Source organism: Klebsiella sp. HC6 (genome assembly GCF_022605325.1).
GTDB lineage: Bacteria > Pseudomonadota > Gammaproteobacteria > Enterobacterales > Enterobacteriaceae > Klebsiella > Klebsiella terrigena.
In genome coordinates, this window is sequence record NZ_CP093276.1 from 2952592 (window position 1) to 3008640 (window position 56049).

The following is a 56049-nucleotide window of genomic DNA, read 5'->3' on the forward strand; positions in this document are numbered from 1 at the left end:
CAAAAGGGGGATTAGCATAGCGCAGACCCAGCGGTCAGCACGAGCCCAGGAGGTGATTTCCGCACGTTTCACTTAAACGGGCGCAGATGAAATTTATGCCGTTGACGCTGCCGCCAAATTTCTCCAGAATCCACTCTTTCGGAGAAAGAAAATGTCCGTCACAGATTCCCTTCTTGCCTTTTCATTCGCTGCGCTGCTCCTGACGTTAACCCCGGGTCTCGATACCGCCCTCATTCTACGAACCTCCGCCGCGGAAGGCGGTAAAAAAGCCTTTCAGGCCGCGCTGGGTATCGACGCGGGATGCCTGATCTGGGGGGCGCTGGTCGCCCTGGGTTTAGGCGCGCTGCTGGCGGCATCGGAGCTGGCCTACAGCCTGTTAAAATGGTGCGGCGCCGCCTGGCTGTGCTGGCTGGGCCTGCAGCTGATCCTCCGGCCGCGTCGCGCTTTTGATGCCGGAACGGCGGCGCCCGCTGCCGGTAACTGGTTCTTGAGGGGGATGTTCGGCAACGTGCTGAATCCCAAAATGGGCGTCTTTTACGTCTCGTTTCTGCCGCAGTTTATCCCGAGCGGCCACTCTCCGGTGGTCTGGACCTTCCTGCTGGTCGGCATCCACGTGCTGCTGGGCACCCTGTGGTCCTTAACCCTGATTATGGCTACCCGCTATGCGTCGGGCCTGCTGAAGGCGCCGGGGTTTATTCCGTGGATGGACCGGGTGACGGGCGGCGTGTTTATGCTCTTCGCCGCGCGGCTGGCGCTCAGCAGCCGTTAGGCCATTTGCTTGCCTTATTGCCTGGGCAGCGCGGCCAATTCGCGGTATATATCTCATCTCGTATATCAACGTCCAGGAGGGAGTATGACAGCCGATTTAGCCGGGATTGAGGTTCTGTTCGTCGCCGGGTTTGGGCCCATTACCCGCAGCGTCGAAAGCAGCCGATCGTTTTACGCCGAGGCGCTGGGTTTGCCTTTGAAGGCGATGGAGGGCAACCCCGACTACCTGCTCACGGAGCAGGACGCGCTAGCCGGGGTGAAGCACTTTGCACTGTGGCCGCTGGAGCAGGCGGCGCAATCATGTTTTGGCGTTGACCGCTGGCCGGCGGATCTCCCCCAGCCCCAGGCGTGGATCGAGTTTGAGGTGCGCGATATTCAGGCGGCCAGCGACGACCTGCTGGCGAAGGGTTACCGCCTGCTTATCGCCAACCGCGTGGAGCCGTGGGGGCAGACGGTGACGCGTCTGCTGAGTCCGGAAGGGCTGCTGACCGGCATCACCATCACGCCGTGGCTGCGCGGCGAGTAGATGCTCTCCGTTCCCGCCTCTGCTGCGCGACGGCTTGCGCCGGCAGCGGAGACGGGGCGTTTCCCGCTTAATATCCTGCATATTTCGTTGACCGACGAAGCATTCCCCGACGTTTTCTTCTAGTTTCCCGTTCTGACGATCCGCGGCGCTGATCCAACGCCGCTTGCCTGTCCGTCGATTTATAATCATACTAATTAGAGAATTTACATTATAAATAATTCTCTATTTGAGATTAATAATTAAAAGGAGTGCGCAACGTGACTGAATGCAGGCCAGAACTGAAGGCTTTCCTGCTGGCGCTGGCCGGTTCGGTGGTGCTGATCGTCGGGATGGGGTACGGGCGCTTTGCCTTTACCGGGATCCTGCCGCTGATGCTGGATGAGCATATTTTAACGCTGCGTGAAGGCAATCTCGCGGCCTCGGCGAACTACGCGGGCTATCTGCTGGGGGCGCTGATGCTGGCGAAGGCCAGGCCGGGCGATGCGAAGTGGCTAAGCCTCGCGTCGGTACTCTTAACCCTGCTGTGCCTGGCGGCGTTAGGCTGGCTACGTTCGCCGCTGGCCATTATTGCGGTCAGGGGCCTGGCCGGCGTGCTGAGCGCGGTGACCCTGATCGCCGCCTCGCTGTGGCTGCTGCAGCATATGAAGCATCATAACGGCGCGCCGATCCTCTATTCGGGCGTCGGAATGGGCATTTTTCTCTCGGCGGAGTTTATTTCGCTCGCCAAAAGCCACGCCTTTACCAGCCAGCAGATCTGGCTGATCTGCGCCGCCAGCGCCGCGCTCCTGTTTTTGCCGGTCCTGCGCCTGCTGCTGAGCCCGTCGGACTACCTCGTGGACTGGAAACCGACGGCATCGGCTCAGGCAGCAGGCGCAGAAGGCCGACGAGGGGATGCATGGAAGCTGTTGATTATCTACGGCTTAGCCGGATTCGGCTATATCATCACCGCGACCTATCTGCCGCTGTTTCTCTCCGGCTCGCTGACCGATATCGACCCGGTGCAGCTGTGGGCGCTGTTTGGCCTCGCGGCGGTTCCGTCCTGCTTTGTCTGGCACCGGCTGGCGATTAAGCTCGGCTACCGGCGGGCGTTTACCCTCAACCTGATGGTGCAGGCGACAGGCGTGATCCTCCCCGCCTGGAGCCACTCTCTGGCGTTTTGCATGCTGAGCGCTCTGCTGGTTGGCTTCACCTTTATGGGCACCGTGACCCTGGCGCTGCCGGAAGGCAGGCGCCTGAATCACCTGGTGACGTTCAATATGATTGCCGCCATGACCGCTACTTACGGCATCGGGCAGATTATCGGCCCGCTGGCGGCCGGCGTTCTGCACGGTCTGACCGGCTCCTTTAACGCCGCTCTCGGCGCCGCGGGCGGGGCGCTGTTTGTGGCTGCCGTACTGGTGACGCTCGGCAAACCCGCCGGGCAAAGGCGGGAGAGCTAAATATCGGCCGCCAGCAGCAGCTGCTGGCGCATGGCGTCCAGCGCCGGCGAAGCGTAGCCTTTGCGCCACACCAGCTGGGTTATCGCCGTGCCGACCGGCTGCGTCTCGCAGCCTTCGGGTAGGGTCATGAGCGCCAGCACGCTCTGCGGGACGATCCCGGCATATCCCCCGGAGGCAATGCAGGCAATTACGGCGTGATACGAGCCGATCTCCTGGACTTCAACGTTTTTCACGGCGGACAAAAATGCTTCCCCGCGCCGGCGATAGCTGCAGCCCTCGGCAAACGCCGCCAGCCTGAACTCTTCCTGTCCGCCAGGGGTTATCAAGACCAGCTCCTCGACAAACACAGGCAGGTACTCCAGGGCCTCCGGACACTCCGGCTCGCCGCTGGCGTCCGGGGGCAGGCTCACCAGCGCGCAGTCGAGCGCAGTGCTAAGCACGCGTTCGACCAGCTGCCGGGTGGGCATGGTTTGCAGGGTGAGGGCGACCGCCGGGCACTGCTGATGAAAGCGCGGCAGAATTGAGGTTAAGCGGCTGGCGGCGGCGGCCTCCATCGCCCCCATCCGCAGGCTCCCGGCGGGCTGCGTCGGATGCAGCGCCTGCTTCGCCTCTTCGGCCAGGCTGAGGATCCGCAGCGTATAGTCAAGAAAGCGCTCCCCGGCGGCGGAGAGCAGCATCTTTTTATTGCCGCGCACGAACAGCTCGACGTCGAGCTCCTCCTCAAGCTGCTGGATGCGCGTGGTGATGTTCGATTGCGCGCGTCCCAGCCTCTTAGCTGCCCGGGTGACGCTGTGCTCCTGGGCGACAATTTTAAAAATTTCCAGCGTGCTGTGGTTCATGTTTTTCTTCTAAATATGGAATTAATATTGATCTTAGCATCTCAAAAAGAGATGTTAAGCACTGAATATCACAAATTTACGCAGGAACAATCATGAGCAACCGCCTGTTGCAGCAGCTTGGTATCGTTTATCCCATTATACAGGCCCCGATGGCCGGCGTGTCCACGCCTGAACTGGCGGCGGCGGTCAGCAACGCCGGCGGCCTGGGCTCGCTGGGATTGGGCGCCTCTTCGGTTTCTCAGGCGCGGGGGCTGATCGACAAAACGCGCCGGCTCACCGACAGAGCGTTTAACGTGAACCTTTTTTGCCACCTTCCGGCGCGCAGAGACGAGCAGGTTGAAGCCCGGTGGCTGGAGCGGCTGCGCCCGGCTTTTGCCCGCGCGGGAGCCCAGCCGCCGGCGGCGCTGACCGAGATCTATCAAACTTTCCTCGGGCACCAGCCGATGCTCGAGCTGCTGCTCGAACTGGCGCCGCCGGTGGTCAGCTTTCACTTCGGTATTCCGTCACCGCAGGTCATTCTCCGCCTGCAGGAGAGAGGCATCATTACCATGGCCAGCGCCACCAGCGTCGAAGAAGCCCGGCAGATCGAGGCGCAGGGGGTGGATATCGTGATTGCGCAGGGCTACGAAGCGGGCGGCCATCGCGGGATCTTTGACGAACGCGGTGACGACCAGCAGCTGAGCACCTTTGCGCTGGTCCAGAGTCTGAAGCGGGCGGTGGGCCTGCCGATTATTGCCGCCGGCGGCATTATGAACGGCGCGGGCATTTGCCGCGCCATGAGCCTCGGCGCCGAGGGCGCGCAGCTGGGGACCGCATTTCTGCTGTGCCCGGAATCGGCGGCGGACAGCGGCTATCGTCAGGCGATTAAAGCCGGCCCCGATCCGCAAACCGCGCTCACCGCGGCCATTTCCGGCCGCCCGGCGCGCTGTATACACAACGGCTGGCGCGCGCTGGCGCAACAGGCTGATACCTCAGAGATCCCGGCCTATCCGCTGGCCTATGCTGCCGGTAAGGCGCTGGCGACGGCGGCTAAAGCGGGAGGGGATGAGCGCTACGGCGCCCACTGGGCGGGACAGGGAGTGGGTCTGATCCGCGAGCTGTCGGCGACGGAGCTGATGGAGACCTTAATTCACGAGTGCGGCTTGCGCTAGCGGCGGGGAAAAAGGGCGATGGGTGATCATCGCCCTTGATGAACCTACCGACGGTGCGCCAGGCGGCGAACCAGACGGTCGCCGGTCATCTGTACGCCCTGGACCATCGCCACCAGGATCAGTACCGTGCCCACCATCACCTCGTTATTAAAGCGCTGGTAGCCGTAGCGGATCGCCAGGTCGCCCAGTCCGCCGCCGCCGATCACACCGGCCATCGACGAAAAGCCAATCAGCATAACGATCGTCAGCGTCACGCCGGCCAGCAGGGTCGGCAGCGCTTCCGGCAGCAGGGATTTAAAAATCACGTGCCAGATGTTGCCGCCCATCGATAAAATCGCCTCAATCCGCCCGTAGTCCACCTCGTCCAGCGCGTTTTCCGTCAGCCGGGCGAAGAAGGGAAAGGCACCGATAGTCACCGGGACCACCGCGGCGGTGCTTCCCAGGGTGGTGCCGATAATCAGCCGGGTAAATGGGATCAGCGCAATCAGCAGCACAATAAACGGCAGCGAACGGCCGAAATTGATCGCCGCCCCCAGCAGCGCGTTGAGTTTTGGCATCGGCAGCAGGCCGTTTTTACGCGAGACAAACAGGATAATCCCGGTCGGGAGCCCGAGCAGAACGGTAAAGAATGCCGCCAGCCCGACCATATAAAGGGTGTCCAGGGTGCCGCCCACCAGCAGCGGCCAGAGGTCTTCCCAGCTCATGCTACTCCGCATAAAGGCCTCCCGTGAAAGCCGTGACGGGCGAGAAAGTCGCGCTCCGTTTGCGGATCGTGGAGCAGCGACTGACGCAGTTTTGACCACGGCGCCACCAGCAGATCGGCAATTTTTCCGCTTTCAACAATTTCTCCTTTTTCCAGCAGCGCGGCGTGATCGCACAGGGTTTTAACCACTTCCAGCTCGTGGGTGATCAGCACGATGGTCAGATGCAGGCGCTGATTGATATCCGCCAGCAGCGCCAGCACCGAGGCGGTGGTTTCCGGGTCCAGCGCGCTGGTCGCTTCATCGCACAGCAGCACGTCGGGCCTTGCGGCCAGCGCCCGGGCAATCCCCACGCGCTGCTTCTGCCCGCCCGAAAGCTGGGAGGGGAAGGCCTCGGCCTTATCGCTGAGCCCCACCAAATCGAGCAGTTCCTCCACCCGGGCCCGGCGGGCGGCCTTCGCCATCCCGGCGATTTCCAGCGGCACCGCAACGTTGTCGGCGACGCTGCGCGCATGGAGCAGATTAAAATGCTGGAAGATCATGCCGGTGCGCAGGCGATAGGCGCGCAGGGCTGATTTATCCATCTGCGTAATATCATGTCCGTTCACAATAATGCGGCCCGCAGTGGGCCGCTCCAGCAGATTCAGACAGCGTATCAGCGTACTTTTGCCCGCGCCGCTGCGCCCAAGGATGCCGTACACGGCGCCCTTAGGAACGTGCAGCGAGACATCGTTTAGCGCCGGTCGGCCCGTTCCGGCATAAGTTTTACTCAGCCCCAGCACCTCGATCATGACTGCGGCGCGACCGGTATCACCGAGCCGTTATACTGTTTGCGGATAAATTCCGCCACCTGCGGCGAGGTCAGATCCTTCGCCAGCTGCTTGATCCGCGGATCGTTGGCCAGGGACGGATTGGTGACGAGGATATTGGCGTAGGGGTTATGCGCCGCGCTTTCCAGACCCAGCGCATCTTTTGCCGGCGTCAGGCCCGCTTCCAGCGCATAGTTGCCGTTAATCACCGCCAGGTCGACATCGTCGAGCGAGCGGGGGATTTGCGGTGATTCAATCTCAAGAATTTTGAGATGCTTAGGGTTCTCCACAATATCCTTTGGCGTTGCCAGGGTGGTGGCCGGGTCGGTAAATTTCGCCGCCAGCTTAATCAGCCCCTGGCTCTGCAGCAGGAACAGCGCCCGGCTCAGGTTGGTGGTGTTATTCGGCACCGCGACGGTGGCGTTTTCCGGCAGGGATTTGAAATCTTTGTGTTTCCGCGAGTAAATACCCAGCGGTTCAATATGCACCGTTGCCGCCACGGTAAAGGTTTTACCCAGCGCTTTTTCCTGATCTTTCAGATAGGGAACGTGCTGGAAATAGTTGGCATCCACGTCGCCGTTTGCCAGCAGCTCGTTGGCGTTCACGCCGCTGGTGAGCTCAACGATCTTCAGATCGAGGCTCGGATCGATTTTCTTGATGTAATTCAATATCTCGGCATGCGGTACCGGGTCAGCGGCGACGCGCAGCGCGGCGGCCTGCGCCGAGGACCATGCCAGAGAAAGAGACAGTGCTACCCCTGCCAGTTTGAAAGCGGCATTTTTCATGGTGTTTTCCTTTATTGTTATGTTTAAACGATCAGTTGTTCGGCGCGTTCGCGAAACACATCCTGGTAGTAGCGTTCGGCAACGTCCGGATGCGAGCGCAGGCGCCCCTTCAGGTAGTTCCAGCCCACCTCCCGCAGCAGCGGATTCTGCGGATCGCTATCCGGCCCGAGCGCCTCCTGCGCCAGTTCAGGCGGCAGGGTGTAGACCGGAACCACGGCGTCCAGCTGCGCGCCGAGGAAGAAGGCGATAGAGAGGCGCTGCTGGTTCGCCGGCGGCGAAACGACGCGATGCACCGTCGCGCGCAGATAGCCATTGGTCGCCAGCTCAAGAAGTTCACCAATATTGACCACGAAGCTGCCGGCCAGCGGGGTCGCATCGATCCAGCGGCCGGGCGCGACTTCAACCTGCAGCCCTTTTTGCTCATCCTGGAGTAAGAAACTGAGGAACCCGGAATCCTTATGCGCGCCAACGCCCTGGGTGCTTTGCGTCTCCTGCTGGCCGGGGTAGCGGATCAGTTTGATATGCTCGTTGGGCTGCTGGCCGTAGAGGGTATCAAAAGCGTCATTGGGTAAATTCAAGGCTTCGGCAAAGGCGCGCAGCACGGTAATACCGACCTGCGTCATCGCGCTTTGCCAGCTCAGCAGCGTTGGTTTCAGCTCAGGCAGCGCGTCCGGCCACAGGTTAGGTCCCTGCAGGCGCTGCCAGCGCGGCGCATCGTCGCCGAGGGTCAGAGCAGGGCGCTCGGCGCCAATATCGAACTGTTCGCGCCAGTCCGGCTGGCCGCGGGTCAATTCCGACGCGGCGCGGTTGTAGCCGCGAAAGTGCGGGGAGTGAATCATGGCGACCGGCTGCTTTTGCGCATCGGCCAGCGAAAAGAAGCGGCGGGAGAGCTGCTGCACGCTGTGCTGCAGCCTATCATCCACTCCGTGATTGATCAGGTAAAAGAAGCCGATATCGCGCGCGGCGTGGCGCAGCTCGGTAAGAAAAGCGGATTTCTCAGCGGGATCCGCGTAGCGCGCAAGATCGAGAATCGGCAGCGTGGTTGCGTTCATTGTGTTCTCCGAAGGCGGTGTGCGTATATTTTTGGCTATTCAGATTCAGGGTTCGGGGACAACAACAGCGCATAATCATTTCCTCAGTCAGGTGGTCAAACACAGCTTGCCCTAAGCGAAAATAATCAACCAATAACCTTCTTTTCTAATTTATGTCCGTCGGGGGTTCAGTGCTTTTGCGAATAGTAGATAAGGGTGATAGCGCGCTAAGTCCGCCTCGCGAGTTGCGCGGGGCGAAAGGAGTCAGTATGGTGTGCGCAATTTCTCAGGTATTTCAGGACAGGACATTATGCAGCCTTCAAAAGATCCCCTCCACGGCGTCACGCTTGAGGCGTTACTCAACGTACTGGTGGCGAAATATGGCTGGGCGGAGCTGGCAAAGCGCATCAATATTAACTGCTTTAAGAGCGATCCCAGCGTCAAATCCAGCCTGAAGTTTTTACGCCGGACGCCCTGGGCGCGCAAGGAAGTGGAAGAACTCTATATTGATAGCCTGGAAGATATTGCCGATGAGCGGGAGGATATGCCGACCGACGGCCCGTGGGCGAACTGGCAGAGTAAGAAAGAACGGCAGTAGCCTGCCGCCGTTCCCGCCCTGCACTGGGGGGGAACGGCGCGATCTCAGACCAGCTTATTCCAGCCCGGCAGCCTGTTCGCTTTGCGGCGAATAAAATGGTGGCCAGCATCCAGCAGGCCATAAATCAGCCCCATCTGCAGGCAATTACGCAGAATTTGCGGCCACTCATCGGGTACGCTGCGCCAGTTCAGGAGCAGCATAATCGGGATAATGAGCAGGCTAAAGCCCGCCACGGAAAGCAGGAAGTTGCTCCAGAACGGGTTGAATACCGGCGGCGGGACCTTCCAGCCGGCTTTCCATAACAGGCGGTATAGCGGGGGAACGTACTCACTCCGCCTCATATTTCGCTCCGCCATGAGCGCGAAGGCGCGGCTTTTTTTCTCATCAAAGTTCATGGTTATTCCTGCTGATAGACGACGTCTGCCTGCCTGCGCATCTGCCGCCACTTCACGGTGTGATAAATAAAATAGCCGGCGGCTAAAGGCAGCGTCAGCGGCATGACGATAAAAAGATATAGCGCGCCAATTCGGTGGCCATCAATAACCTCAAACACGCGCGCTGAGGTCAGGCGGAGCAGCGTATCGTCAGCCCCTTTTTTCGCAAAGGGATACAGCAAAATAGAGACCCAGCCGAGCGCAATAAGCGGCCAGCCGACGGTATCGTATAAGTTGTAAATAAAAATACCGAAGAACAAAGCGCCACACGCCAGCTTACCGATAAACTCCGGACGCTTAATAAAAAGCACCGCCGGATGCACGATGTGGACCTTATTCTGCCGCGGCCTGCGGCTTCCCGTTTTCCGCGATCGACGGCGGCTGTTTTTTCTGCTCACTTCCTGTTAATTATCCTGCTTAGCCGGGGCGCAATAGCGCATGCCCCATAGTGATATTAACCGGCGAATTGAGCAAATATAATTCAGCCGCACTGCCAAAAAACGGGGGCAGATATTCTGCCTATATCTCTTCCCCGGATGAAATAGCGCGCAGGGCGCCCGGCGCCTGGCCGGTAATACGCTTAAACGCGCGGCTAAATGCGGCATGGGAGCTGTAGCCCAGCTTAAAGGCCACCTTTTCCAGGGCCTGGCCTTCATGGGAGATGTACTGAACCGCCAGCCGCATGCGTAATTCGGTCAGATAGCGCGCGGGCGTCGTGCCGGTCGCCGCCAGAAAGCGCTCGGCAAATACCGAACGCGAAGTTCCGGCCTCGCGGGCCAGGTCCTCAACCTTCCAGTTCACCCCGGGCTGCTGGTGCATCACGTAGATAGCTCTCGCCAGCTTCGGGTCGCGCAGCACCTGCACCCAGCCGGTGGCGTTGCCGCAGCCGCACTCCACCCAGCCGCGAACGATCAGCGCCGCCACCACGTCCGCCAGCCGCGCGAGGATCCCCGCATAGCCCGCCTGGCGGGTGAGGGTTTCTCGCTCCATCGCCGCCAGAAGAGGCTGGATCTCAGGCCGGGTGTTCAGCAGGCTGCTGACCATCATCACCTCCGGCATCGCCTTGACCAGCGGCTGCATGCCGCCGAGCTCAAAGTCCATACAGCCGCTGAAAATAATGGCGTTGTCCTGCGCCGGCTGCGGGCCCTCGTTTTTAATGCAGCACACCGTACTGCACACCGGCTCGGTAGGCAGCTGCTGTACGTTGACGATCTGCGCCCCGGCGTCGGACATCAGCGCGTGGCCGTCGCCGTTGGGGATAAACAGCGCGTCGCCGCTCTCCAGAGCCAGCTGCTGCCCGCTGGCCATGCGCAGCACAACCGGGCCGCGGCTGATGAAGTGAAACTGCGCCTTACCTGGCACATAGCTGAACGCCACCCCGAACGGGCGGCCGGACTCAATGCGCCGGTAGTTGACGCCTGAAAGGCGCATGCCGCGCAGCAGCTCGCTGGTGAGATCGATGGCCTGATGGGTCATAACGCTATTCCCGGACGAATAATCAATAATGGCAGAGTATGCATCATAGATCGTCCGAAGAGAAGTTTCTAAGCTGTGTCGGATTGTTAACTGTTCTGGAGAGATGTATATGAGTTCCTGCATTGTAGCCGATGAGAGCCAGCTAAACGCCAAACCCGCATGGCGGGCCGTTTATGCGCTGGCGCTGGGCGTTTTCGGCCTGATTGTTGCAGAGTTTCTTCCCGCCAGTCTGTTAACGCCGATGGCGACAAGCCTGGGCGTAAGTGAAGGGATGGCGGGGCAGGCGGTGACCGCGACGGCACTGGTGGCGCTGGTTACCGGGCTACTCATTACCCCGGCGACCAAAAATATCGATCGCCGCTGGGTGCTGATGTTTTTTTCGCTGCTGCAAATCATCTCCAGCATGATGGTTGCCTTTGCGCCTTCGCTGGAGTTTTTGCTCCTCGGCCGCCTGCTGCTGGGGATTGCCATCGGTGGGTTCTGGTCAATGTCCACCGCGACCGCTATGCGCCTCGTGCCCGCCGCGTTTGTGCCCAAAGCGCTGGCCATCATCTTCTCCGCCGTATCGGTAGCGACCGTCGTGGCCGCGCCGCTGGGCAGCTATTTAGGCGGGATGATCGGCTGGCGCAACGTGTTTATCATCTGCGCGCTGCCGAGCCTGGTGGCCCTGTTCTGGCAGCTGTGGGTTCTGCCCTCCATGCGTCCGGAAAGCGCGGGCAGCTTTGCGACGCTGTTTAAGGTTCTGCGCCGGCTGGGGATGCTGGGCGGCATGCTGGCAACCATTTTGATTTTCAGCGGCCATTTCGCCTTCTTTACCTATCTGCGGCCGTTTCTGGAAACCGTCGCCCAGGCGAGCGTGGAGGGGGTTTCCCTGATCCTGCTGGGCTTTGGGCTGGCGAACTTTGTCGGAACCTCGATTGCCGGGTATTTACTGGCCCGCAGCCTGCGCATGACGCTGGCGCTGGTACCGTTGGCGATGAGCATTCTGGCGCTGATGATGGTGACCTTCGGCCATCTGGCGCTGCTTGACGGTCTGATGGTAGCCATGTGGGGCTTTGCCTTTGGCCTGGTGCCGGTGGGCTGGTCAACCTGGCTTGCCACCACGGTGCCGGATGAGGCCGAAAGCGCCGGGGGGCTGCTGGTTGCCTCCATCCAGCTGGCCATCAGCGCCGGGGCAGCCGGCGGCGGGGCGGTGTTCGACATCACCGGCGCCAGCGGCGTCTTCACCGGCAGCGGTCTGCTGCTGCTCAGCGCGATGGTCATTGTCCTGGTCGGCGTCCGGGTAAAGCCGGTCCCGAGCGGAGAGTAAAAATAAAAGCGCCTGCGGGCGCTTTTTTCGTTTCGCCGTCAGGCGGGGCGCTTCAGCGATCGGCCGCTCGGCGCTTTTTTCTTTGCCGCCCTGGCGCCGCTTTTCCCCGCCAGCTCAACAAGACGCCTGAAGGTCGGGCACTCCATATGCGAAGGCGCCGGGCAGTCGGCGACGTGGCGAAGCGTATCGCGCAGGGCGGTGAGCTGCTGGATCTGGCGGTCGATGCGGTCGGCCTGCTGGTGCAGCCCGGCGCGCGGAAGGTCGGGAGCTCCCTGTTTGCCGAACATGCTTGCGATCTCATCGAGCGAAAAGCCCGCCGCTTTGCCCATGGTGATGAGCTTCAGATGCAAAAGCACGTCGTGCGGAAACTGCCTGCGCAGCCCGTGCCGTGAAATCGACGCGATCAGGCCGATCTCTTCGTAGTAGCGCAGCGCCGAGGGCCTGATCCCGCTCAGGGCCGAAACTTCACCGATATCCAGAAATTTCATGCTTGACCTCAATTCGACTTGAAGTTGTAGCATGCGCCTGAACCGAATTTCCGGCAAGAGGGCAAGGCTATGGCACAGGTGGAATTACCGATCCCAACACACAAACAGGCGGCAATAACGACGGCGCTCGCGCTCTGTATGCTGCTGGCCTCGCTGGGCACCAGCATCGCCAACATTGCGCTGCCCACGCTGGCCGCGGCCTTTTTCGCCCCTTTCCCGCAGGTGCAGGCGGTGGTGACCGTCTATCTGGCGGCGCTGACGATCTCGGTACTGGTTGCCGGTCGCCTCGGCGACAGATGGGGGCTGAAGAGCATGCTGATGCTCGGCCTCGGCCTGTTTATCGCGGCCTCACTGCTCTGTAGCCTGGCCGCCAGCCTGTGGTTTTTAACCGCCGCCCGGGCGCTGCAGGGGGCGGGAGCCGCTTTCCTGATGACGCTGAGCATGGCCCTTATGAGACAGGCCGCCGGGAAGGATCGCATCGGCCGGGCGATGGGGCTGCTGGGAACCACCTCGGCGCTGGGCACGGCGCTCGGTCCCTCCATCGGCGGGCTGCTGATAGCCTGGGCGGGATGGCGCAGCATTTTCTGGGTTCAGCTGCCGATCGCCTGCCTGGCGCTGCTGCTGGTGTTTATCGTCCTGCCGGCCGATCGCCGCGCGCGCGCCGAGGCGCGAACAAGCCAGCGTCCGGTGCCGATCGGGCGTCTGGCGCCCTGGCTGCTGGTCAATCTTTTGGTGGCCGCGGTGATGATGGCTACCCTGGTGGTGGGGCCGTTCTATCTCGGCATCGCGCTTAATCTGAGCACCGCGGAAGTGGGCTTCGTGATGGCCATCGGCCCGGTGGTCTCTATCTTTTGCGGCGTGCCGGCCGGCCGCCTGGTTGACGGCTGGGGAACCCGCCGCACGCTCTACGTGGGGCTGATCGTGCTGACGGCAGGGGCCTTTATGCTGGCAGAGCTGCCGAACCGGACGGGCATTATCGGCTACGTGCTGTCGGTTATGGTTCTGACCCCCGGCTACCAGCTTTTTCAGGCCGCCAACAATACCGCCGCGCTGCTCGACGCGATGCCGGGCCAGCAGGGCACGGTCTCAGGACTGCTCAGCCTTGCGCGGAATATGGGGCTGATCGCCGGCGCGGCGGTAATGGGAAACGTTTTTTCATTTGCCGCCGGCACGCAGGACCTCGTTCACGCTCCGGCGTCGGCCATCGGCGGCGCCATGCGGTTCACCTTCCTGCTTGCCGGCATCATGATGACCACCGCTATCGGCATCGTGCTCGCCTGGCGCCTGAAAAAGTAGCCCTGCCGCTGCGGGTCAATCCAGCCGCGACAGCTGGCCGAGGATCTGCTCCAGGGCGCGCCGTTCCTGACCGCTCAGCGTCTGCAGGGGGAATGGCAGGCACGGTGCCGGCGCCGTGCCAAGGATCTCGGCGACGGTGGCGATCGCGCGCAGGCTTCCGTGGCGGTGATAGAAGGCCCACAGCGGCGCAAGGTCTGCGCTAAGCCTCAGCGCCTCGTCTTCATCTCCGCGCAGCGCCGCCCGGGTCAGTTGCAGAGCGTAGCGGGGGAAAAGTCCGCCGAGTACGGAGTACCAGACGCCGCAGCCGGCAATCAGGCCCGCCGCGGCGCGGGCGTCGCCGCTGATGCCGAGCGTGACCTGTCCGGCGATCCGCCTCTTCAGGACCGCGATGCGCTGCGAGGCGGCGCTCCACTCTGCCGGAAGGTCGCCAAGTTTTATCGAACCGACGCGGTTGAGGTTCGACAGGGCGACCAGCAGGTCGTCGGAAAAGTGAAACCCGGTGGTTGCCGGATTGTCGTAGACGCACAGCGGGACCGATAGCCCGGCGGTGACGCGGTCATACAGGCGAAACGCCTCGTCGGCGCTCAGTTTCTGATACGACAGCGGCGCCAGCAGCACGCCGCTAACGCCGGCGTTTTGCGCATCCTCCGCCAGCCTCATGACCTCATCCGCGCTGATGCTGCTGATGCTGGTCATCACCGGAATACCGGACGCGGCGCCGACGGCGAGGCGGGTGACCCTGAGCCGCTGCTCCCGGGTCAAATAGGCGTAGCTGCCGGTCGAACCCAGCGCGCCTATGGAATCCACGCCGGCATCGACAAGGTTTTCAATCAGTGACACAAACGACTTCTCGTCGATCTCCGCCCCCGCCAGCGGGGTGAGAGGGAATGCGCTCAGGCCTGTAAACATCGTTGATTCCTTTTAAAAAATGGGAGTAGCCCAGGCGACCGCTGCGTTTTAGCGGGCAAACTTTCGCGATCCGCTTACGCACAGAATAACGCCTAAGGTGACGAAAACCATTACCGGACTGACCGTTTCATGCAGCAGGGCCGCCGACAGCGCCAGGCCAAAGAACGGCTGCAGCAGCTGGAGCTGGCCAACGGCGGCAATCCCGCCGATGGCCAGCCCTTTGTACCAAAAAATAAAGCCGATCAGCATACTGAAAAGCGATACGTACCCTAACGCCGCCCAGGCCGGGGCGCTAATGCCGCTGAGGGTTACCGGCAGGGTTATAGCGGTGCCGATAAGCATGAAAGGCAGGGCGATAATCAGCGCCCAGCCGATCGTCTGCCAGCCGCCGATGGCGCGGGTCAGCTTTGCGCCCTCGGCGTAGCCCAGACCGCAGACAACGACGGCGGCCAGCATCAGCAGATCGCCGGTCAGCGACGCCGAGGCGCTTTGCGCGAGCGCGAAGCCCGCAACCAGCAGGCTGCCGATGACCGAAAAGATCCAGAAGGCCTTTTTGGGCCGTTCACCACCGCGCAGAACGCCGAAAATAGCCGTGGTCAGCGGCAAAAGGCCGAGAAACACGATGGAGTGTGCGGCGGTGACGTGCCGCAGGGCGAGGGCGGTCAGCAGCGGAAAACCCACCACCACCCCCAGGGATACGACGACCAGCGCGACGAGCTGCGAGGCGTGGGGCCGTCGCTGGCGAAAGCACAACATCAGCGCGCAGGCCACGACTCCGGCGATAGACGCGCGCAGAAAGGTCAGAAAGAAAGGGGCTATCTCCAGCACCGCCACGCGCGTGGCGGGCAAAGAGCCGCTGAAAATAATCACGCCGAGCAGGCCGTTGAGCCAGCCGGAAACGGCGCCGGGGTCGGCTTTATGTACCGCTGAATTTACCACTGTAACCTCATCTGTTTGTTCTCGTTTACGGGCTTGAGCATGGGGTCAGCGGATGGTAGCCTCGCTCATCTAATACAATCAAATTATTGTCATGGATACATTTGATGAAAGCCCGCTACAAAGGCATTGTTGATCAATTCGCGGAGGCGATTCGCAACGGCGAGATGTCGCCGGGAACCCGCCTGCCGACGCACCGGCATCTCTCCGCACGGGAGCATATCTCTTTGGCGACCGCGACCCGGGTCTACAGCGAGCTGGAGGCGATGGGGCTGGTGAGCGGCGAAACCGGTCGCGGCACCTTTGTCAGAGAGCGGTCGCTGCCACCGGGCCACGGCGTCGATCAGCAGAGGGTGGCGACGGACGTGCTCGACCTGAATTTTAACTATCCGGCGCTGCCGGGGCAGGGAGAGATCCTCCGCGACGCGCTGCGGCAGCTTTCGGCGGCCGGCGACATCGAGTCGCATCTGCGCTATCAGCCCCACGCCGGCAGGCTCGGTGAACGCGAGATTATGGCCGGGCACTTTTGCCGGTACGGATTTCGGCCGACGGCGGACAACCTGCTGATCGTCAACGGCGCCCAGCACGGGCTCACCGTCACGGTGATGGGGCTGCTGAGGCCCGGCGACGTCGTCGCCGTGGACGCGCTGACCTATTCGGGGTTCAAAGCGCTGGCGGAGCTCTACCATCTTGAGCTTATCGCCATCCCGTCCCTCGCCGATGGCCCGGATTTAGCGGCCCTCAGGCAGATCTGTCAAAAAAGACGCGTCCGGGCGGTCTACGTCATGCCGACGCTGCACAATCCGCTGGGCTGGGTACTTAGCCGCGCCCAGCGCAAGGCGCTGGCCGGGATCGCCCGCGCCCACGATCTGCTGATCGTCGAAGATACCGCCTATGCCTACCTGGTGCGACGGCCGCCGCCGCCGCTGGCGTGCTATGCGCCAGAGCGCACCGTCTATATCAGCGGATTTTCAAAAAACGTGGCGACCGGCCTGCGGGTCGGGGTGGTTATCTGCCCCGAAGGCTATCGCTCCGCGCTGGAGAGAGCGATTCGCGCCACGACCTGGAATACCCCTTCCGTGCTGACGGCCCTGGTCTGCGGCTGGATCCAGGACGGCACCGTCAGGCGCTTTGAAACGCAAAAAAGAGCCGATGCGCGCCGGCGGCAGGCGGCGTTGAGGGAGACGCTGGGCGATCTTCCCTGCGTGAGCCATCCGGACTCCTATTTTGCCTGGCTGCCGCTGCCGGATGAGGCGAGGGCGGATCGGGTGGTCAAGGCGCTGATGGACGATAATATTTCCGTTTCGACGGCGGCGCCTTTCTGCACCGCGCAAACCGTCCCCCAGGCCATCCGGCTGGCGCTGGGATCGGTCTCGACGGAGAGTTTGCGGCCCGCGCTGGTTAAGGTTCGCGAGGCGGTGGAAGCAGAACGGTATCGCTAGCAGCAGGGCGGCCGCCCCGCGTGTCTATGCGGCTTGTGGCGTCAGCCGATAGTGCGACTGCACCAGACCCGAAGGGAAGCTGCGGCTTGATAACAGCGTCAAATCGATATCCTGGGGCAGGGATCCGAACAGCGGCTTGCCCGAACCGAGCAGGACGGGAACGGTCGTGATAATGATGTCGGAGACCAGCCCTTCGCGCAGGAACGACTGGATCAGCTGCCCGCCGTCGATATAGACGCGGCGCGCGTTCTGCGCCGCCAGGTCGTCCAGCACCTCCTTCGGCGCGCGGCGGGAGAACTGCACTTTACCCTTCAGCACCTCGGGCACGGGGGTATCGGCCAGCCGGCGGGAGAGCACCAGCACGGGGCGGTCATAAGGCCATTCGTCGAAGGCCAGCACCTTCTCATAGGTTCCCCGGCCCATCACGATCCAGTCTTTGTCCGCGATGAACGCCATATAGCCGTGATCTTCCGTCGGATCGTCGCGCTGCAGCAGCCAGCCGATATCGCCATCCTGCCGGGCGATGTAGCCATCAAGGCTGACCGCAATAAAAACGTGTGTGGTGACCATCGGGGGCTCCGTATTCAGGCTGCAGATATTAAGTTGAGTTTAGCGGCCCTGACGAGGCGGGCATAAACGCAGGGAAAAACGCAGGCCTAAAAGTACGGAAAAATTCCGCCGAGGACAAGACGCTAAAATCGGTACTCGTGGAGCGCGTGCTGGCCGCCGTCGCCGAAGAAAAGGGGCGCCAGGTCGCCCCGTTTGCTGCCTGGCCGCACGCTTAGCCTGTCACCTGGAGCACAATTTTGCCTATGTGATCCCCGCGCTCCATCATGGCGTGCGCCAGCGGGGCATCCTCGAGCCGGAAAACCTGATCAATGATGGGCCGACACTGGCCCGACGCCAGCAGCGGCCAGACCTGCGCGCGGAGCTCAGCGGCGATGCGCGCCTTCTCCTGGGCGGTTCTTGCCCGCATGGTCGAACCGGTAATGGTCGCGCGCTTCAGCGCTATGGCCTGCAGGTCGACGCCGTCTGCGATGGCGCCGCCGAGGAAGCCGATCACCACCAGGCGGCCGTCGCGCGCCAGCGCGGTCAGATTCGACCTGAAGTACGACGCGCCCATGATGTCGAGAATAATATCGACACCGCGCCCCTGCGTCTGGCTGAGGATGACGGCAGCAAAATCATCGGTACGATAGTTGATGGGCTGCCCCCCGAGGGAGGCAACGGCGGCGCATTTATCCTCCGAGCCTGCGGTGGCAAAGCACTCGATACCGAAAGCTGCGCACAGCATCAGCGCGGTGGTGCCGATGCCGCTGGTGCCGCCGTGGATGAGAACCCGATCGCCGCGTTTGGCCTTAGCCATTTGAAACAGATTGGCCCACACGGTAAAGAACGTTTCCGCTATCGCGGCAGCCTCGACCATGCTCACGCCCGTCGGGACCGGCAGGCACTGCGTCGCGGGTAGCAGGCAGTATTCCGCGTAGCCGCCGCCGTTGGTCAGGCCGCACACCTTGTCCCCGATAGCTATATCAGTGACGTTGTCACCTAGCGCCACAACGTTCCCGGCAACTTCAAGGCCGGGTACCGGAGTGACGCCGTCGGGCATAGGGTACTTTCCCTGCCGCTGTATCACATCCGGACGGTTTACGCCCGCGGCGGCAACCTGCACCAGCACCTCATCGGGGCCGGGCAGCGGCAGGGGCGCTTTGCAAATCCGGAGCACGTCAGGTCCGCCGGGAGCGGTTATTTCAACCTCGTTCATATATTCAGGTAATGGCATCGTTGTTCTCGTTGTCAGATTTCCAATTCACCGCGGCAGGGCGACTCAGCCTTTTCAGCATTGGCGTCGTTCATCGCGCCGCGACGTCGGCAAGCAGCGTTTCTGCGGCCAGCTTGCCGAGATGGTTGGAGGCCAGCGGGCTGTCGCCGGTCAACAGGCGTCGGTCTTTGTGGACTTGACCCGTGATATCGCTATTGAGGATCTTAACCCCCAGCTCGCGAAGGCGTTCACCGACCAGCCAGGGCATTGGGCCGGGAATATAGCCGATATCGATATTCGCGCCGGTATCAAGCGAGTCCGGGAAAACGCAGATTTCGTAACCGCGGTATAAGAAGTTCTCCTTGTCCTCGCCGAGGCCTGCCGCCAGCAGTCCGGCCGGCCCGTGACACAGCGAAATGACGTAGCGGTCGTGGTTATGGGCCCAGAGCAGCGCTTTTTTGACGTCCTCGCTGTAGGGAATGTCGTTAAGCACCCCGTGACCGCCCGGGATAAAGATGCCGATATAGTTGCCCGCATCCAGATCCTTCACCACCTCGGACAGTTTTTTGGGCTGCTTGAGCTGACGGCGATACTTCTCATAGGTGCCCTTGACCGCCTCATCCTCGCCGGGGAAGGCCCACATTTCGAGCTTTACCGGGTCCCCGGACGGCGTCGCAATGTCGATTGCAAACCCGGCGAGATCCAGGTGGTGCATGGGCAGCAGCGTCTCCACGGGGTGGTTGCCGGTAGAAAAAAACTTCCCGTTTTGCATCAGCAGATAGCGTTCCTGAGACGCAATCATCAGCACCTTCCACTTGCCGCCCTTATAGGGTGCGGGATAGTGGGCGCCGTCAAAATCGGTCTTTGGCGAGGTGTATTGACTCAGAGAGTAAGGTGACGGAAAAAACGCGTTCTCTTCAGCGGCATCGGGGGTGGGATGACGATCGTCGGATGGTAAGCCGGTCATGATGATCTCCTTATGGGCGATTTACATTACAGCTTTAGCTTAGGTAAACCGCCCACAGGCCGCAATGAGGGATAGCCCTCAGCGGCTGACTCCCGGAATCTTCTGGACGCGCGGGTTAACGGCTGGAGATGAGGGCAGCCCGTTGTATCTACCCGCGATGTTAACGCGCAAGATAATTATTTTAGCCATGTTTTTCAATGAGATATTTTGTGCTCACTGAGTCTACAACCGCTCTTTGGTGGCTGACGACCATGATGATGCTCTGCGGCAGTTCGCGGCGGATAGCGCCTATCAGCGCTACGGCCGTTCCCTCGTCCAGGTGGCTGGTTGATTCATCAAGGCAAATAAAATCGGGCTGATTCACCAGGATGCGGGCAAACGAAAGACGCTGCTGCTCGCCGCCGGAAAGGATACCGCGCCATGACTGACGCTCATTCAGCTGCCGGCATAAATGGTGTAGCCCAACCCTCTTCAGGCAGCTCTCCAGCCGTTGATTGCTGACTTTAGCTAAGCCCGGATACGTCAACACGTGGCTCAGGAGATCGTCGGGAAGATACGGTTTTTGCGGCACGAACAGGCTTTTGCCTGTCGGGTGGCTATAGTCCCCGCTGCGGTATGGCCACAGCCCGCAGAGTACCCTTAAGAAGGTCGTTTTCCCACACCCGCTGGCGCCGGTAATCGCCACCGCCTCCCCGCGCCGTAAGTCGAGATTTATCGGGTTAAACAGGGGCGTACCATCAGCGTGACGGGCGACCAGATGAAGACAGCGTAACGTTCCGGGCTGGCGGGAAAAGCGCGATTGCGCCGGCAGCGCGATTAAGCCTTGCTCAAACTGCCATAGCCTCTCTACCGTCGCTGACCAGGCCACTATCTGACGGTAGGAGTCGATAAACCAGCCGAAGGCGTCAAGGACGTAGCCGAAAGCGGCGCGCGCCTGCATGACGCCGCCAAGCGAGATCTGTTTTGCGATATACAGCGGCAGGACGGCAAAAATCGGGATCATCAGGCTCAGACGAAAATAGGAGGTGGTGAACGTATCCAGGCGAAACTCGCGCGACATCAGCCGCTGCCAGTTCTGCGCAATCGCCGAAAAATGACGGTGTACGCGGCGCAGTTCGGCACGTTCGCCGCCGTAGAAGGCAATCTGCTCGCTGTTTTCGCGGATGCGCAGCAGGCTGGCACGGTAGTCCGCCTCACTTTTTTGCCGCTCTATATTCAGCTGATGCAGCGGGCGGCCTATCCAGTGGGCCAGCAGGCTGCTAATAACCGCATACCCCAGCGCCACCCATACCAGATAGCCGTGCAGCGTGACGCTGTGTCCGGCGACGGTGAGGCTGAGCGTGCCCGAGAGCTGCCACAGAATAACAATGAACGATAAAAGCCCCGTGATGTTTTTTAGCAGCGACAAAAATAGCCCAAGGCTCTGCTCAACCAGCAGCCGAATATCCTCGGCAATACGCTGATCGGGATTATCGGGTTCAGCATGGAGGCTCAGACGGTAGTGATTATGTCGTCGCAGCCACAGATGGTGAAATCTCATGGTCATCTTCTGTCGGCCGCGAATGATCAGTAATTTTTTCAGCCAGTTCGAGCTGATAATAAACGTCACAAACAGCGCGGTATATCCGGCATAAGCGAGCGCCAGCATGCCGATCGACGCCTGCTGAAAGTAATCGCTGAGGGCATCGTAAAATTCCCGGCTCCAGTTGTTGTACTGAACGCTTATCCATACCACGCCCAGCGTGAGGGCGGTCAGCGTCAGCAATAAAAGCCATGAAAACCATTCGCGAGGGTGCAGCCAACAGGGCGCTATCAGCTGGTAAAATCGTTTCAAACTTTGCATAAAAAAGGTCGCACAGAGTGTGTAAAAGCGTGACAGCCGCCCTCGCGGACGGCTGCCCATTATCCTTTGCGCTTAATAAGCCCATTTCACGTTGAACATGACGTTACGCGGATCGCCGTAGAAATTGTTGCCCCCGCGGTGGCGGTTGGAAACGCCGAGGTAGTACTCTTTATCCGTCAGGTTGTTACCGTTCAGGCTCAGGCTTATTTGTTTACTGTACTGATAGCCAATATTGGCGTTGAAAAGGGTGTATCCGCCCTGGGACACATCGTAGTTGGTGGTGGTATCCGTCTGCGCCGTCAGCCCTGCGCCGACGGACCATTTATCCCACTCTCCCGGCAGGCGATAGCTGCTGTACAAGCGGAAAAGGTGCTGCGGCGTGTGTTTGCTGTAGTTGGTGCCTTTCTGCGTGGCGGCGGCTTCGAGATATTTGCTGTTATTAAGCGTGTATCCGGCGTAGACCTGCCAGCCCTGCGCAAGCTGCCCGGATATCTCCATTTCAATGCCCTGGCTCTGCACTTTGCCGTCGGCAACGTAGCAGTCATCGCAGTCCACCCCGCTCATGGCGTTATTCGCCTGAATAATGCGGAACAGGGCGACGGAGGCGTTCAGCCCGCCGTTGAAGAACTCTCCTTTGACGCCGGTTTCGTAGTTGCTGCCGGTGACCGGCGGCAGGAAGTTGCCGCTGGCATCCTGCAGGCTTTGCGGTTTGTAGATTTCGGCGTAGCTCAGATACCAGGTGTAGTCTTTGGCGAAATCCCACAGCAGGCCGCCGTAGGGGATGATTTTACCTTTCACCTTGTAGTTGCTGTGCGCGGTCATCGCGCCGGTTGTCAGGTTGGTGAAATAGGAGTCGTAGGTAAAGCTGCTGTAACGGCTTCCGAGGATCAGCTTCCAGTCGTCGGTCAGGCTCAGCCGTGTCGTGGCGTACAGGCCGCGCTGATAGACGTTGTACTGATAGCGGCGGGTGTAATCCCAGTCGGGTTCGGAGAGGCTTTCAGGGTCCCAGCTATAGATATTCACCGCGCTGGTATTGCTCAGCGAACCAAATAAGTTATTGAAGTTCTCCTTCTGATAATCACCGCCGAATACCAGCTGGTGGTCGCGATCCAGCAGCTCGAACGGCCCGCTCAGGCTGATGTTCACGCCGTACTGGCTGCTGCGGTTGTGTCGTTGCAGGTAGTTGTTGAGCTTCGCGCTGCCTGAATCATCCACGCCCTGAGTGCCGTTGCCGTAAACGCCGATGAATTTGCCCTCGGCGCTGGCGGTCGTGTAGTTCAGCGAGCTTTTGGCGACCCATTCGTTATCAAAATAGTGTTCGAGCTCGGCGTAGGCGTTAGTTTTCTCGAAGGTGATGTTATTCCAGCTGGCCCCCAGGAAGGTCGAGCGGGGAAGACCCAGGCTGGAGTAGTTGGTGGACATCGGCACGCCGTAAAGATTGGGCACCGTATCGGTTTTCTGCCAGGAGATACCGGTGGTCAGCGTGGTCTGCGACGTCAAATCATAGGCGAGGGTACCGAACAGCACCTGGCGATCGCTGTGCACGTAATCGGTAAAGCTGTCTCTCTTTTGCAGTACGCCAACCGCGCGGCCGCGCAGCGAGGCATCGTCATTCAGCGGCCCGGAGACGTCCATTTCGCCGCGGTAGTTATCCCAGCTGCCGGCGCTGGCGCTGACGGAAGAGCGAAAATCGTAGGTCGGACGCTTGCGCACCATATTCACCGTTCCCCCCGGTTCGCCGCTGCCCTGGGTCAGGCCTGACGCGCCGCGCAGGACTTCCAGATGGTCGTAAATGGCCAGATCCGGCGATTCGGTGGAGGCTTCGGCATACCCCATTCCGGCGAGGCTGTTTTGAAACGAGGAGCTGATACCGTCTTCCTGAAGGTTATCCATCGTGAAGCCGCGCGACTGGTAACGAGTCTGGTAGGAGCTTTCGTTGATGACGTTCACACCCGTGACCTGACGCATCGCGTCGTCCAGCGAGGTCATATTCCGATCGTTCATCTGCTGGCGGGTAACTACGCTGACCGACTGCGGCGTCTCCCGCGGCGAGAGATTCAGACGGGTCGCCGCCGACATGCTGCGGGTGGTGTAAGAGCCGGTGTCTTCAGTCATCGCACCGTAGTTAATATCACCGACCACCACCATTTCGTCCCCTTCAGGGATCGCTTTCAGGGTGTAGCTGCCGTTGGGCTGACGTTCTGCCAGCAGCCCGCGATCGGTCAACAGCCGGGAGAAGCCTTCGGCAAGGGTGTAGGTGCCGTTGAGCGCCGGAGAGGATTTACCGGCCGTCAGCCGCGCATCGCTCGCCAGATAAATGCCCGACTGCGCGGCAAACTGATTCAGCTGAGTCGCCAGCGGCGCGGCCGGGATCGCGTAGTCGTGCTTATCCGTCGCCGCTTCGGCGGCCTGCGCAGCGGCAAAGGTCAGTAGCGGCGCACAAAACATCATGCGCAGGAGGGCGGCCGTCGGCGTACGACGGAAAATCCGCGGCGGGCTGGTGCGTGGTGATGATGACATAGATTCCCCTGATAATTCCCAAAAGTAAAAGTGCTGCATAGGGTTAATCGGATGAGGGCACGTAAAGGGGAACCGATGAGGCGAATTTATTTGTTATTTATCGCGCGGTGCGACCGTCAGCCACCATGAGAAGCGGCGGTTGAGCTGCACGGGCAGCGCGTTGGTGAGCATGTCCAGCGTCATATCGGTATCGTGCAGCGGGAACGTACCGGTAACGGTCAGCGCTGACACGGCCGGATCGCATCCCAGATAGCCGCGGCGATAGGCCGACAGCCGTTCGATAAACTCACCGAGGGGGAGATTATCGGCCTGTAGCAACCCGCGGGGCCAGGCAGGCTGCGCATTACGCAGCGGCGAGATCGGGCCAAAGGCATCCTGGCGGAAGGTCATCGCCTGACCGGCCTGCACGATCGACGCGTCGCTGATGCCCGCCGGAGAGACTTCCACCGCCCCCTGATACACCTGCAGCACGGTGGTATCGCCGAGCGCCTGCACGCTGAAACGCGTGCCGAGGGCGCGCATTTTGCCCTGCGCGGTGACGATGGTCAGCGGGCGATGCGGATCGGCGGCGGTTTCGATCATCACCCGGCCGTTCAGCAGACGCAGCGCGCGCTGCGTTGGGGAGTAATCAACGTTCAGCGCACTATCGGTGTCAAGCCAGATCCGCGAGCCATCAGCCAGCGTAAACGACCTTATTTCGCCTTGGGGGCTGTGATAATCGGCGTGCCATGCCAGTACCTGATTGCGCAGCGGCGTATGACGCCAGCTGCCCCAGGCGAGCAGGGTGCCGACGGAAATCCAGGCCGCCATTTTTAGCACCTGGCGCCGTCCGGCGGCGTGCGTTCTCTGGGTCAACGCGGTCAGTGCCGCCGTTTGTCGCTCATCACTTTCCCGCAGCGGCGAAAAGCGCTGGCTGATGTTCAGCACGTACCGCCACGCCAGCTGATTCTCCTGACTCTCGTCAAGCCAGCGCTGTAACGCGGCGGGATAGGTCTGCGTTGACGCGAGGTCCTCGACTTCGGCATACCAGTTCGCCGCCTGCTGCAGCGCGGCGAAGCCGGGTTTATGGCTCATCGTATCTGACCGCGGCGGCGGGGAGTGCATCGAGATACTCGACTTCAAGACTCAGGCAGTGAAGCATGGCCTGAGCCATATATTTCTTCACCATGCGCTCGGAGACGGCGAGCTCAGCGGCAATTTTTGCGTACGTCAGCCCGCCGATCTGCGACATCAAAAACGCCGCGCGGACTTTCTCCGGCAGCGCCTGCAGCATGGCATCCACCTGAAAAAGCGTTTCCAGGACGATCGCGCAGTGTTCTGCTGATACCGCGGTGGCCAGCGGTTGAGCCGCCAGTGTTTCCAGCCAGACGCGCTCGATTTCTTTTCTGCGCCACAGGTCAATACACATGCCCTGAGCCATCGAACCAAGGTAGGCGCGCGCGCCGGCAAGAGTGTCAAAGTTTCGCGGTTTTATCAGCAGGCGGAGGAAGACGTCCTGCGCGAGATCGGCGGCATCGCTGGCATTCCCAAGGCGTCGTCTGAGCAACTTTTGCAGCCAGTTGTTATGCTCGGAGAACAGCAGCACAATATTTTCAGCTGAACTAAAACCAGGAGATGACATGTCGCTCTAACCGCCAGAGGAGGGTAAACCAGGAAACATTTAGACATGAAAATTTACATGAGAATGATTTTCATTTCAACATTGAATGCGAAAAAATTACCATCCGCGTATTACGCATAAAAGGGGGCCCCTGAATAAGGGCCTGCTTTGAGTAAATTCACGCCCCTGCAACGGTGCGGTAAATTCGGCAACAACAAAGAAACAGTCATCTTCGTAATTAAATATAGCGAAAACCATCCGCCAGTGGATAATTTAACCGGATGAAAATAATCCCCTCCCGCGAGCGAAAAAAATAATCTGCGGATTGACGCGAAAGCCGGTAATAAGTTAATCAGGCAGTAAAATGGCTTGCACCGAAAGTAACCTGCGTCATGGTGCAAGGTTTATCTCAGGCTCCGTCAGATAAAAGAAAGACAATGTCTCATTTTGGTGCTTTTCAGTATCTTCCATGCATCATGATGATCCGTGCCCCATTGTGGTGCTCTATGGCTCCCCCGGATATCCTGTTGATACTTAATGAATAAATTAATGGCATGTTTTGTGCTTATATTTATACGTCAGCGTAAAAAATGAAAGCGATACACAGGTAAACTCCGGGGCAGCAGCAATAATATGCAGCTTGCATTATCAGTACCGATATGGCAGGCCGGAAAAGGCTTTCAATGCGGTTATTATTTAACGCGCAGCCGATTTAAAGTTCACGTTGACGATGATTTCCAGGGGGGTGTCCTGTACGTAATTTAACCCGCATTGATCAAGCCAAAAAATCATGCAGAGATAACGGCATTTATTATGCCGGGAATGATTTGTGCTGCAAAAAAATAGTACCTCCTTTGTTTTGAGAAACGAAAGGCAAAAGGCTTAGTTCTGTGAAAGTAAAGCATATACTGCCCCGATCGGCGGTTTGATAAGGATACAATGCTGATGCATAAACTCATAAAAAACTACAAAGCCGACGTCTATTTCGACGAACTGATCGACCATGAGGGCAATCCCCGCCGTTCAGCACAGAGTTTGATTCAGTGTCTGGATTCGCTTGCGCCGGATGAACTTGAAAAACGTCGCCTGACGGCAGAGGCGACAATACAGGAAATGGGAATTAGCTTTACGGTGTATACCGACAAAGGAAATATCGACAGGATCTGGCCATTCGATATTATTCCCCGCACCATTGATGCTCAGGACTGGACGATAGCCGAAACCGGCCTGAAGCAGCGCCTTACCGCTCTGAACCGCTTTATCAACGACCTGTACAATGAACAACATTGCATCAAAGATGGCATCATTCCCGAATATATTATTAAGGAGTCGAAAAATTTTCGCCCTGAGTGTGTCGGAATGTCGCCACCTTATGGCGTCTGGGCGCATATTTGCGGGACCGATTTAGTCCGCGATGAAACCGGGCAGTTCTACGTGCTGGAAGATAACCTGCGGGTTCCCTCCGGCGTCTCCTATATGCTGGAAAACCGAGCCATCACCAAGCGCGTTCTGCCGGAGTTGTTTGAACGTGAGGATATCAAACCCATTGACGCCTATCCGGCACAGCTGCTGGAAACCCTGACGGCCCTGTCGCCCCGGCAGATTGAACGCCCGGAAATCGTGGTGCTGACCCCGGGGATCTATAATTCTGCCTACTTCGAACACGCTTTTCTGGCCCAGCAAATGGGGGTAGAGCTTGTGGAAGGAGCCGATCTGTTTGTTGGCGACGACGACTGCGTCTACACCAAAACGATCTACGGCCCGGAGCGGGTGGACGTCATTTACCGACGCATTGACGATATGTTCCTCGACCCGGAAGTCTTTCATCCCGAATCTGTTCTCGGGGTGCCTGGCCTGATGCGGGCATGGAAAGCCGGAAACGTGGCGCTGGCCAATGCTCCTGGCGCCGGGGTGGCGGATGACAAGGTCGTCTATGCGTACGTACCGGCACTGATTCGTTACTATCTGGACGAAGAGCCTATTCTGCCGAATGTGGAAACCTTCCTCTGCCAGAATGATGATGAACGGGAATACGTTCTGCAGAATCTGGATAAGCTGGTGGTGAAACCGGCTAACGAATCCGGCGGTTATGGCATGCTGGTCGGGCCGCACTCGACCAAAAAAGAGCAGCAGCTGTTTGCCGAGCTGATCCAGGCGAATCCACGCAACTATATTGCTCAGCCGACGCTGAAGCTCTCTACCGCACCGGCGCTCATCGCGAAAGATTATCTGGAGCCGCGCCACCTCGATCTACGCCCCTTCATTTTACAAAGCAAAGAGACTTACGTAACAACCGGTGGCTTGACGCGGGTGGCGATGAAAAAAGGCTCATTAGTGGTTAACTCATCCCAGGGCGGCGGGAGTAAGGATACCTGGATCGTGGAGAGCAAAAGATAATGAACATGCTATCAAGAGTTGCTGCGCGCCTGTACTGGAGCGCGCGTTATCTGGAGCGCGCGGAGAATATCGCGCGATTAGTCAGCGTGTATGACGATCTGCTTTACGATCTGCCACGGGATATCGCCGTTTCCTGGTATAACCTGATCGAAATTAGCAGCGGCGTCGCCCTGTTTGGCCAGCGCTATAAGATTAAAGACGAACGCAATGTGCTGAAGTTTATGCTGGCCGACGAGAGCAACCCTGACTCGCTGCTGTCGTCATTAAAAATGGTCCGTGAAAATATCCGCACCAGCCGCGATGTGGTGCCGGGAGAGATGTGGGAGCTGATTAATGAACTGGATCTGTACGCCAGACAGAACATCCGCCAGGGGATCAACCGCTCCGAACGACATACGTATCTTAATAACGTCATTGAAGGATGCCAGAAAATTATCGGCCTGCTGACCGGGTCGATGAGCCGCGATGCCGGCTGGCATTTTCTGAACATGGGGCGCTATCTGGAGCGCGCCGATATGAATACGCGCATTCTTGACGCAGCAAATTCCCTGATGATGCAGGCGCGTGAGGAAGAGAGCATCAAGTTAGGCCAGGTAGTGTGGTCTAAGGTCCTGAAATCGCAAAGCGCCTATCTCAGCTTTCGCCGGGTAATGCGCTGTTCGATTAAAGGCTCGCTGGTGGTCACGCTGCTCCTGACGGATGGGCATTTTCCCCGTTCGCAGCGCTATTGCCTGCAGCAAATCAAGCTGGCCGCCGCTGAGCTGCCGCGGGCGTCGGCCGTTTCGGATCACATCGACAGTCTTCTGCTTGCAACCCGGGGCGTCGATAATTCTCACGATCTGAACCGCGAATTTAGCCTCTACCTCAATGAGGTTCAACTCAGCCTGATTGCGCTTCATCACCTGATTACCGATAACTGGTTTCATTTCCTGCAGGGGGATGCCGTATGACCATCCGGGTTGCGATTCAACATACAACGACTTATGAATTCGATCGTTTGATCAACGTGGCGCCGCATATTTTGCGCCTGCGCCCGGCGCCTCATTCACGTACCCATATACATGGCTATTCCCTGAAAGTGACGCCCGGGGACCACTTTATTAACTGGCAGCAGGATCCGTTCGGCAACTATCAGGCGCGGCTGGTGTTTCCTGAAAAAACGAAACGCCTGGAGTTCGCGGTGGAGGTGATCGCGGACATGACCGTGATCAACCCGTTTGACTTCTTTATTGAAGAGTATGCCGAGCATTTCCCCTTTGCTTATGATTCTTTGATGCAGGAAGAACTCGCTCCTTACCTTAAGGTCACCGAGCAGAGCCCTGAACTGGACGCGTGGCTGGATACCGTTGATTGCGAGGAAATGGTGCACATCGTGACCTTCCTGGTGCAGCTCAATAGCCGCCTGGCCAACGAAATTGACTATGGTATTCGCCTGGAGCCCGGCGTGCAGAGCTGTCAGGAAACGCTGACGTTGAAAAAAGGCTCGTGCAGGGATACCTCATGGTTGCTGGTGCAGATACTGCGTCATTTGGGGCTGGCAGCCCGCTTTGCCTCCGGCTATCTGGTGCAGTTGACTGCCGATGTGAAAGCGCTCGACGGTCCCTCAGGCCCGGAACAGGATTTCACCGATCTGCACGCCTGGTGTGAAGTCTATCTCCCCGGCGCTGGCTGGGTGGGGCTGGATCCGACCAGCGGCCTGTTTGCCGGAGAAGGGCATATTCCTTTAGCCTGCACGGCCGACCCGCAGTCTGCGGCACCGATTACCGGCGCAACCGACCCGTGCGAATGTGAGTTCAGCTATACCAACATTGTCACACGCATTCATGAAGATCCGCGCGTCACGCGGCCTTACAGCGAAGATGAGTGGCTGAACATCAACGCGCTGGGCCGCGCCGTAGACGTTGAGCTGCAGGCCAACGATGTGCGTCTGACCATGGGGGGCGAACCGACGTTTATCTCCATCGACGATATGGACTCCGCGCAGTGGAACACCGAGGCGCTGGGTAAGGACAAATTACGTCTCGCGAAAGACCTGCTGCTGCGGCTACAAGCTCAGTTCGGTCACGGGGGACTGCTGCACTATGGCCAGGGTAAGTGGTATCCGGGAGAAGAGGTTCCGCGCTGGGCGCTGGGGTGCTTCTGGCGCACCGACGGAGAGGCGCTGTGGCACGACCCGGCGCTCGTTGCCCGCGTCGATCGGGATTACGGTCACGGCATCGCTGATGCGGAGCGCTTTGGTCAGACGCTGTGTCAGCAGCTAGGCGTCGACGCCGGCTATTTGCAACCCGCGTATGAAGATGCGCTCTACTACCTGTGGCTCGAGCGCGCGCTGCCGGAAGGGGCCGACCCGAGGAAGGCGAATCTCGAGGATGACCTTGAACGGCGCCGGCTGGCCAGCTTGCTCAGCCGCGGTATGGAAAACGCAACGGGCTACATTCTGCCCGTCGAGTTTGATGGTCACCGGTGGCGGAGCAGCCGCTGGCCGATGCGGGGGGGGCTGATTACGCTGATCCCCGGGGACAGCGCCATGGGTTATCGTCTGCCCCTCAGTTCGCTGCCGCCACTCACCGAAGATGAGCGCGTTATCGAACGCGATCCTTTCGAGCCTCGCGAACCGCTGGCGGTTTTTGCGATCGGGGAAGGGGCGGCCACCACCATTGCCCAGCAGGCGTTGCAGCAACAAAAATCGGCAGTTAACGGCAGTACAAGCGTGGTCCGTACCGCGCTGTGCCTCGAACCGCGCGAGGGCAAGCTCCATCTGTTCCTGCCGCCAGTCACCCATCTGGAGAATTATGTTGCCCTGATTCATGCCGTCGAAGCGACGGCCAGCGCGTTGCAGCTGCCGGTGGTGATTGAAGGTTATGAGCCGCCAAAAGATGCCCGCTTGCAGAAGCTGCTGTTAACCCCCGACCCTGGGGTTATCGAGGTCAATATTCACCCGGCCAGCCGCTGGGACGAGCTGGTCCACAATATTGAAACGCTCTACGAGCAGGCGCAGCAGACCCGACTGGGGGCCGAGAAGTTTATGCTTGATGGCCGGCACACCGGTACCGGGGGCGGTAACCACGTGACCTTAGGCGGGGCCACTCCTGCCGACAGCCCTCTACTGCGGCGTCCCGACCTCCTGCGTAGCCTGGTGACGTACTGGCAGCACCATCCGGGTCTTTCCTACTTATTCTCCGGAATGTTTATTGGCCCAACCAGCCAGGCTCCGCGTCCGGATGAAGGACGGGATGAAGCGCTTTACGAAATGGAGATAGCCTTTCAGAACATGCCGGAAGGGCTGGTTGATACCCCATGGCTGGTGGACAGGCTGATGCGCAACCTGCTGGTGGATATCACCGGTAATACCCATCGCTCAGAATTTTGCATCGACAAACTGTACGCCGCAGGCAGCAGTAGCGGTCGTCTGGGGCTGCTGGAGTTTCGCGGCTTCGAAATGCCGCCGCACGCGCGCATGTCGCTGGTGCAGCTGCTGCTGCTCCGTTGCCTGGTGGCGCGCTTCTGGAACCAGCCGTATCACAAGCCGCTGGTCCGTTGGGGCACCCAACTGCACGATAAGTTTATGTTGCCGCATTTCGTCTGGCAGGACGTAAAAGAAGTGGTGGATGACCTGCAGCGGCATGGCTATCCATTTAAATTGTCATGGCTGCTGCCGTTTGAAGAGTTCCGCTTCCCGCACTATGGTCGCCAGCAAATTGATGATATTGAGCTCGAGCTTCGCTGGGCGATCGAGCCGTGGCATGTACTGGGCGAAGAAGTGACACAGTCCGGGACCTCACGCTACGTTGACTCCTCCGTCGAACGCCTGCAGGTGCGCCTGTCCGGTCTGACTGAAGGACGCTATGTGCTGGCGTGCAACGGCCGCCGCGTACCGCTGCGAGCGACCGGCAAGAAGGGGGAGATGGTGGGGGCGGTGCGCTATCGGGCCTGGGCGCCGCCATCGGCGCTGCATCCAACTCTTGGGGTGAATACCCCCCTGGTGTTTGACCTGATTGATACCTGGAACGGTCTTTCCATAGGTGGCTGCAGCTATCGCGTCAGCCACCCGGGCGGACGTCACTATGAGACGCTACCGGTCAACAGCAATGAAGCTGAGGCAAGGCGCGTCAATCGATTTTGGGATCATGGCTTCACCCAGGGCGTTTTGACGCCTCCTCCCGCATTCAGCGCGTTAAGGACATTCTATGAGCATGAGCAGGTTCCACGCCCTATGGCTCCGCCGGATGAAGAGCCGGGCGATGAATACCCGCATACTTTGGATCTTCGCAGGAAGTATACTAGGATTTAGCTTTGAGCCGGGTAATCAGAATACATGACAGCTTCTTTTTCTGAATCAATCACGCCGGCCTGTGAGCCGGCGTCTTTCTCTGTCGAACTCTCTACGACAGACGTCTATAACGAAGCTTGCGATCCGGCGAACATTATCCGCCCACACTGGACTGAGGTCATGAACAGCGTCGGCGAGATGGGTATAGAAGGGATGGAAAACCGTCTTCGTCAGGCCAGGCGTATTTTGCGCGATGATGGCGCAACCTATAACCTCAATGGCGATCCGCTGTCGCCAAACGTCTGGTCGCTGGACATCATTCCAAATCTGTTGGCGGAGGACGAGTGGTTAACCGTTGAACGCGGGCTGGCGCAGCGCTCGCTGCTTTTCGACCTGATACTTAAAGATTTCTACGGCGAACAGCGGCTGCTGAAAGAGGGCGTTATCCCGTCAGAAATCGTTTTCTCTCACCCAGGCTTTCTGCGTCAGTGCCACGGTATACGTTTGCCGGGCGCGCATAATCTCATCTTCCACGCAGTCGATCTCGTTCGCGGCGGTGATGGACAGTTTGTGGCTATTGGCGATCGTACCCAGGCGCCGAGCGGCACCGGTTATGTTCTTGAAAACAGAATCGCCGTTTCTCGCGTGCTGCCGTCGCTGTTTCGCAACAGCAACGTCCGGCGGCTTTCCGGCTTCTTTCACGCGCTTCGGCATACGTTAGCCGGTCTTGCCAGCCACAAAACAGAGACCCCGCGGATCGTGGTGCTGACGCCCGGTGCATACAGCAGTACCTATTTTGAGCATGCTTATCTCGCGAACTATCTCGGTTTTCAGCTGGTTCAGGGCGGGGACCTGACCGTGCGTAACGGCAGGGTGTGGTTGAAGTCCCTTAATGGCCTGTCGGAAGTTGATGTGATTTTGCGCCGTATGGATGATACTTATTGCGACCAAACGGAACTCCGTTCCGACTCACGGCTGGGCGTGCCGGGACTGCTCGAAGTGGTACGCAGCGGTAACGTCGTGCTGGCGAACCCTCTGGGCTCGGGGGTTCTTGAGGCGCCGGCGCTGCTGGCGTTTCTCGCAGAAATTAGTCAGTGTTTGCTTGGCGAACCGCTACTGATCCCGACGGTTAAGACCTGGTGGTGCGGTCGCGCAGAGGATCGCGATTTTGTGATCCGTAACCTTGAGCACCTGATAATCAAACCGTCCTGGCGCAGCTTTGATAGTAAAAGCATTTACGGTCATAGCCTGGACGATCACAATCGGATGCTCACCATTCAGCAGATCACCGCCAACCCGCACAACTACGTGGCTCAGGTATATATACCCGGCTCGCGCGTTCCGGTCTGGGATAAGCAACAAATTGAATATCGGCCCGGCATTTTCCGCGCGTTTACCGTCGCCACCCCGGAGGGGTACTGCGTCATGCCCGGAACGCTATCACGGGTAGCTGAGTCCGCTGATGAATTTATTGTTAGCGATTTATCCGGCGCACGCAGCAAAGATACGTGGATACTGGGGGAAAAACCCGACATAGCGCAGCAGCCGCTGACGGACTCCATTCCTCGTGATGAGGGAAATCTGCCCAGCCGCGTTATAGAGAACCTGTTCTGGTTTGGCCGCTATGCGGAACGCGCCGAAATGAGCCTGCGGGTGATACGCACGCTTTTCAAACAGCTCAATGGGGTTGAGCTGTTTATGCCTGAAAGCCGCGACGTCCTGCTGGGAGCATTATTTCCGCTTACCGGCACATTGCCTGAAACGGACGCCGGCGATGACCAGAATCATGAGCTTTCTTCGTTGGTTTGTGATGGCCAACGCGCCGGTTCCATTAAATTTAATATCCAAAGCATGCTGACCTGCGGCGAGCAGGTAAAAGAGATGCTCTCGGCCGATACCCGAATTATTCTCAATGAGTTACGCGATTGTATTCGGGCGGTGGAGGTGGCCTATCAGGATGGGCTGCCGGAACTGCCGGAAGAGTCGCTGGACAATCTGGTCACCTCTTTACTGGCATTATCCGGGCTGAACCATGAAAGCATGCTGCGGGGAATGGACTGGCGGTTTCAGGAGATTGGCCGCCGCGCTGAGCGAGCGCGTCTAACCGCCATTTTACTCAAACACACGCTGACCCACGCTCTTCCTGGTTTACAGCAACAGCAAATTTTAGAATCGGTACTGATGAGCGTAGAGGCATTGATCTCGTTCCGTCGCCGCTACCGAGGACGAATGAACATCATTTCTGGTCTGGATTTATTGATGCTGGACGCCAGCAATCCGCGTTCCTTGATTTATCAGATCGATCGACTGCGTAAATATCTCCTCGAACTACCGCGACAGGACGGTCAGACTTCCAGCCTGACGTCCGACATGCGTCCGATAATGAAATCCCTGACCGATATTCAACTGGCCGAGCTGGAGATGCTGGCACAGGTCGATGAACAAACGGAGCTGCGTGGACGGCTGGATGCGCTCATGACGCAGATAATCAGCCAGTTGGAGCAGTTTACGACCCTGCTGAGCGACAAGTATTTCGATCACGCAGATGGACCGCAGCAGTTGATTAACGCGCAATGGAAGACTGACTTATGAAATACCGGGTACGTCATCTTACGGAGTACCAGTACAATTCACCGGTGACGTTATGCTACAACATGACGCATCTTCTGCCGCGCGATACGGCGAATCAGCGCTGTTTACTGCGTCGGATTACGGTGACGCCGATGCCCGTTTATCAGAGCGAGGGGAGTGATTATTTCGGCAATCTGACGTTTTATTTCTCGATCCAGGTTCCGCACGACAAGCTAACCATTGAGATGGAAAGCTACTTTGATATTGACGAAATAGACCGCGCGAACCTGCTATATGACCACCCGCTGACCTGCGGTGAGTATCGTCGATTGCTGCATGAGTCCGGGACAGCGGATCTGCGAATGGCGAAAGAGTATCTGCTCGATTCCGGTTTAATCCGCCGTTCCGAACGGCTGGCCAGCTATGCTGCCGATATTTTTCACAATAATGCTGGGGTGATCCAGGCGGCGATGGACTTTACGCATCGTATTTTTACGGAATTTACCTTCGACCCGGTTGCGACCAGCGTCACTACGCCACCCGAGCAGGTTTTAGAGGAAAAGCGCGGCGTCTGCCAGGATTTTGCCCATCTGGCGATCGCTTGCCTGCGCTCTGTCGGCCTACCCGCGCGTTATATCAGCGGCTATATTGAAACGCTGCCGCCAGAGGGGCAGGAAAAACTCGTCGGGACCGATGCGTCACATGCCTGGTTTGCCATTTTTATCCCTGATATCGGCTGGCTGGAGTTTGATCCGACCAACGATCTCATGCCGCAGGGGCAGCATATCGTCACGGCGTGGGGAAGGGATTATGCCGATGTGACTCCGTTACAGGGCGTTATTTTCGATGGCGGGGCAACGCTGGCTCTGGAAGTGGCGGTTGACGTGCAGCGCGAGTGCTCCCCTGATTGATCGTGATTTGATCGTGATGCGGTAAACGAACGCTTAAATACCCCTCAGCGTCGGCAGAGCGGGTATTTAAGCGGTAAGGTCCTTTAACGTTTAGTGAATAACCTGCGACAGAAACGCGCGGGTACGTTCCGATTTTGGATGGGCGAAAAACTCCTGCGGCGGAGCCTGTTCGACAATCTCGCCGCGGTCCATAAAGATAACCCGGTCCGCCACCGTGCGCGCAAAGCCCATTTCATGGGTGACGCACAGCATCGTCATGCCGTCTTCCGCCAGGCCAATCATGGTATCGAGCACCTCTTTGACCATCTCCGGATCAAGCGCTGAGGTGGGTTCATCAAACAGCATGATTTTTGGCTTCATGCACAGTGAACGGGCAATGGCCACGCGCTGCTGCTGACCACCGGAGAGCTGCCCCGGGAACTTATGCGCATGCTCAGCAATACGGACGCGCTGCAGATAGTGCATTGCCAGCGCTTCCGCTTCCTTCGTTGGCATCTTACGCACCCAGGTCGGCGCCAACGTGCAGTTCTGCAAAACGGTCAGGTGAGGGAAAAGATTAAAGTGTTGGAATACCATGCCAACTTCAGTCCGCACCCGTTCTATGTTGCGGACATCATCATTGAGATGAATGCCATCAACGACGATACGCCCTTGCTGATGTTCTTCCAGGTGGTTGATGCAGCGAATGGTGGTCGATTTACCCGAGCCGGAAGGGCCGCAGAGAACAATCCGCTCGCGGGGCTTCACCTGCAGGTTAATATCTTTCAATACGTGAAACTGACCGTACCATTTATTCACATTTTCAAGCGAAATCATCATCGCTTCAGCAGAATTAGTCATAGAGTGTGTCATGTAAAACCTCAGTGCGATGTACGCCCGGTGTGAAAGCGCTTCTCCAGATACTGGCTGTAGCGCGACATGCTAAAACAGAAAATCCAGTAGACGAGGGCGGCAAAAACGTAGCCCTCCGTCGACATGCCAAGCCAGGTGGGGTCAACCGTTGCCTGCTGTACGCTGCTGAAAAGATCGAACAGGCCGATGATGATCACCAGGCTGGTGTCTTTAAACAAAGCGATGATGGTGTTGACCAGGCCGGGGATGGTGAGCTTGAGCGCCTGGGGGAGAATGACCAGAAACTGCGTTTTCCAGTAGCCCAGCGCCAGCGATTCGGCCGCTTCATACTGCCCTTTGGGCAGCGCCTGTAATCCGCCGCGCACCACTTCCGCGATGTAGGCCGACTGGAACAGAATAACCCCGACCAGCGCGCGCACCAGCTTATCGATGGTGGTGCCTTCGGCCATAAACAGCGGCAGCATCACCGATGACATAAACAGCACGGTAATCAGCGGCACGCCGCGCCAGAACTCGATAAAAATCACCGACAGAGTGCGAACGACCGGCATGGTTGAACGACGTCCCAGCGCCAGCAAAATGCCCAATGGCAGCGCCCCGGCAACCCCGACGGAAGCGATAATCAGCGTCAGCGTCAGGCCACCCCACTGGCGGGTCTCGACGCGATCGAGGCCCAAAAAACCGCCGTACAACAGGACCCAGACGAGGATGGGATAGGCCACCGCCCAGCAGGCGATATAGCGGCCCCGGCGCGGCATTGACTTGATAAACATCGGAATGATGGACAGCAGGCCAATCACCAGCGCGAGGTTGATACGCCAGCGGAGCTCGTGCGGATAGAGCCCGTACATAAACTGGCCAAAGCGCGCGTGGATAAACACCCAGCAGGCGCCTTCTTTGGTACAGTCGGCGCGGGTTGTACCCAGCCAGTTTGCCTTGAACACCAGCCAGTTCAGAGCCGGGGGGATCAGGGTCCAGATAATCCACAGGCACAGCAGCGTCAGCAGCGTCAGCAGCGTATTGAACCAGCTGGAGAAGAGATGCTTACGTGCCCAGGCCCAGGCTTTACTCGCCGGGTTGGTGGGGGCCGGGGGAGTTTCATGTGTGGTAACAGACATAGTCATTCCGTTCTCTTAACGCTCAACCAGCGCGATTTTGCGGTTGTAGATGTTCATCAGCAGCGAAATTATCAGACTGATGATCAGGTAGACCGCCATGGTGATGGCAATGGTCTCGATAGCCTGGCCGGTCTGGTTCAGCACCGTACCGGCAAACAGCGAGACCATATCCGGGTAGCCGATCGCCGCCGCCAGCGACGAGTTTTTCACGATGTTGAGATACTGGCTGGTCAGCGGCGGAATGATGACCCGCATTGCCTGGGGGATGATCACCTGCCGCATGGTCACCGGATTCGGCAAACCTAGCGAACGGGCCGCTTCACTCTGTCCGTGCGGGACCGACTGGATACCGGAGCGAATCACTTCAGCAATAAACGAAGAGGTGTAGATCGACAGCGCCAGCGTCAGCGAAGCCAGCTCCGGGATCATCACGAACCCACCGCGGAAGTTAAATCCGCGAAGCTGCGGGACATCCCAGTGGGTGGCGGCGCCAAACAGCAGATGGGCTATCAGCGGGAAGACGATAATCATCGCGGCGGCTGCGGGCCAGGTGCGGCGCAGCTGACCGGTCTTCAGCTGGTGCTGGCGGTTGTAATGCCGTAATCCGATGCTGCCGGCGATCGCCAGCGCCAGGGCGATAACGAATGGCCAGCTGCCTGGCGCATAGGTTGGCCACGGGATGTAAAGACCGCGGTTGCTGACAAACGCCAGATCGAATGCGCTTAATGCCTCGCGTGGGCCAGGGAGATTACGCAGCACGGCGAAATACCAGAAGAAAATCTGCAACAGCGGCGGAATATTGCGGAACGTCTCGATATAAATGGTCGAGAGCCTGCGCAGCAGCCAGTTATCAGACAGACGCGCGAGACCGACAAAGAATCCGAGAATGGAGGCAAAAACAATGCACAGCGCGGAAACCAGCAGGGTATTGGTTAACCCCACAAGGAAGACGCGCGCGTAGGTGTCACCTTCTGTGTAATCAATCAGGTGTTGGATGATGCCGAAACCGGCGCTACGCTCAAGAAAACCAAAACCGGATGTAATACCGCGATTGGCCAGGTTGATCACCGTGTTGTGGATCAGATATCCCACAACGGCAAACACGGCGACAATGGCGGCTATCTGGTAAAGCCAGGCGCGAACCGTGGGATTACCGAACGAAAAATCCCTTTTTACGGTTGGGCGTTGAGACATGTTGAAACCTCAATGAAAAAAGCGCATTGGGTACCGCAGGGTGCGGTACCCGACTGGAAGGCAGATTAGCGTACCGGCGGTGCGTACTGGATGCCGCCCTGGTTCCAGAGCGCATTCTGGCCGCGCGCGATTTTCAGAGCGCTGTCTTTACCGACGTTGCGGTCAAAGCTCTCCTGGTAGTTACCGACCTGTTTAATAATGTTGAACGCCCATTTATTGTCGAGCTTCAGGTCTTTGCCAAAGTCGCCCTCAGAGCCCAGCAGGTGAGCGATGTCCGGGTTGGACGGTTTTGCCGCCATCTGATCGACGTTTTTCGAGCTGATCCCCATTTCTTCCGCATTGAGCATGGCGTACAGCGACCATTTAACGATAGTAAACCAGTCGTCATCCCCGCGGCGCACGACGGGCCCCAGAGGCTCTTTCGAAATAACTTCCGGCAGAACGATAAACTCATCCGGTTTGCCCAGTTTAATACGCAGCGCGTACAGCTGAGACTGGTCGGAAGCCAGGGTGTCGCAGCGGCCGCTGTCGAGCGCTTTAGCTGATTCGTCAGAGCGGTCGAAGGTCACCGGCGTGTATTGCATTTTGTTGGCTTTGAAGTAATCGGCTACGTTCAGCTCGGTATCCGTACCGGCCTGGATGCAAACGGTGGCGCCATCCAGCTCTTTAGCGCTTTTGAGGCCAGCCTTTTGATGGGTCAGGAAGCCGATGCCGTCATAATAGTTGACGCCCGCGAATATGAACCCCATACCGCCGTCCCGTGAAGAGGTCCAGGTGGTATTACGCGACAAAATATCCACTTCGCCGGATTGCAGGGCGGTAAAGCGCTCTTTTGCCGTCAGCGGGGTGTATTTAACCTTGCTGGCATCGCCAAACACCGCCGCCGCAGTCGCGCGACAGACGTCGACATCAATCCCGGTGAATTTGCCGTTAGCATCGGCGTAAGAGAAGCCGGGCAGACCATCACTGATACCGCATTGAACAAACCCTTTCTTCTTAATTGCATCCAAAGTGGTGCCAGCATGTGCCTGCTGTGCGACCGCGAACAGAGAGGCCGCGGCGACAAGGGTGGAGAACATTATATTTTTCATAAATCATCCTGTGTGGATAAATCGTGTTGTTATGTGGTTGTGTTGAGCACTGTACCGTGCGTTTTTTCCAGTGGCGGTCCGCCGTTTTCGTTAAGGCAATTTTGATGCCATGTTTATAGATCGCTGAAATTCATAGGAAGAGCGCTTTGTTATCTGAATCATCAGCAAAGTTACGCTTACTGATGAGCACTAAAAGGGAACAAGACGAGTCATGGTGGGCAAAATGAGTGCAAAAGTTTCACGATAAGAAAGCAGCGTGCGTGGCGAAGAGGGGCGCATGCTGACGGGCGCGCGCGATTTACCGATAAAACCTCAGAGTATTAACTGCAACTATCGTTACCATTAAGAGGGTTGCTGTTTCATTAGTTGCGAATACAAAGGTGGCAACACGCCGGGTATCATCCGGGATAACTGGCATCAGTTCATGCCCAAGGTGCCAGGGTAATGTTTAATTCGTATTGGCAACATTCAGCACCGACTGATAATAATATCGTGAGTGTAAAGCACCGTGCGGAAGCTCGGTTAGAATTGCCGGTTTTAGCCTGGCGCTGATATTCGTTGGCGCAATAACTATTTTTCCTGTTTCTACGCACTATCGAGGGAGTTAATCTATGTCGATACAGGTCGGGATCTATATTTTTGATAATGTTGAAGTCCTCGATTTTGCCGGGCCTTATGAAGTCTTCACCTGTGCCTCCAGGGTTCATCGCGGCGAGATACCGTTGTTTAACGTCTTTACGGTAGGCGAAACGCGGGAAACCATACGGGCACGCGCAGGACTGAAACTTTCCCCTGAAGCCACGATAGATAATCATCCCCCCATAGATTGCCTGATTATCCCCGGCGGGATTGTTGATGCGGAGCTGGCAAAGAGTGGCGTCATTGAATGGATATACCAGCAGTCGTTAAAAACGGTCATTACCGCTTCAGTGTGTACCGGCTCTTTTTTGCTCGCTAAATCCGGCATCTTATCCGCTAAATCCGCCACCACGCACTGGGAGGATATTGCAGATTTCCGCATGATGTTTCCACAAGTCAAAGTAAAAGAAGGGTTACGCTGGGTAGATGAGGGCGCCATTGTATCCTCCGCCGGGATTTCAGCGGGCATTGATATGAGTCTACATTTAGTCGAACGCTTTTCTGACAGAGCGCTTGCGGAGCTTACCGCGAAACAGCTGGAATTTGACTGGACCGAGAACAAACCGACGATTTAGGGTGCTGATAGCTTCGAGCCCGCTGCTGGGCTAATCGCCTTAGCCGGCGCCGGGTGACCGTAGCGGACGCAGCAGTGAACGGCTCAAAAAAGGATGTCACGCACGATCCGCGACGATAAATAGCGGATCGTTCTTCTCTTCGCCTTTTATATCCTCGCAATAGTCTGAATATGCTATTTCCAGGAAAAATGGCAGGCGGCGGAAATCTGTTTTTCAACTTTCGATATGTTTTTTTCTTGTTTGTCTTGATGGCCTTCGCGACAATATAGTTTTAGAAAAGAAATAAATGCCACCGTTGCGCATTTATCAGGGATAGCTCGCTGCGAAAATAAGATAATGATTGCCATTAATAAAATCAGCAAAAGTTTTACTGGCGAACCCATACTAAAAGAGGTTTCGCTTTCCATTAATAGCGGAGAAGTTATCTGCATTATTGGTCCGAGCGGCTCAGGAAAAACGACGTTATTGCGCACGCTGAATTTTCTCGAGCCCGCCGACAGCGGGAAAATAGAGATCGATGATGCGGTTGTCGATTGCGCGAAGGCCGGAAAAAAAGAGATTGAAAAAATACGTTCGAAAACCGCAATGGTTTTTCAGTCCTGGAATTTGTTTCACAATCTCACCGCGTTGCAAAATATCACCGAAGGCCTGATTTATGCGCAAAAAAGACCTCGTCAGGAGGCGGTGGCGGTCGCCGAACGTCTGCTAAAACAGGTCGGGCTATTGCATAAAAAAGACCATTATCCAAACAGCCTTTCTGGCGGGCAGAAACAGCGTATTGGCATTGCCCGCGCGTTGGCAATTAACCCGGCCGTGCTGTTACTGGATGAACCGACCTCAGCCCTCGATCCGGAAAAAGTGGGCGAAGTCCTGACGCTTATCCAGGAGATTGCCGCCAACGGACAAACGATGATTATCGTGACTCATGAAATGGAGTTTGCCCGGCAGGTCGCCTCCAGAGTGGTGTTTATGGAAAATGGCGAGATCGTGGAGCAGGGGCCGCCTGAGCAGATTTTTGGTGCGGCGTTGCACACGCGGACGCAGGCGTTTCTGGCCCGATTACGTTTTCACGCCTGAGGTCAACTCGATGAATCCACAACCGCTATTTACTCTCGACGATCTGCTGTTCATTGTGCCGAAATTACTGGAAAACCTGCCGGTCACGCTGGGTATTACGCTGGCCTCTCTGCTGCTCGGCCTGGCGCTTGGGCTGGCGGCGGCGGTCCTACAGTTTAGCCGTTCATCGCTATTGAGCTGGCTTGCGAAAGCCTATACCGATGTGCTGCGCGGGGCGCCGCTGGCTCTGTTAATCCTGCTGTTCTTCTTCGGCGGCAAGCTGATTCTCTCAGCACTTGAGCTGCCGGCGTTGCTGATTAGCGATATGACCTTTGCCATATTATCTATCTCGGTTGGCATTAGCCCCTATTTTGCCGAAATGCTGCGCTCGGCATGGAACGCCGTAGATCCAGGACAAAAAGAGGCGCTACGGAGTCTGAATATTCCCTGGTATATTGGCATCGCGCATGTCATTTTTCCGCAAGGACTCATTATCGCCATTCCCAACTTTGGCAATCTTTTAATCAACCTCGTAAAGATGACCTCGCTGGTTAATATTATTGGCATTGTCGATATTTTTGGCCGGGCACAGAAAATATCGCAGAACAGCTATGGTGCGAAGCAGGTCGCGGCATTTATTAGCGTCATTCTTATTTACTGGTTGCTTAACGTTATTATCTTTTATCTCACTACCCGCATTGAGAAAAAGTATCAATATTTACTGGAGTAAAACACGACTATGTTTAGCATCGATTTTATCCGGGATAATTTCACCTTTATACTCAGCGCACTACCGATAACCTTGCTGATTACCTTTTTATCGTTAATTTTCTCGACGCTGTCAGGAGCCATTCTGGCCTGGGTGACGATCCGCGACGTGCCTTACGTGAAATATCTGGTCACGGTGTTTATCTCTTTTGGCCGCTCGATCCCCATGCTGGTGATGCTCTATTTTGTTTTTTACGTCTGGCCGTGGCTTGCCAACGGGCTTTTTGGCGGGCCGCAGGATACCCCGTTCAGCTACAAGCTTTCGCCGCTGGTGGCCGCGGTAGCCGCTTTTTCAGTGGTGTTTAGCGCGTACTTCGCAGAGACGTTTCGTTCGGCGTGGAATTCGGTTGAAAAGGGGCAGCGAGAGGCAGCATGGTCGATAGGCCTGACCGGCTTTACCCAGTTTCGGCGCATTATTTTCCCGCAGGCGGCGGTCTCCGCTTTACCCAACTACACCAGCGTCCTGATTGACCTGATCAAGGATACGTCGCTGGTTTATACCATCACGGTGGTTGATGTGATGGCAAAGGCGAATATTGCTGCAGCGCGTGGTTTTCATTACGTGGAGGCCTACTGCATCGTCCTGATTATTTATATTGCGCTCTGTCTGGTGCTTACCCGGATATTGCGACATATCGAGGAGTATCTCAGTAACCGGTGGAAAAACCATGTGCCAAAAGTGGTTCCATCTCACTCATTTTGGGGAAAGAAGTATGTTCAAAAATAAGGTGTTAATGTTGGGTTCGCTGCTGTTGGCAATGCAGGTAACGGTGGCCCAGGCGGCCGAAAAAAGCGCGAATGCGCAAACCGTTGAGGTGGTGGTCAACGCGAACGGATTCCCGTTCAGCTTTGTGGATGATAATAACAACATTACCGGCTACGACGGTGAGTTATTAAAAATCATCGATCGGAAGCTCACCAACTATAGGTTCCATTTTAATGCGGTCTCCCGGGATGCGATGATCGTCGGTTTGTCCACCGGCGCCTATACCCTCGCAGCGGACCATTTTTATCTCACGAAAGAGCGCGCGGCACAGTATGCGCACTCTGGCCAGCCTTCGGGTATCAGCGACCTGCGTTTAATTGTGCGTAACGATGAAAACGATATTCATACGCTGGGAGATCTTGCCGGCGGTAAGAAGAAACTGGTGCCGATTCATACATCTGATGCGCGCTATACCGTTATCGATAACTACAACAAAAAGCACCCCAGCCAGCAAATCAATCTCCAGCCGAACGGCGAGCAATCTGCGGCGGACATTTTCAAAGCCGTTGCCTCCGGAGAGTACGATGCGGCTATTTACCCGATTGGCGCATTATTGGCGTTAAACAAAGCCCTTAATCTTAATCTGAAAGCCTCTGAGTCCGTCGGCCTGTTCCCCAACGTCTATTTATACAAAAAGAGTGCTGACCCGAAGCTGATCGAAGCCATCGACAACGAGCTTGCAGCCCTCAAAAAGGACGGCACGCTCGCCGAACTGTCCCGCAAGTGGTACGACGAAGATGTTTACGCTTTACCGGGGGCGGAAAACGTCAAAGTGAACACCGACTGGGAATGATTGTTTAAGGGGAGTGCTGCCTGATGAAAACAAAACAGCCCGCTTCGGGGCACAACGCACCGAGCCTGAACGACGACGTTACCCTTGCGCTGCGCGCGATCACCGAAAAGCGCGCCGCGACGCTCGGCTATTTACTTGATGAATCCCGGCTGCGCAATCAGCCCGACGATTATGCGCGTGACGCTATCCGCCGTTATGGCCGTGATATCGGGCATTCCGTCCGCGGGAAGATGCGTCGCAGCAACGATTTGCAGGAGTTTGCCGCTCTATTTACCCGCGGGCTGGAATCTCAGGTTTACGAAATGGAGACCGTTTCGGTCAGCCCGTCAGAGTTTATTGTGCTGTTCCATTATTGCCCTTACGTCAACTGCTGGCGTCAGCAGGGGCGCGATGCCCGCCAGATTGAGACGCTGTGCGACATCTGCATGGAAGGGGATCATGCGTTAACCGATGCGTTCGAGGGTATGCAGTTAGCGGTTGAGACCGCGCTGGCGCGGGGTGATGCCGCCTGCCGCCTGCGTTTCTCCCAGACTCAGGAGGCGTAATGACAACATTAAAATGGGATCACGTCGTTCAGTTTGTGAACCGGCCGGACGAGGCGATTGCCGCGTTTGCCGGCCACAAGCTCAGCGCACTTGCCGGCGGGCGTCACCCCGGCTGGGGGACCTGGAATGCGCTCAGCTATTTCGGGCTGACCTACATCGAATTTCTCGCCATCTACGATCGTGCCGAGCTGGCGTCGGCGCAGGCCGATTTTTTGCTCTCCCGCGACGCGGCGCGGCTGCTGCCGGAAAACCAGGCGCTGCATCGGGTGGCGCTGCGCACGGATGATATTGACCAGACGCATGCGGAGCTGCGCAGCAAGGGGCTGAATGTCTCTCCGATCGTCGACGGCCAGCGTAACGATCCGCAGGGCAGTATCATTCGCTGGCGTATTTTCACCGTCGATGGCGATTTTAACGGCCTGCCGTATCCCTTTATTCTGCAGTGGGGAGAGGGCGATGACGCACGGCTGACGCGGCTACGTGCTCAGGGGCTCGACGGGCCGCATCCCGCAGGCGAGGTCACATTGCGGAGCGCAGTTTTTGTGGTGCAAGACCCGCAGGCCGCGCGCGCGCACTGGCACGCGCTTTTCGGGTTCAATGAGCTGCCGGAGGGGCTGGCTGTGGGTCAACAGCGTTTTGTTTTTCTCCAGGGGCAGGACAACCGGCTAGTCGAACTGGTCTTTAACGTCTCTGACCCGGCGCTAAAAGGCCAACGTTTTCGCGTCGGTAACGGCGAATATCGCTTTCAATAAGGGGCTACTGCGCATGGCAAATGTACATTTTATTGGTGCCGGACAAATGGCGGAGGCCATTATTCGAGCCTCGCTGGCGGCGGGTACGCTTCGTGCGGAAGAGATTTCGCTGGAGGATATCGATCCGGGCCGTATCGCCGCGCTCGCTGAACGCTATGGCCTGGCGCGGAAACCGCCGCGAGAGGATGCGTTGCGCGAGGCCGCCCTGGTGGTGCTGGGGATCCGCCCGCAGGACAATTTGTCGAGCGTGGCCGAACGTATTCGGCCCCATCTTTCTGCCGCAACGACGACGATCTCTCTGATTGCCGGGGTGACGCTGCACAAACTCGAAACCGTATTGGGGGCGGAAAAGCCCATTGCCCGGGTTATCCCTAATACGCTTACCGATACCGGATTTGGCTACAGCGGGGTGGTTCTGAACGCGCAGGCGCTCCCCGAAAGGGTAGAGCCTTTTCTGAGCGGTTTTGGCAAGGTGCTTTACCTGCCGGAACGGCTTATTGATATCTTTACCGGCTTCGGCGTCGCCGGGCCGAACTACATTTATTACTTTATCGAGTCGTTTACCGATGCGGGCGTGCTGGCCGGACTGTCGCGCGCGCAGGCAGCTGAGGTGGTTCTGGAAAATCTGCAGGGGGCGATAGAGATGCTGCGCCGGAGCCAGAAACACCCGAGGCAGCTACTCGACATCAACAACTCCCCGGCTGGCGTCGGGATCCATGGGCTGTATGAGCTTAACAACAGCGATTTCGCTGCAGGTCTGCAACGCAGCGTGCTGGCGGCGGTGAAACGTACCCGCGAGTTGGGTGAGACGCAGTAAACGTTATCAGGAGCGATCGCTATGAAGAGAAAAAACACGCTATTCCTCGCCGGACTCCTCTGCGTGATGGGGACGTTGGGCACCTCTGCGGCCTGGTCGGTGACCCCGCAATCCCCGCTAGCCTGGGGGGAGCGTTGGAAAAATTTGCCGCCTACGCCGGCACCTGTCGCCGCGCTAAAACCCGCGTATGCCAGCGTAAACGGGATCCAGCTCTATTACGCCACCACCGGAGAGGGTACGCCGGTGGTTCTGCTCCACGGCGGGCTGGCGAATTCCGATTACTGGGGTCAACAGGTTGCGGCGCTGGCGAAACATCATAAGGTCATCGTGGTTGATAGCCGGGGCCATGGACGCAGCACGCGTGACGAGCGCCCCTACAGCTACGACTTAATGAGTGATGATGTGGTGGCGTTGCTCGATCGTCTGAACATTAAGAAAGCGGATATTGTCGGCTGGAGCGATGGGGGAATTATTGGGATCGATTTGGCTATTCGCCACCCGACCCGCGTGAACCGCATTTTCTCTTTTGCCCCCAATACGAAAACCAGCGGCGTCAAACCTGATACCGAAAAGAATCCGGTTTTTGCCAGCTATATCGAACGGGCCGGTAATGAATATCGCAAGCTGTCAAAAACGCCCGACCAGTACGATGCCTTTGTCGAACAGATAAGCCATATGTGGGCAACACAGCCCAACTGGAGCGATGACGATCTCAAGAAAATCACGGCCCCGGTGCTGATTGTTGATGGCGATCGTGACGAGGCCATTGTGCGGGAGCATCTGGAATATATTGCTAACACCATCCCGAATGCCGGGTTGTTGATTTTACCCAGTACCAGCCACTTCGCGTTTATTCAGGCACCGAAAGAGTTCAACGAGGCTATCCTGAACTTTATCGATTACAAGTGAGAGACGTGGCGGTGAAAAGAGTACCGCGCCGTAAAAGCTGAAATGAGCGAAGGGTGTTAAAGACGATGACGATCCGGCATGGACGCCGTTTCGTGATGCAGAATATGCGGCTGAACTGCGCTATACAACCCGTATCGTGCATCTCCCGGGCGTGCTGAAGTATGCTAAAATTTGTACAGCTAAAAGCCCAGGACCAGCAGTCATCATACCAGCACCGTCGTCAATGTGAGGCAGTATGGATAATGCGCGATATAAACAGGATGACCGCCAACGATATCCCGCATGGCTGTGGTGCGGAAGTTTATTTCTGGCTACGTGGCACTGTTCTGCGGATGAAATAAACCTGTACTCACTAAATACGGGCTCATACGTATATCATTTAACCAACAACCACGGGCAGTATACGGAGAATTTTGAAAATAACTTCATCTCCGTGGAGCGTAAATTCTCAGATGAATCAAAATATAGTTTTGTGCTAGGTACGATGAAAAACAGCTTTGATGACCGATGCCTGGCTGCCGGCGTAAGAAGAGATTGGGTAGGGTGGGATAACGGCTGGGTTTTCAAGGGAATATATGGCTACGTAGGTGAGTTTTTTTTTGATGCATTCAGTGATTGCGGCGATCATGGGTCTTATCATGATTTTAAAAAAGCAACAGGAATAGGCTTTTCTCCCTATATCTATCATGGCTTTCAGTATAATTTTACCTCTTATTTTGGGATGGACGTTGGCATCATCATCCCATCCGTATTTGTCATTACGGCGCAGTGGAGCTTTAGGTAAAATCGGCGGCCTGCCATGCTTTCAGGTAACCGGCGATTTCGATCTCGCGAATCGCCGCTGAATCAGTCAACTCATCGTATCTTTCAACGTAGACCCGCGCGGTAACGGCATGGACGGGCGCGCGATTTTCGCACCTGCAGCGAATAACAACCATCAACCAATCCGGCCGCCCGAGCTTCCGGCTTTACCCCCGTCATAAATCACATCGCCATAAATAAGAATAATAATTATTTCCGTTAAGTAGTATGTTGTACTCGCTCATGACGATAAATATTTCATCATGGCGGAACATAAGACCACGAGTGGGCGCCGACGTTACCTGTGCTGAGGTGCTGCATCAATATAATTTATGGGGATAAAATGATAAGAGTATCAGTCCGCGCAGTGCTGTTGGCCTCCGCCGTTGCGATGTCAACCGCCACAACCGCATTTGCCGCCAGCCATTGGGAAACCGCGGATACGACCTTTCCTGGCAGTATCCGCGCCGGTTCAAGGGAAGTCCCTGTTAAGCCAGGTGATAAAACCGAGGTAACGATTAAGAACCTTCCGGCGGGGGCAACCGTCACCTTGCTGAATGGTGCTGAAGCCCTGACTCCTCAGCCACTGACCGCCGACGGGGCGGGAACGCTCAATATTCCGCTGACCGTTCCGGCCACTGCCGAGATTGGCCTTCATCCGCTCACCGTTATCACGCAAAACCCCGCGAGCGTCTCGCAGGTCATGTTGAAGCTGTCCAAAATCGTTCCCCCGAAAAACGCCGATACCTTCAAGCTGCAAACGGCTCCCGTCGGCGAGCGGGCGTACCAATCGGCCGTTTCAGCCGATGGGAAGCTGTTCGTGACCTCTGCGCGCGGGCCGAAGGACGGTAGCCGTCTACTGAGATTGAACGCCGCAACGCTGGCTGTCGAAGCGGAGGCCGTGCTGCCAAAAGATGAAAAGGGCAAACAAATTGGCGTCTTCGGCGTCGGTGTTGACAATGCCCATAAGCATGTCTGGACGACGAACACCCTTGCCGGGACGGTGACCGTCTATGATGCGAAGACGCTTTCCGTCGTCAAGGTCTTTCCGGAAGGTTCGGTCGCGCATCCACGCGATGTGATTATTGATGAAGCCCACAATCGGGCCTATGTCAGCGCTGCGCTGACCGGTTTTATCGAGGTATATGACACCAACACGCTTGAGCACATCGGTCAACTGGAGTTCGTGGCGGACCGCGGCCGCGACCTGTTTTACAGTACGGATCTTACCCTCGACAGCAGCGGAGGGAAGCTCTACGGCGTCAGCCGCGATACGCCATGGGTAGGCTGGATTGATCTTAAAACGGGCAAGAGCACGACGGTGAAAGTACCGCAGGCGCAAGGTGCAACGGATATCGCGCGCGATCCGGCAACCGGCCGTCTCTACGTCACTTCCCAGGAGACGAACAACGTCGTGGTGCTTGATGCGAACGGTAAGCTTCTCGCTGATACCTACATCGGCGCCGGCGGCGTATCCGTCGTCTGGGATGCAGCGACGTCGCAGGTTTTCGCCGCGACGCGCGCGGGTGGAACGGTTGCGGTTCTCGATCGGGACGGCAAACTGGTCGCCAATATTCCGATGGATGAGACGCCAAACAATCTGACCGTCGCGCCTGATGGCGCCGTTTATCTGGTGTCTATGTATGGCAGCGTCGGGGATAAGGTCCAGACAGGCTCGGTGACGAAAATCACGCCCAGGCAGTGACGGCATGAATCGGCTGCGTGACTCGCGGCCCGCTGGGCCGCCAGGCCTGGCATAATGATGAATCCCCAGCCGGCTATGGGCTGGGGATGGGGCTGCGGCGACAAAACGCAGCCTTCAAATATTTATTTTCAATAACCTTTTCCAGCGTTTCCCCGAAGTACAGCGCCTCAATCGTACAATCCATTCATTTGGGGTCATTTTTGCTCTCCAGGTTCATGCTTAGACTTAACCTACACTATCTTCCGTTTCCCAAACGGAGCCCTTAATGCGTGAATTTCGACCAACCTCACAGATAATAATTTTATATGATTGACGCGAACTTGACCACTTGACTGGTCAAGTGACGCTAACCTATGTTGAAAGCACCTTCTTATCCATTCCGGGGAGCAAGAAACATGGGGATCATTCGTACCTTAAACGGCGATATTGCTGCTAATCAGCTGGGCGTAACCTACAGCCACGACCATATCTACTGTATTCCGCCATATTGGGCAGAGCGTCAGGATGACGATCTTTTACTGGACGACCCGCAGGCCTCGGAGCGTGAATTATGCGATTTCCGTCAAGCGGGAGGCGCTGCCATCTACGACGCCACCGCCCCAGACTACGGTCGCCATGCGTCAGCCGTCGCCGGGATGGCCCAGCGTCAGCAGTTGCACATAATCGCCACCGCCGGTTTTAACAAAGGCTTCCTGTGGAGCAGTCAGCGTCCGGGCCTGAAGCAAACTTTTGCCGAATGGATTGAAAATTCAGAGATTGATGAACTGGTTGAACACGTTTGCCGTGAGGTAAGCGAGGGAATAGAAGGCACTCCGCATCGGGCTGGCGTCGTGAAGTGCGGCACTGGCTACAACGCTATTTCTCCCCTGGAACAAAAAACCATGGAGGTTATCGTTCGCGCCCACCAGCGTACGGGAGCGCCGATGCACAGCCATACCGAGATGGGGACGATGGGATTAGAACAGGCTCAGATCTTGACAACATTGGGGCTTGATTTGTCCCGCTTATGTTTTGCCCATATGGATCGCAATCCCGATCCATGGTTGCACCGTCAGATCGCCAACACCGGGGCGTTTCTCTCTTTTGACGGTATCAGCCGCATCAAATATCACCCTGAACACATCCGCACCCAGGCCATCCTGGCGCTATGCCAGCGGGGTTACCAAAAACAAATCTTAATCGGCGGAGATTTTGCACGTAAATCGATGAGCGCGCATTACGGCAAAGGGGGGCTGGGGCTGAAGTTCATCCTTAGCGACTGGCGACCAAGGTTCATTGAAGAGGCGCGGGAGGCCGGGTTTGACGGCGAAGCGTTACTGCATGATTTCTTTGTCGAAAATCCTGCGCGTTACTTCGCCTTTGGCTAAGGAGTGGTGATGAAACTTCATCATTTAAATGAACACGAGGCCAGGCGAGCGCTACAAAAGGCGCAGATTGCTTTGCTACCGCTTGGTGCGGTCGAGCCACACGGCGATCATCTGCCGCTGGATACCGACAACCTGCTGGCCGAGCGCTTTTGCGCGCGGCTTGATGAGCAACTGGGTGAGTGCGCGCTGAGCCTGCCCGTTATTTCTTACAGCCAGGTGTGGTCGCTGCGTGGGCACGCGGGCGCCATTGATATCGGCAACGATCGGCTGACGTCGATGCTGGTGTCGCTGGCGGAGAATATGGCCAGCTACGGCATTACTACCACGGCGGTGATCAACGCGCATTACGGCAATTTTGACGCTATTAAAGCGGCTTCCCGCCAGCTTAAGGAGAAAGGCATCACGCTGCTCGGCTACAGCTGGGCGGGCATGGAGCAGGAGGTGAAAAAACGGCAACGCTCGGCGGTGGCTTATCCCGGCTATATGCATGCCGATGAGGTAGAAACCTCGCTGATGCTGGCGCTGGCCCCGGAGTTCGTCACCATGGCGAACGCCCGTGCGCACTATCCGGTATTTCCGCCGAATTTCCGCTATCAACCAATACGCTGGACCGAGTTTTCTGATTACGCCGTGCTGGGAGACCCCACCAAAGCCAGCGAAGAGAAAGGCAACGCCTTCGTTCAGCAGGCGCTGGAGACCACGCTGGCCTCAATCCGCCACCACCTCACGCAAGGAGCCGCCGATGATCGAAAGTCAATCGATAAACGTTGATTGCCCGGCCCGCAGCCCGGAGGAGGCAATCCGCGAAGCGGGGAACGCGCTCTGCCGCGCGGGAGCCTGTAGCCCGCAGTACGTTCAGGCAATGGTCGATAGCTACCATGAACTTGGACCTTATTTTGTCATCGCGCCGGGACTGGCGCTGCCACATGCCCGCCCCGAACAGGGGGCAATTAAGGCGCAAATCAGCGCTGTCAGGCTGCGGGAGCCGCTGGCGTTTGGCCACGCGGAAAACGACCCCGTGCAGGTGGTGCTGGGGCTTTCGGCAACCAGCAGCGATGCGCATATCCATCTTATCCAGCATATCGTGACCGTACTGAGTGATGAAAATAACCTGCATACCCTGATGCATTCTGACGATCCTGAACAACTTTATCGGCTGTTAGCCAGCGCATCGTAGGCTGCTTTCAGCGTTTGTAGCTTGATTAACACGGAGTGAATAGCGATGAAAATTCTGACAGTCTGTGGTTTAGGTATGGGCTCCAGCCTGATTTTAAAAATGAACGTTGAAGCGGTGTTAAGGCAGCATGGTATTCAGGCTTCCGTTGAACATATGGATGTCTCATCCGCCGCTTCGGCCAATGCCGATGTGGTGATCACCAATGCGGAACTGGTCGACAATCTAAAACATCTGTCCTGCCCGGTGGTGGTGGTGAACAACTATATCGATAACGCAGAAATTACCACGGCGCTTGCGCAGGCGAAGATTCTGCCCCCAGGAGAGCCGTCATGAGCGAATTTCTTGGCGTGCTGCGCTGGATAACCATCAATATATTTGGTGAGGCCTCGATTTTAATTGGCCTGATTGTCCTGCTGGGCCTGGTGCTGCAAAAGAAATCCTTAGCAGACATTGTTTCCGGCACCCTGAAGGGCATTTTGGGCTTTCTGATTATCGGTGCGGGAGCGGGGATTATCGTTTCCGCGCTGCTGATATTTCAGCCTATCTGGACCGAAGTCTTCGGCCTTAGCTCAATGAACCTGACTAATATTATCGGTCAGGCGCGCTTTAGCGAACGTTACGGAAGCAGCGTGACGATTGCGATTGCCGGGGGATTCGCCATCAACCTGCTGCTGGCCCGGCTGACGCGTTTTAAATACATCTATCTGACCGGACACATGATGTTCTGGACCACGATGATTTTTGCCGGGGTAATGGTGAATACCGCACCCGGCATCTCAGCGGTGCAGCTGACGCTGATGCTAACGGTCATTATGGGTCTGTACTGGACGTTGCAACCCGCGCTGGTCCAGCCGTGGGTGCGAAAAATTACCGGCAACGACAACGTGGCGCTGGGGCATACTTCGGCCTCAGTCGCGCTGTTGGGAGCGATTTTCGGGCAGATATTCGCCCGCAATAAAATCAGCTCCGAGGATATCAAAGTCCCGAAAAAGCTCGGTTTTCTCCGTGACTCCAACGTAGTGACGGCGTTAACCATGGCGCTACTGTTCTTTATCGGCACCTTTATTTTGCAGATAAAAGGCACGCCAAAAGCCGCTGAAATTCTTGCCCAATCCGGCGACCTCAGCTTCTACATCTACGCCCTGAAACAATCGCTGATGTTTACCGGCGGCATTGCCGTAGTGCTCCTCGGCGTGCGGATGTTTATTGGCGAAATGGTACCGGCGTTTAACGGCATCGGTTCGCGGCTGGTCCCCGGCGCAAAACCCGCGCTGGACTGCCCGATTCTGTTTAACTTTGCGCCAAACGCGGTGGTGCTGGGCTTTGTCGGCGCGTTTGTTGGTTCGCTGCTGTGGTTGACCCTGATTGGCCGCTACACCGGCTATGTGTTTATTCCCAGCATGATTGTGATTTTCTTCCACGCCGGAACGGCAGGCGTTTTCGGCAACATTACCGGCGGCTATAAAGGTGCGCTTCTGGCGGGATTTATCACCTCGACCGTGGTCGCATGGGGGCAGTATTTCTGCGTCACGGGTTTTATCAACAACACGATCCCCGACACCGCATTGTGGGCCGGCGACAGCGACATGTTCGTCATCGCGCCGTTCATTCATCTTTTGACCCGCTTGCTGACGTTCTGATATCAGGAGGAAGTCTATGAGTCAGGCACTGAAACAGTACTACGGGCAGATCCGCCAGAAGCTGGATTTTCTTGAGCAGCGCCCCGAGGCGTTAACCCAGGCGGCGGAAATCATGGCCCAAAGCATTCTGGCGCAGCGCAATATCTTCGTTTTTGGTGCCAGCCACGCCGGGATCCTGGCGGAGGAGATGAGTTATCGGGCAGGGGGGCTGGCCATTATCAATCCGCTTTTTACCCCCGCGTTGATGCTTAACGTCAGGCCGTTAACCCTCACCAGCGCGGTGGAAAATGTGGAAAATCTCGGACGGGTGCTGGTTGAGGAGTCGCCGCTGCGCGCGGGTGATACGCTGCTGATTCACTCTGTCTCCGGGAGAAACGCGATTACGATTGATGTCGCGCTGGCGGCGAAAGCCTGTGGGGCAAAGGTTATCGCCATTACCAGCCTCGCGACGGCGGCGCGGGTGACGTCGCGCCACTCCAGCGGCAAGCTGCTGGTCGATATTGCCGACATCACCATCGATAACCACTGCGAGTATGGCGATGCAGCCGTTAGCCTGCCGGGCCTGGCGCAAAAAGCCGCGCCGCTCTCCACCATTATGGGCGCGGCCATTGCTAACAGTCTGGTATTACTTATTTGCGAAATCATGCTGGAAAATGAGCGCACGCCGCCCATTCTCGCCAGCGCAAACATAGACGGTAATCAGGAGATAAATCAGGATATACTGAGCGCATACAGGAGCCAGATACACTACCTCTGAGTGGAGCACAAGTATGTTTGAGTCGGATGGACTCCCTCTCTATTTAAGGATAAAAGACGTTATCCTGCAGCGGATCCTCTCTTTTACCTATGACGATAAGCTTCCCGGCGAGCTGCTGCTCGCCGGGGAGTTCAAGGTTGCGCGAGGCACTATTAAGCAGGCGATTGATTCGCTGGCCAGCATTGGCATGGTGTATCGGGAGCAGGGGAAAGGGACGTTTATCAACCGCGATGCGCTGCAAAAGTACTACACCGATCTCCCTGACGTACTGACAACCTTTGATGGAGACGGCACGGTTGAGGTGGAAGTGCTGTCGCTAATTTCGACGATGGCCGACCGCCAGGTGGCGGAGTCGATGGGGCTGGATTTAGGCAGCCAGCTGATGCGTCTGGAGCGGCTATTAGTGCAGGGGGAGCGACCGGTTGGCCACGTTCTTACCTGGCTAAATGGCCGTATTTATAATGATTTGAGCCACGTTGACGGTAGTCGGTCGCTGTATAAGCAGCTGCGGGAAACGTTCGGCTACTCGCCGGCTAACGCCACGGAACGCTATACGCCGGTTTGCTGCGATGCCCGCACGGCGGGATTATTAAATATTGAACCCGGTCGCCCTCTGTTTCGCATTGAACGTATCGCCCGCGATCTGGATGACGTGGTGCTTGAATACAGCGTCACGCATACCCTGGATGCCCGTCTGTCGTTACAGATAGCGACCAGCCAGAGCAGCGTGAGCCAACAGTGGAACTGTACGATTGATAAGGGGCGTTAATCCGCCCCCCAGGCGAGATTGAGCAGCGATAGGGGTCCATAGCCACCAGGTTTAGCGGAGTGCTTACACCTTCATTGACTCTGTAAAAACAGGCGATGAAAAAGATCGGTCAACAGGTTAGAGACAATAAACACGCAGGCGGCGAAAATGGTGGTGCCAATCACCACCGGGAAATCGCCG

At 57.4% G+C, this 56049-nt stretch carries 56 protein-coding genes (1 of these 56 only partly in view); 31 read left to right on the plus strand and 25 right to left on the minus strand.

Features of this window, described 5'->3' with window-relative positions; translation table 11 throughout:
• Window positions 1–151 precede the first annotated feature (151 nt).
• The 3 genes from MMW58_RS14435 (at window position 152) to MMW58_RS14445 (ending at window position 2733) form a co-directional block, all read left to right on the plus strand.
• Window positions 152–769 (plus strand): LysE family translocator, encoded by a 618-nt coding sequence (locus tag MMW58_RS14435; protein ID WP_133599711.1) that lies wholly within the window; start codon window positions 152–154, stop codon window positions 767–769.
• Window positions 770–853: 84 nt separating this feature from the next.
• Window positions 854–1294, plus strand: a complete 441-nt coding sequence (locus MMW58_RS14440) for a VOC family protein (protein ID WP_241723664.1) — start codon at window positions 854–856, stop codon at window positions 1292–1294.
• Window positions 1295–1551: 257 nt separating this feature from the next.
• Entirely contained in the window at window positions 1552–2733 is a 1182-nt protein-coding gene (locus tag MMW58_RS14445; RefSeq protein WP_371823003.1) for a YbfB/YjiJ family MFS transporter, read from the plus strand.
• On the opposite strand, the gene MMW58_RS14450 is transcribed toward MMW58_RS14445, so the two are convergent.
• Complete coding sequence (locus MMW58_RS14450) at window positions 2730–3572, minus strand: LysR family transcriptional regulator (protein WP_241723665.1); 843 nt, start codon at window positions 3570–3572, stop codon at window positions 2730–2732. The two genes, MMW58_RS14445 and MMW58_RS14450, sit on opposite strands and share 4 nt — an antisense overlap.
• 92 nt (window positions 3573–3664) lie before the next feature.
• On the opposite strand from MMW58_RS14450, the gene MMW58_RS14455 reads away from it, so the two are divergent.
• The gene (locus MMW58_RS14455) at window positions 3665–4723 is read left to right on the plus strand and encodes an NAD(P)H-dependent flavin oxidoreductase (RefSeq protein WP_241723666.1); all 1059 of its coding nucleotides are present in this window, start codon (window positions 3665–3667) and stop codon (window positions 4721–4723) included.
• 44 nt (window positions 4724–4767) lie between these two features.
• Here MMW58_RS14455 and MMW58_RS14460 read toward each other — a convergent pair whose 3' ends face one another.
• From MMW58_RS14460 to MMW58_RS14475, 4 genes are read right to left on the minus strand one after another with little or no spacing between them, the layout of a single operon-like run.
• Window positions 4768–5427, minus strand: a complete 660-nt coding sequence (locus MMW58_RS14460) for a methionine ABC transporter permease (RefSeq protein WP_161795703.1) — start codon at window positions 5425–5427, stop codon at window positions 4768–4770.
• On the minus strand, window positions 5424–6215 hold the full coding sequence (locus MMW58_RS14465) for a methionine ABC transporter ATP-binding protein (protein WP_076947518.1): 792 nt from the start codon (window positions 6213–6215) through the stop codon (window positions 5424–5426). Before MMW58_RS14465 ends, MMW58_RS14460 begins: the two co-directional genes overlap by 4 nt.
• On the minus strand, window positions 6212–7018 hold the full coding sequence (locus tag MMW58_RS14470; protein ID WP_045858195.1) for a MetQ/NlpA family ABC transporter substrate-binding protein: 807 nt from the start codon (window positions 7016–7018) through the stop codon (window positions 6212–6214). The genes MMW58_RS14465 and MMW58_RS14470 overlap by 4 nt, the downstream gene beginning before the upstream one ends.
• 23 nt (window positions 7019–7041) lie before the next feature.
• Complete coding sequence (locus tag MMW58_RS14475; RefSeq protein WP_133599716.1) at window positions 7042–8070, minus strand: isopenicillin N synthase family dioxygenase; 1029 nt, start codon at window positions 8068–8070, stop codon at window positions 7042–7044.
• A 289-nt stretch (window positions 8071–8359) separates the two neighbouring features.
• Here MMW58_RS14475 and MMW58_RS14480 point away from each other — a divergent pair, with 289 nt between their 5' ends.
• Window positions 8360–8647 carry a VF530 family protein gene (locus MMW58_RS14480; RefSeq protein ID WP_045858189.1) on the plus strand — a complete coding sequence of 96 codons (288 nt, stop codon included), beginning with the start codon at window positions 8360–8362 and terminating at the stop codon, window positions 8645–8647.
• Between the two features lie 44 nt (window positions 8648–8691).
• On the opposite strand, the gene MMW58_RS14485 is transcribed toward MMW58_RS14480, so the two are convergent.
• From MMW58_RS14485 to MMW58_RS14495, 3 genes are all read right to left on the minus strand, one after another.
• Window positions 8692–9042, minus strand: a complete 351-nt coding sequence (locus MMW58_RS14485) for a DUF6404 family protein (RefSeq protein WP_241723667.1) — start codon at window positions 9040–9042, stop codon at window positions 8692–8694.
• Between the two features lie 2 nt (window positions 9043–9044).
• Window positions 9045–9479 (minus strand): hypothetical protein, encoded by a 435-nt coding sequence (locus tag MMW58_RS14490; RefSeq protein ID WP_133599718.1) that lies wholly within the window; start codon window positions 9477–9479, stop codon window positions 9045–9047.
• Window positions 9480–9600: 121 nt separating this feature from the next.
• Window positions 9601–10557 (minus strand): AraC family transcriptional regulator, encoded by a 957-nt coding sequence (locus tag MMW58_RS14495; protein ID WP_133599719.1) that lies wholly within the window; start codon window positions 10555–10557, stop codon window positions 9601–9603.
• 109 nt (window positions 10558–10666) lie between these two features.
• Between MMW58_RS14495 and MMW58_RS14500 the strand changes: the two genes are divergently transcribed.
• Entirely contained in the window at window positions 10667–11866 is a 1200-nt protein-coding gene (locus MMW58_RS14500; RefSeq protein WP_241723668.1) for an MFS transporter, read from the plus strand.
• Window positions 11867–11904: 38 nt separating this feature from the next.
• On the opposite strand, the gene MMW58_RS14505 is transcribed toward MMW58_RS14500, so the two are convergent.
• On the minus strand, window positions 11905–12354 hold the full coding sequence (locus MMW58_RS14505) for a helix-turn-helix domain-containing protein (RefSeq protein ID WP_241723669.1): 450 nt from the start codon (window positions 12352–12354) through the stop codon (window positions 11905–11907).
• Window positions 12355–12423: 69 nt separating this feature from the next.
• Here MMW58_RS14505 and MMW58_RS14510 point away from each other — a divergent pair, with 69 nt between their 5' ends.
• Window positions 12424–13650 carry an MFS transporter gene (locus MMW58_RS14510; protein WP_241723670.1) on the plus strand — a complete coding sequence of 409 codons (1227 nt, stop codon included), beginning with the start codon at window positions 12424–12426 and terminating at the stop codon, window positions 13648–13650.
• Window positions 13651–13665: 15 nt separating this feature from the next.
• On the opposite strand, the gene MMW58_RS14515 is transcribed toward MMW58_RS14510, so the two are convergent.
• Together MMW58_RS14515 and MMW58_RS14520 are read right to left on the minus strand one after the other, a co-directional pair.
• Window positions 13666–14559 carry a dihydrodipicolinate synthase family protein gene (locus MMW58_RS14515; RefSeq protein WP_241723671.1) on the minus strand — a complete coding sequence of 298 codons (894 nt, stop codon included), beginning with the start codon at window positions 14557–14559 and terminating at the stop codon, window positions 13666–13668.
• A 48-nt stretch (window positions 14560–14607) separates the two neighbouring features.
• Window positions 14608–15498 (minus strand): DMT family transporter, encoded by an 891-nt coding sequence (locus MMW58_RS14520; protein ID WP_241723672.1) that lies wholly within the window; start codon window positions 15496–15498, stop codon window positions 14608–14610.
• 104 nt (window positions 15499–15602) lie between these two features.
• Between MMW58_RS14520 and MMW58_RS14525 the strand changes: the two genes are divergently transcribed.
• Complete coding sequence (locus MMW58_RS14525; protein ID WP_241723673.1) at window positions 15603–16937, plus strand: aminotransferase-like domain-containing protein; 1335 nt, start codon at window positions 15603–15605, stop codon at window positions 16935–16937.
• A 24-nt stretch (window positions 16938–16961) separates the two neighbouring features.
• On the opposite strand, the gene MMW58_RS14530 is transcribed toward MMW58_RS14525, so the two are convergent.
• From MMW58_RS14530 to MMW58_RS14560, 7 genes are all read right to left on the minus strand, one after another.
• On the minus strand, window positions 16962–17507 hold the full coding sequence (locus tag MMW58_RS14530; RefSeq protein WP_241723674.1) for a dihydrofolate reductase family protein: 546 nt from the start codon (window positions 17505–17507) through the stop codon (window positions 16962–16964).
• A gap of 211 nt (window positions 17508–17718) precedes the next feature.
• Window positions 17719–18702, minus strand: a complete 984-nt coding sequence (locus MMW58_RS14535; protein WP_241723730.1) for an NAD(P)H-quinone oxidoreductase — start codon at window positions 18700–18702, stop codon at window positions 17719–17721.
• 88 nt (window positions 18703–18790) lie between these two features.
• Window positions 18791–19666, minus strand: coding sequence for a glyoxalase III HchA (gene hchA / locus MMW58_RS14540; RefSeq protein WP_241723675.1), 876 nt, complete (start codon window positions 19664–19666; stop codon window positions 18791–18793).
• Between the two features lie 181 nt (window positions 19667–19847).
• Entirely contained in the window at window positions 19848–21431 is a 1584-nt protein-coding gene (locus tag MMW58_RS14545; RefSeq protein WP_241723676.1) for an ABC transporter ATP-binding protein/permease, read from the minus strand.
• Window positions 21432–21581: 150 nt separating this feature from the next.
• Window positions 21582–24029, minus strand: coding sequence for a TonB-dependent siderophore receptor (locus MMW58_RS14550; RefSeq protein ID WP_159236875.1), 2448 nt, complete (start codon window positions 24027–24029; stop codon window positions 21582–21584).
• Window positions 24030–24122: 93 nt separating this feature from the next.
• Window positions 24123–25103: a FecR domain-containing protein gene (locus MMW58_RS14555; RefSeq protein ID WP_241723677.1), complete on the minus strand. Its 981-nt coding sequence runs from the start codon at window positions 25101–25103 to the stop codon at window positions 24123–24125.
• Entirely contained in the window at window positions 25093–25650 is a 558-nt protein-coding gene (locus tag MMW58_RS14560) for a sigma-70 family RNA polymerase sigma factor (RefSeq protein WP_159236873.1), read from the minus strand. The genes MMW58_RS14555 and MMW58_RS14560 overlap by 11 nt, the downstream gene beginning before the upstream one ends.
• Before the next feature lie 924 nt (window positions 25651–26574).
• Here MMW58_RS14560 and MMW58_RS14565 point away from each other — a divergent pair.
• The 5 genes from MMW58_RS14565 (at window position 26575) to MMW58_RS14585 (ending at window position 35778) form a co-directional block, all read left to right on the plus strand.
• Window positions 26575–28026: a circularly permuted type 2 ATP-grasp protein gene (locus tag MMW58_RS14565; RefSeq protein WP_159236872.1), complete on the plus strand. Its 1452-nt coding sequence runs from the start codon at window positions 26575–26577 to the stop codon at window positions 28024–28026.
• A complete protein-coding gene (locus MMW58_RS14570) occupies window positions 28026–28976 on the plus strand; it encodes an alpha-E domain-containing protein (RefSeq protein WP_220432865.1) in 951 nt (316 codons plus the stop codon). Before MMW58_RS14565 ends, MMW58_RS14570 begins: the two co-directional genes overlap by 1 nt.
• Window positions 28973–32317, plus strand: coding sequence for a transglutaminase family protein (locus tag MMW58_RS14575; RefSeq protein WP_241721460.1), 3345 nt, complete (start codon window positions 28973–28975; stop codon window positions 32315–32317). The genes MMW58_RS14570 and MMW58_RS14575 overlap by 4 nt, the downstream gene beginning before the upstream one ends.
• Window positions 32318–32476: 159 nt before the next feature.
• On the plus strand, window positions 32477–34888 hold the full coding sequence (locus MMW58_RS14580) for a circularly permuted type 2 ATP-grasp protein (protein ID WP_241721461.1): 2412 nt from the start codon (window positions 32477–32479) through the stop codon (window positions 34886–34888).
• On the plus strand, window positions 34885–35778 hold the full coding sequence (locus tag MMW58_RS14585) for a transglutaminase family protein (protein ID WP_241721462.1): 894 nt from the start codon (window positions 34885–34887) through the stop codon (window positions 35776–35778). Before MMW58_RS14580 ends, MMW58_RS14585 begins: the two co-directional genes overlap by 4 nt.
• 90 nt (window positions 35779–35868) lie before the next feature.
• Here MMW58_RS14585 and MMW58_RS14590 read toward each other — a convergent pair whose 3' ends face one another.
• From MMW58_RS14590 to MMW58_RS14605, 4 genes are all read right to left on the minus strand, one after another.
• Window positions 35869–36630: an amino acid ABC transporter ATP-binding protein gene (locus tag MMW58_RS14590; RefSeq protein ID WP_041145581.1), complete on the minus strand. Its 762-nt coding sequence runs from the start codon at window positions 36628–36630 to the stop codon at window positions 35869–35871.
• Window positions 36631–36638: 8 nt separating this feature from the next.
• Window positions 36639–37748 (minus strand): amino acid ABC transporter permease, encoded by a 1110-nt coding sequence (locus MMW58_RS14595; protein WP_241721463.1) that lies wholly within the window; start codon window positions 37746–37748, stop codon window positions 36639–36641.
• A 15-nt stretch (window positions 37749–37763) separates the two neighbouring features.
• Window positions 37764–38942, minus strand: coding sequence for an amino acid ABC transporter permease (locus tag MMW58_RS14600; protein ID WP_159236868.1), 1179 nt, complete (start codon window positions 38940–38942; stop codon window positions 37764–37766).
• A 65-nt stretch (window positions 38943–39007) separates the two neighbouring features.
• On the minus strand, window positions 39008–40033 hold the full coding sequence (locus MMW58_RS14605; protein ID WP_045858111.1) for an amino acid ABC transporter substrate-binding protein: 1026 nt from the start codon (window positions 40031–40033) through the stop codon (window positions 39008–39010).
• Window positions 40034–40644: 611 nt separating this feature from the next.
• On the opposite strand from MMW58_RS14605, the gene MMW58_RS14610 reads away from it, so the two are divergent.
• Window positions 40645–41247: a DJ-1/PfpI family protein gene (locus tag MMW58_RS14610; RefSeq protein WP_133599743.1), complete on the plus strand. Its 603-nt coding sequence runs from the start codon at window positions 40645–40647 to the stop codon at window positions 41245–41247.
• Window positions 41248–41420: 173 nt separating this feature from the next.
• Here the strand turns inward: MMW58_RS14610 and MMW58_RS14615 are convergent, their stop codons facing one another.
• Window positions 41421–41720 carry a hypothetical protein gene (locus tag MMW58_RS14615; RefSeq protein WP_241723791.1) on the minus strand — a complete coding sequence of 100 codons (300 nt, stop codon included), beginning with the start codon at window positions 41718–41720 and terminating at the stop codon, window positions 41421–41423.
• On the opposite strand from MMW58_RS14615, the gene MMW58_RS14620 reads away from it, so the two are divergent.
• The 9 genes from MMW58_RS14620 to MMW58_RS14660 all read left to right on the plus strand — a co-directional run bounded on the left by MMW58_RS14620 (window position 41629) and on the right by MMW58_RS14660 (window position 48437).
• On the plus strand, window positions 41629–42324 hold the full coding sequence (locus MMW58_RS14620; RefSeq protein WP_241723731.1) for an amino acid ABC transporter ATP-binding protein: 696 nt from the start codon (window positions 41629–41631) through the stop codon (window positions 42322–42324). The two genes, MMW58_RS14615 and MMW58_RS14620, sit on opposite strands and share 92 nt — an antisense overlap.
• A 10-nt stretch (window positions 42325–42334) precedes the next feature.
• Window positions 42335–43033 carry an ABC transporter permease subunit gene (locus MMW58_RS14625; protein ID WP_241721464.1) on the plus strand — a complete coding sequence of 233 codons (699 nt, stop codon included), beginning with the start codon at window positions 42335–42337 and terminating at the stop codon, window positions 43031–43033.
• Window positions 43034–43042: 9 nt separating this feature from the next.
• Window positions 43043–43798 (plus strand): amino acid ABC transporter permease, encoded by a 756-nt coding sequence (locus tag MMW58_RS14630; protein ID WP_133599746.1) that lies wholly within the window; start codon window positions 43043–43045, stop codon window positions 43796–43798.
• Window positions 43785–44630: a transporter substrate-binding domain-containing protein gene (locus MMW58_RS14635; RefSeq protein WP_241721465.1), complete on the plus strand. Its 846-nt coding sequence runs from the start codon at window positions 43785–43787 to the stop codon at window positions 44628–44630. The genes MMW58_RS14630 and MMW58_RS14635 overlap by 14 nt, the downstream gene beginning before the upstream one ends.
• 23 nt (window positions 44631–44653) lie before the next feature.
• A complete protein-coding gene (locus MMW58_RS14640; RefSeq protein WP_241721466.1) occupies window positions 44654–45175 on the plus strand; it encodes an L-2-amino-thiazoline-4-carboxylic acid hydrolase in 522 nt (173 codons plus the stop codon).
• Window positions 45175–45927, plus strand: coding sequence for a VOC family protein (locus tag MMW58_RS14645; protein WP_241721467.1), 753 nt, complete (start codon window positions 45175–45177; stop codon window positions 45925–45927). The genes MMW58_RS14640 and MMW58_RS14645 overlap by 1 nt, the downstream gene beginning before the upstream one ends.
• 13 nt (window positions 45928–45940) lie before the next feature.
• Window positions 45941–46744 (plus strand): pyrroline-5-carboxylate reductase family protein, encoded by an 804-nt coding sequence (locus MMW58_RS14650; RefSeq protein WP_241721468.1) that lies wholly within the window; start codon window positions 45941–45943, stop codon window positions 46742–46744.
• A gap of 21 nt (window positions 46745–46765) precedes the next feature.
• Window positions 46766–47653 (plus strand): alpha/beta fold hydrolase, encoded by an 888-nt coding sequence (locus tag MMW58_RS14655; protein ID WP_241721469.1) that lies wholly within the window; start codon window positions 46766–46768, stop codon window positions 47651–47653.
• 235 nt (window positions 47654–47888) lie between these two features.
• On the plus strand, window positions 47889–48437 hold the full coding sequence (locus tag MMW58_RS14660) for a hypothetical protein (RefSeq protein WP_241721470.1): 549 nt from the start codon (window positions 47889–47891) through the stop codon (window positions 48435–48437).
• On the opposite strand, the gene MMW58_RS14665 is transcribed toward MMW58_RS14660, so the two are convergent.
• Window positions 48430–48591 (minus strand): hypothetical protein, encoded by a 162-nt coding sequence (locus MMW58_RS14665; RefSeq protein ID WP_159236862.1) that lies wholly within the window; start codon window positions 48589–48591, stop codon window positions 48430–48432. The genes MMW58_RS14660 and MMW58_RS14665 overlap by 8 nt on opposite strands.
• A gap of 206 nt (window positions 48592–48797) precedes the next feature.
• Between MMW58_RS14665 and MMW58_RS14670 the strand changes: the two genes are divergently transcribed.
• The 8 genes from MMW58_RS14670 (at window position 48798) to MMW58_RS14705 (ending at window position 55869) form a co-directional block, all read left to right on the plus strand.
• Complete coding sequence (locus tag MMW58_RS14670) at window positions 48798–50159, plus strand: YncE family protein (protein WP_133599751.1); 1362 nt, start codon at window positions 48798–48800, stop codon at window positions 50157–50159.
• 395 nt (window positions 50160–50554) lie between these two features.
• Window positions 50555–51526, plus strand: a complete 972-nt coding sequence (locus MMW58_RS14675) for a phosphotriesterase family protein (RefSeq protein WP_159236860.1) — start codon at window positions 50555–50557, stop codon at window positions 51524–51526.
• 9 nt (window positions 51527–51535) lie between these two features.
• Complete coding sequence (locus MMW58_RS14680; RefSeq protein ID WP_159236859.1) at window positions 51536–52297, plus strand: creatininase family protein; 762 nt, start codon at window positions 51536–51538, stop codon at window positions 52295–52297.
• A complete protein-coding gene (locus MMW58_RS14685) occupies window positions 52269–52703 on the plus strand; it encodes a PTS sugar transporter subunit IIA (protein WP_159236858.1) in 435 nt (144 codons plus the stop codon). The genes MMW58_RS14680 and MMW58_RS14685 overlap by 29 nt, the downstream gene beginning before the upstream one ends.
• A gap of 45 nt (window positions 52704–52748) precedes the next feature.
• Window positions 52749–53036, plus strand: a complete 288-nt coding sequence (locus MMW58_RS14690; RefSeq protein ID WP_133599755.1) for a PTS sugar transporter subunit IIB — start codon at window positions 52749–52751, stop codon at window positions 53034–53036.
• The gene (locus tag MMW58_RS14695; RefSeq protein ID WP_128878179.1) at window positions 53033–54343 is read left to right on the plus strand and encodes a PTS ascorbate transporter subunit IIC; all 1311 of its coding nucleotides are present in this window, start codon (window positions 53033–53035) and stop codon (window positions 54341–54343) included. Before MMW58_RS14690 ends, MMW58_RS14695 begins: the two co-directional genes overlap by 4 nt.
• 16 nt (window positions 54344–54359) lie before the next feature.
• Window positions 54360–55100: a sugar isomerase domain-containing protein gene (locus tag MMW58_RS14700; RefSeq protein WP_159236857.1), complete on the plus strand. Its 741-nt coding sequence runs from the start codon at window positions 54360–54362 to the stop codon at window positions 55098–55100.
• 13 nt (window positions 55101–55113) lie between these two features.
• A complete protein-coding gene (locus MMW58_RS14705; protein ID WP_133599757.1) occupies window positions 55114–55869 on the plus strand; it encodes a GntR family transcriptional regulator in 756 nt (251 codons plus the stop codon).
• A 71-nt stretch (window positions 55870–55940) separates the two neighbouring features.
• On the opposite strand, the gene MMW58_RS14710 is transcribed toward MMW58_RS14705, so the two are convergent.
• Window positions 55941–56049 carry the end of an ABC transporter permease gene (locus MMW58_RS14710; RefSeq protein ID WP_241721471.1) on the minus strand. 881 nt of this gene lie beyond the right edge of the window, so only the last 109 of its 990 coding nucleotides appear in the window; its start codon lies off the right edge, out of view; it ends in the stop codon at window positions 55941–55943.

Coding starts and splice junctions, on each gene's coding strand:
- MMW58_RS14435 (WP_133599711.1), top strand. CDS start 152: ATGTCCGTCACAGATTCCCTTCTTGCCTTTTCATTCGCTGCGCTGCTC.
- MMW58_RS14440 (WP_241723664.1), top strand. CDS start 854: ATGACAGCCGATTTAGCCGGGATTGAGGTTCTGTTCGTCGCCGGGTTT.
- MMW58_RS14450 (WP_241723665.1), bottom strand. CDS start 3,572: ATGAACCACAGCACGCTGGAAATTTTTAAAATTGTCGCCCAGGAGCAC.
- MMW58_RS14455 (WP_241723666.1), top strand. CDS start 3,665: ATGAGCAACCGCCTGTTGCAGCAGCTTGGTATCGTTTATCCCATTATA.
- MMW58_RS14460 (WP_161795703.1), bottom strand. CDS start 5,427: ATGAGCTGGGAAGACCTCTGGCCGCTGCTGGTGGGCGGCACCCTGGAC.
- MMW58_RS14465 (WP_076947518.1), bottom strand. CDS start 6,215: ATGATCGAGGTGCTGGGGCTGAGTAAAACTTATGCCGGAACGGGCCGA.
- MMW58_RS14470 (WP_045858195.1), bottom strand. CDS start 7,018: ATGAAAAATGCCGCTTTCAAACTGGCAGGGGTAGCACTGTCTCTTTCT.
- MMW58_RS14475 (WP_133599716.1), bottom strand. CDS start 8,070: ATGAACGCAACCACGCTGCCGATTCTCGATCTTGCGCGCTACGCGGAT.
- MMW58_RS14480 (WP_045858189.1), top strand. CDS start 8,360: ATGCAGCCTTCAAAAGATCCCCTCCACGGCGTCACGCTTGAGGCGTTA.
- MMW58_RS14485 (WP_241723667.1), bottom strand. CDS start 9,042: ATGAACTTTGATGAGAAAAAAAGCCGCGCCTTCGCGCTCATGGCGGAG.
- MMW58_RS14495 (WP_133599719.1), bottom strand. CDS start 10,557: ATGACCCATCAGGCCATCGATCTCACCAGCGAGCTGCTGCGCGGCATG.
- MMW58_RS14500 (WP_241723668.1), top strand. CDS start 10,667: ATGAGTTCCTGCATTGTAGCCGATGAGAGCCAGCTAAACGCCAAACCC.
- MMW58_RS14505 (WP_241723669.1), bottom strand. CDS start 12,354: ATGAAATTTCTGGATATCGGTGAAGTTTCGGCCCTGAGCGGGATCAGG.
- MMW58_RS14510 (WP_241723670.1), top strand. CDS start 12,424: ATGGCACAGGTGGAATTACCGATCCCAACACACAAACAGGCGGCAATA.
- MMW58_RS14515 (WP_241723671.1), bottom strand. CDS start 14,559: ATGTTTACAGGCCTGAGCGCATTCCCTCTCACCCCGCTGGCGGGGGCG.
- MMW58_RS14525 (WP_241723673.1), top strand. CDS start 15,603: ATGAAAGCCCGCTACAAAGGCATTGTTGATCAATTCGCGGAGGCGATT.
- MMW58_RS14530 (WP_241723674.1), bottom strand. CDS start 17,507: ATGGTCACCACACACGTTTTTATTGCGGTCAGCCTTGATGGCTACATC.
- MMW58_RS14535 (WP_241723730.1), bottom strand. CDS start 18,702: ATGAACGAGGTTGAAATAACCGCTCCCGGCGGACCTGACGTGCTCCGG.
- hchA (WP_241723675.1), bottom strand. CDS start 19,666: ATGACCGGCTTACCATCCGACGATCGTCATCCCACCCCCGATGCCGCT.
- MMW58_RS14550 (WP_159236875.1), bottom strand. CDS start 24,029: ATGTCATCATCACCACGCACCAGCCCGCCGCGGATTTTCCGTCGTACG.
- MMW58_RS14555 (WP_241723677.1), bottom strand. CDS start 25,103: ATGAGCCATAAACCCGGCTTCGCCGCGCTGCAGCAGGCGGCGAACTGG.
- MMW58_RS14560 (WP_159236873.1), bottom strand. CDS start 25,650: ATGTCATCTCCTGGTTTTAGTTCAGCTGAAAATATTGTGCTGCTGTTC.
- MMW58_RS14565 (WP_159236872.1), top strand. CDS start 26,575: ATGCATAAACTCATAAAAAACTACAAAGCCGACGTCTATTTCGACGAA.
- MMW58_RS14570 (WP_220432865.1), top strand. CDS start 28,026: ATGAACATGCTATCAAGAGTTGCTGCGCGCCTGTACTGGAGCGCGCGT.
- MMW58_RS14575 (WP_241721460.1), top strand. CDS start 28,973: ATGACCATCCGGGTTGCGATTCAACATACAACGACTTATGAATTCGAT.
- MMW58_RS14580 (WP_241721461.1), top strand. CDS start 32,477: ATGAACAGCGTCGGCGAGATGGGTATAGAAGGGATGGAAAACCGTCTT.
- MMW58_RS14585 (WP_241721462.1), top strand. CDS start 34,885: ATGAAATACCGGGTACGTCATCTTACGGAGTACCAGTACAATTCACCG.
- MMW58_RS14590 (WP_041145581.1), bottom strand. CDS start 36,630: ATGACACACTCTATGACTAATTCTGCTGAAGCGATGATGATTTCGCTT.
- MMW58_RS14595 (WP_241721463.1), bottom strand. CDS start 37,748: ATGTCTGTTACCACACATGAAACTCCCCCGGCCCCCACCAACCCGGCG.
- MMW58_RS14600 (WP_159236868.1), bottom strand. CDS start 38,942: ATGTCTCAACGCCCAACCGTAAAAAGGGATTTTTCGTTCGGTAATCCC.
- MMW58_RS14605 (WP_045858111.1), bottom strand. CDS start 40,033: ATGAAAAATATAATGTTCTCCACCCTTGTCGCCGCGGCCTCTCTGTTC.
- MMW58_RS14610 (WP_133599743.1), top strand. CDS start 40,645: ATGTCGATACAGGTCGGGATCTATATTTTTGATAATGTTGAAGTCCTC.
- MMW58_RS14625 (WP_241721464.1), top strand. CDS start 42,335: ATGAATCCACAACCGCTATTTACTCTCGACGATCTGCTGTTCATTGTG.
- MMW58_RS14630 (WP_133599746.1), top strand. CDS start 43,043: ATGTTTAGCATCGATTTTATCCGGGATAATTTCACCTTTATACTCAGC.
- MMW58_RS14635 (WP_241721465.1), top strand. CDS start 43,785: ATGTTCAAAAATAAGGTGTTAATGTTGGGTTCGCTGCTGTTGGCAATG.
- MMW58_RS14640 (WP_241721466.1), top strand. CDS start 44,654: ATGAAAACAAAACAGCCCGCTTCGGGGCACAACGCACCGAGCCTGAAC.
- MMW58_RS14645 (WP_241721467.1), top strand. CDS start 45,175: ATGACAACATTAAAATGGGATCACGTCGTTCAGTTTGTGAACCGGCCG.
- MMW58_RS14650 (WP_241721468.1), top strand. CDS start 45,941: ATGGCAAATGTACATTTTATTGGTGCCGGACAAATGGCGGAGGCCATT.
- MMW58_RS14655 (WP_241721469.1), top strand. CDS start 46,766: ATGAAGAGAAAAAACACGCTATTCCTCGCCGGACTCCTCTGCGTGATG.
- MMW58_RS14660 (WP_241721470.1), top strand. CDS start 47,889: ATGGATAATGCGCGATATAAACAGGATGACCGCCAACGATATCCCGCA.
- MMW58_RS14665 (WP_159236862.1), bottom strand. CDS start 48,591: ATGGTTGTTATTCGCTGCAGGTGCGAAAATCGCGCGCCCGTCCATGCC.
- MMW58_RS14670 (WP_133599751.1), top strand. CDS start 48,798: ATGATAAGAGTATCAGTCCGCGCAGTGCTGTTGGCCTCCGCCGTTGCG.
- MMW58_RS14675 (WP_159236860.1), top strand. CDS start 50,555: ATGGGGATCATTCGTACCTTAAACGGCGATATTGCTGCTAATCAGCTG.
- MMW58_RS14680 (WP_159236859.1), top strand. CDS start 51,536: ATGAAACTTCATCATTTAAATGAACACGAGGCCAGGCGAGCGCTACAA.
- MMW58_RS14685 (WP_159236858.1), top strand. CDS start 52,269: ATGATCGAAAGTCAATCGATAAACGTTGATTGCCCGGCCCGCAGCCCG.
- MMW58_RS14690 (WP_133599755.1), top strand. CDS start 52,749: ATGAAAATTCTGACAGTCTGTGGTTTAGGTATGGGCTCCAGCCTGATT.
- MMW58_RS14695 (WP_128878179.1), top strand. CDS start 53,033: ATGAGCGAATTTCTTGGCGTGCTGCGCTGGATAACCATCAATATATTT.
- MMW58_RS14700 (WP_159236857.1), top strand. CDS start 54,360: ATGAGTCAGGCACTGAAACAGTACTACGGGCAGATCCGCCAGAAGCTG.
- MMW58_RS14705 (WP_133599757.1), top strand. CDS start 55,114: ATGTTTGAGTCGGATGGACTCCCTCTCTATTTAAGGATAAAAGACGTT.